Consider the following 57,671-nt stretch of genomic DNA (forward strand, 5'->3'; position numbering starts at 1 on the left):
AGTGGCAAGAAGAAAGCACATACTTTCAAAGTTCAGGCCATTATCCATTATAGAACTCAGCAAGTTCTGAGTTTATGTACGAATCGTGGTGCTGTACATGATTTCGAACTCTTCAAACGCAACTTGAATCAGATTCCTGCAGGTGCCTTTATCCTTGCAGATAAAGGTTATCAAGGGATCTATACAGTATATCCAAATAGCTTATTGCCATTAAAAGCAAAAAAGCGCTGCAAACTAGATCTGGAGCTAAAATTTTACAATCAAGAAATTAATAAAAGAAGAATTGGGATTGAGCATGTATTTGGCCGTTTGAAAAGCTTCAAAATCCTTGCCGAGCGTTATCGAAACCGAGGAAAAAGACTCGGATTAAGATTTAATTTGATTGCGGGCATCTACAATTTGGAGCTGAGTAAAAAATAACTTATGAAAGAAGTCTAGTAATAAATACTAAATGTAGGTGTAAATTAAAGGCTGATTGTCTGTGGAGGGAAGGTGCAGTAAAGGTCGCTCTGCGAAGCAGAAAGCAAGCGAAATCTGTGAGGAAGTCACCTAAGAGATTTTGCCTTTAGAATACCTGAGAAACGAGTTCTACAAGGAACTAGTCGAAAGTGTTGGGAGCATTTCAACGCTAACAAATCAACAAAAGTCGATATTCACCGGCGTTTTCAAGCGGTGCACGGTGTACACAGGGTAAAACCTGCTGAGTGGGATGATCTACAGCAAGCCGCCATAGTTGCCCAACCCCTAAGTTAATAGGCTGTGCGTCAGGTTGAGCTTGATAATGCAGATCAAAGAAATACTCTGCTAAAAAGGCCTCAAAACCACTTTCCGGCCCATCATACAATGCTTTTAATTTTTCACGAATCTCAGGAATTAAGATTTTTTGCTCAACTTGATCATTAGCAATTAAATCACTGGCTACACCAAAATAGGTACATAAAAAGGTATCCGTTGCCACAGGCGAACGATCGACATGATAGGAATACACATCGGTGGCAATAAAATCAAAGTCGTCATCACGCGCATAACATTTAAGCAAATTTAAACTGGGCAAAGCACCCTGTGCACTCAGTAATTGCATATCCTGAATAATGATGTCTCGTGCGATTTGACCTTGCGCGCTCAGCTCAAGTGCCTGTAAGTCTTCAATAGATACTTCGGTAATATCATCCTCTAACTCGAGTTGATCGACAATTTCTTTAAAATCACCTGCTAAATCTCGCTTCCAACACAAGGCGTTATTGAGTCCTTGGAATGGGGTATTAACCAAATCTTCAAAGCTATCGACCAGTCGAATTTGAGGGTGAGATAAAAGATCGCTAGACATCATCGTATACATTTAAAAACTACAAGCCGTGAATCATACGCGCTATGACAACAACAAGGTAGCCAAACCGTGCAACATTCAAGCGCATGGCAGATCACTTATAACTGTTGAATCACATGCATACTTTTGCAAAGTATTAAACTCAAGATTTTACAGCATGTGGAAATATCAAACGAAAAACCACCCCATCATGCAAATTTTCGACCTGTACTTTGCCTTGATGAATCTGCATGATCGATTTAACAATCGCCAAGCCTAATCCACCTGTACGCCCCGAAGCATGACGGCTATTTTCTACTTGATAAAAACGCTCAAATAAATGTGCAAGGTGTCTCGCTTCAATCTGCACATGCGGCGTAAAGACCGACACACGCGTGTTTAAAGTGTCTACGTCAACCTGAATTTTGACTTGGCTTTGAGGGACTCCATGATCAATAGCATTGCTGATTAAATTTGCTAATGCGCGTTCAACCAAAACAGCATGTCCGAGCACTACCACGTCTGGCGGCATCAATACTTGCATTTGAATCTGTTTATCTTCCGCTAAGAAACTAAAGTAATCTACTAAATCATTCAGCATGCTTGGTAATGCGATTGGCGTTAATTCTTTTTGATATTCGCCATGCTCCAAACGGGCGATCAGCAACATACTCTCAATCATCTGATGCAGACGTTCATATTCCTCTAAATGTGAATACAGCAAATTTTCTAGATCGTCTTGTGTTCTGCTATGGGACAACACAATTTGGGTTTGTCCGATCAGATTATTCAGCGGTGTGCGTAATTCATGGGCAATATCTTCTGAGAAGCGCGCCAACTGCTGATAGCTCATGTCTAAACGATCTAACATACGATTCATAGAGTGAGTCAGTTTATTCACTTCTTGGCTGATTGACTGCGTGGAGAAGCGTGAGTCATGATGATTTAAATGAATTTCCGCGGATGCCTGTATCAATTGACGCATCGACTTTAAGATATAGCGTCCTGCAAGCCATGCCATCAAGGTGGAGAGCAGAATATCCACTACACTATACATCAGTAATTTTTGCCGATAGCTGGCTAGAATCTGTTGTCCTTCAGCCAACTGTTTACCGGCAATTAAAGTATAATGATGTGCGTTGATCTTCAGTCGTTTAAAAGCCAGTCGCGTGCTTGGTGTGTCTGTCTGATCATTCTGAAATTGTAGATGATTGGTCACATGCAGTGACGGCAGATCAATCTTCAAGGGGTTAATGGTAATTATGGGCTGTTGATTCTTATATAAGATCAATAAATTATCTTGCTGCCCCAACATATTTTCATACAGCTTGGGATGCTGAATCAATAAATTCAAGCTGTTCTGATCTTGTAAAAAGATCTCAATACGTTCAAGACGTGATGTTAAAGCTTGATCTTGTTGGGTTTGAATGATGCGCTGCATATTTTGATCAGACACCCAAGCAATGCTGCTAAACACCACACAGCAAATCAAACCAAATGAAAGTGCCAATAAGGCACTCATAGGCAATTGAACAGAACGCTTCATGGTTGCTCAGCAAGTTTATAGCCCAAACCACGCACGGTATGGATCAGTTTAGGGGCAAAATGATCGTCTACCTTGCTCCTTAAACGACGAATCGCGACATCCACCACATTAGTATCGGTACTAAAATTAATATTCCACACTTGAGAGGCAATTTGCGAACGGGTCAGGACTTGGCCTTGATGTTCCATCAAAAATTGCAACAAGAAAAATTCTTTTTGGGTTAAATCAATCAGCTCCTGCTCACGCCATACTTGGTGTTGCAGCCGATCCAGTTTCAGATTCGCCACTTGATAATATTCTTGTGCAACACGCGGATGACGCTGCAATAAACGTTTTATCCGCGCCAGTAATTCAATATACGAAAAGGGCTTAATCAGATAGTCATCTGCACCAAGCTCTAAGCCTTTGACGCGATCAAGCACATGATCACGTGCTGTGAGCATCAGTACGGGGACTTGGCTCATGGTTCTGAGTGTTTTTAAAATTTGCCAGCCATCAAATTCAGGTAACATGACGTCTAACAATACAAGATCATAATTGGTCTGCTCAAGTCGTGTCAGCGCAGTTCGCCCATCATGACATACCGTGGTCTGATAACCAGATTCTTGTAAGCCTTTGGCCAAGTATTCAGAAATTTTGACTTCGTCTTCAATAATTAAAATATGCATTTGCCTAGTTTACTGCCTTTTAAAACGCGATAGATGACAAATCCGTAATCTAATTGTCATGCATCAGGGAATTTTTTCATTTTAGTATGACTGCAAGTTTTCAGCATATTGAAAAGATCATGAACTTGAAAAGAATATCAACGGGTTGCATCCTCCTGTCATCGTTAATGGGAAGTGTGTCGCATGCCAAAATGCCGCAGCAGTATGTCATGTCACTTGAAGTTGCCCAGCAGCTCAATCAAAAAGTGATGCAACAGTGTGCCCAAGATGCAAAACCCGCTGCAGTTGTGGTGATGGATCAAGGTGGTCATGTGTTAAGCAGCCAACGGTATGAAGCTGTGGGTATTCATAATTTAATTGCAGCAGAACGTAAAGCATTTACTGCTTATTCAAGCAAAACCCCGACTTTAGATTTTATGCGCAATGCACAAAAGAACCCTGACGCACAGAATTTAAATAGTTTGCCGGAGTTATTACTGCTCGGTGGTGGTGTTCCTGTGTTTTATCAAGGTCAATTGATTGGAGCCGTCGGAGTGGCAGGTGCGGGTGGTTCCGTACAAGATCATCAATGTGCACAAAAAGGCATTGAATCATTGTTAAAGCAACTTTAATTGTAATCATTATCGTTCAATAGGAAATTCAACATGAAAAAAATTATTTTGGCAGCAAGCGGTGCATTATTTTCAAGTGTGCTATGGGCGCAAAATCCATTAAGTGTGCATGTACTTAACCTTGAAAATGGCTTGCCATCACCTGATGTAAAGGTCACATTAGAGCAGCAACAAAATGGCAAATGGGTGCAAATTTCACAAGCGACAACCAATGCACAAGGCCGCATTACTGCGCTGTTTCCCGAAAATAAATCATTTGATACTGCGGTCTATAAAGTGACCTTTAAAACAGGGGAGTGGTTTAAAGCAAATAACCAAAAGACCTTCTTCCCTGAAGTTCCTGTCATTTTTCAAGTGGATGGTTCAGTAAAACACTATCATATTCCACTATTACTCAGCCCTTACGGTTATTCAACCTATCGTGGCAACTAACATTGAGTTTTAACAATGGCCGTATGCAAGATACGGTCATTGTTTTAATACAGCATTTTCTTTCTGCGACCAAACCTGCATCGCATGTTGTAAGTGCCCACTTTTGACATAAATGTTTGCACCAGTCTCGGTGGCCTTGAGTTGTAAATCACTGTCTTGCGGCAAACGCAACCAAGAGCCTGCGGGATAAACCTGTTTACCAGAACTCAGCGCACCTGTAAGCACCAAAATTTCTAAACCCTGTTGCAGACTTAACTTACACGATTGATGCGCCTCTAATTTTTCTAAATAGGTGTGTTCAAATGGAGATTGAAATAAAGGGCACAGCTCACGACCATCTTCGAGTCTCCAATTTTTAGGATCATGGGTATTGATCCGTGTTGGCTGTAGTTCGTCTTCAGTCATTTGCATCAACTTCACGAAAATTTGACAACCTACTTCACTTGAGACGCGATGTTTTGACTGATGTGGGTTACGCATATACCAGCCTGCAGGATAATGTTGATCAGAATTTTCACTAAATACACCTGCTAATACCAAAACTTCTTCCCCCAACGGATGTGAATGCTCTGGAAATTCAGAATGTTGCGGAAATTCAACAATACTGGTGGCACGCGCCTTTTCATCACCCACACGATCCAACATCATCCGTCTCACCTCACCATTTGGTGATTGCACCCAGCGATAGTTTTGTGGCGTGATGATTACGGATTTTAAGAAGTCAGCATGAATAAGCATATGATTTAGAGTAAGTCCTACGTATTGATCCCATATTATCGTGCTTCGCCGTGCTATAGCGCTAAAATATTTGTGAAGGTGTGTTTGGTGTGATGCTGTTGCTTAATATTTGTCTTATCAAAAAAATACGAAAACAGTCAGAGTAAAAAGAATAAGCAGGGCATGATTAGAATGCCCTGTATTGCTATAAGAATTTGTGAATGCGCTTAAAGTTCAACAAAACAAATTTTATTTGTTAAAAATCAATTACTTAATTTAATGCTCTGATAAGGGATTTAATTAGTAAGTTTAATTTACCTCATCAAGATTTTTAGACTCAGACAAATTCTCACAATAGACTCAATCTCTCTATACGCATGATGGCAGGCTGTTACTAATTAACTGATGTCTATAAAATGACTAACTATTGAATACATCTGATTTAGGCTTTGATATCAATGCTTAAGTTAAGTTACGACTGGAGTTTTAATCACTCAGATTTCTGCGTGGCTTTTTGGCGTAATACATACAAATATAAGCTCTCTACTTTTTCACGTGCCCATGGCGTGGTACGTAAAAATCGTAATGATGATTTAACACTCGGATCTATACAAAAACATCTAATTTCAATTTTACGGCTTAAACCTTCAAAGCCACCATAATAATCCAATAGTTCATCCAAAATATCAGCAAGCTTTTTGCCGTGTAAAGGGTCATTGGAGGCGTTCATAACTGATCAACTGTATTTACGGAGACCATGATTATAACCTGAGCGAGTTAAAAATAAGAGGGGGTAGAATTTAAAGGTCTAAACTCATGCAAGAACATAGCATCTTTTCAGACACCCATTATTTAACATAATCTATATTATACGAAATTTGATTGTAAGCCCACAATAGATATATTCAGTTACTGGTAATATTAATAGGTCTATATAACATACTGCACACCAAGCTATATAGCTTGCTCGATGCAAGCTTAGAACTGTTATTGCAATAAAATTCCTTGATCCTCTAGTTAATATAAATAATAATCAATTTTATTTGAAATTAAATACTATTAACAATGATATCTAAGCTAGAATTTTTTTTGATTTGCCTATTAACTACGCTGATCACTCAAATCGGTTGTTATATCAGCCTTGGAATATAAATGTGTCAGGTCTGTGCCAAACTAAAAATATTTAAAAAACTATGATGATCATTGTGTTAAAGATTGATCAGCTATTTAAATCGATCTGATGAATGAACTGCAGAGATACGAAAAAACCCCAAGCATAAAGCTTGGGGTCTTAAGCAAGATAACTTTAAGCCGCGATCTTTTCAAGCCATGCCGCAAGCGTTGGTTCTTCAGCCAATTCTTCAAAACTCACTGTTTTACCTTGATTTTGCCATTGTCCGACTAAAGTCATGAGGCGCACAGAATCTAGCCCTAGCATAAACAAGTCATCATCGAGTTGAATGTCCTCTACTGAAAGTTCTAACGCTGCACCTACTGTTTGTATAATGTGCTTGGCATCTAAGCGGCTTGTCGCTTGCCATGCCATTGTAATACGCTGTGTTGCTTCCACTTGTGCGCAGCGCGTACTGGCATATTTAAGAGCCATATGATGTTCATCTAAACTAAAATCGGCTAAAGCGTCTCCCACCAAAAACGGTTGGATATTAAGCATAAAGGCTTCAGCCGCACTCATTAAACAGCCAATATGTGCATATACCCCACAAATCACCAGTTGATCACGCCCCCAGTCCTGCATTCGCTGTTCAAGATCGGAAAACTTAAATGCGCTATAACGCCATTTTGTAAGGACAATATCATCCGCTACAGGCATGACAGCATCGTGAATTTTGGTGATATTGGGATCTGCTTTTAAACCCGTCCCCCAAAAATCGGTCAGTAATTGACGATGTTCTGGGGTCTGATCACCGGGCTGTGCTGTATAAACTACAGGAATACCCTGTGCGCGTGCAGCTGCAATTAAAGCTTGCGTGTTTTGAATTAACTCAGGAATCGGTTGAGCTGTTAAATCATAAAACTCTAAAAAATATTGTTGCATATCGTGCACCAACAATACAGAACGCTGGGTATCGACCTGCCATTTGGTCTTATTTACATAAAAATCTGTCGCTTGTGGCATTGCATAGCCAGCAATTTTTGGAATACTCATGACCTTATCTCTCAGTTTAAGCAGGTGTTATATCTAATTGTTTACGCAGTGATTTTTTATCAATTTTGCCAAACGCCGTGTATGGGAAATGATCTATAAATTCAATACGATCAGGAATTTTGTAGGCAGCCAGACCATAATCTTTTAAATATTGGCGTAGTTGCATGGCTCGACGTGTCACATTGGCATCATGTTCATCGCACTGCCAAGCCACAAAGGCACAGCTTTTCTCACCTAACATGTCATCAGGCATAGCCACCAAAGCGACAAGACGTACTTGAGGATGAGTCACTAAAATTTGTTCTACTTCTTCCGTAGCAATTTTTTCCCCACCACGATTAATTTGCTCTTTGGCACGCCCTTCGACCACAATGCAACCATCTTCACGAAGACGCACCAAATCACCAGTGCGGTAAAAACCATCTGGGGTAAAGGCAGTTTGGTTATGTTCTGGAGCTTGGTAATAACCACGAATCGTATAAGGTCCACGGGTGAGTAAATGTCCGACTTCTCCCTCGGCTACAGGCTGATCTTGTTCATCGAGCACTAAAATCTCATCATGCTCAGAAATTTTAGTGCCTTGCGTTGAGATGATTTGTTCTGCTGTCATATCAAAACGGGTGTAATTAACTAAGCCTTCTGCCATCCCAAAAACTTGTTGTAATTTGACATCAAACTCATGGATGAGTCGTGCTGCAACTGCATTGGGCAAACGCGCACCACCGACTTGTAAACAACGTAGTTGGCTTAAAATAGGCTCTTGTTGTTGAGCAGCGTAATCCATCCAAGGGCGGACCAAAGCGGGAACGAGACACGCATCCGTGACCTGATGTTGTTTGATTAAAGCAAATGCAGCCTCAGGACTTGGGTCTTGCCCTAAAACCACTGCCCCGCCTGCATAAAAGATTCCCAATGCCCCTGCTGAACTCATTGAGAAATTATGTGCTGCTGGTAATACCATTAATAAACGTGAGCGAGAATCGAGTCTACAAATATGGGCACTCTCACGTACGCTATATAGATAATCATCATGGGTGCGCGGTATCAGTTTTGGCGTACCTGTACTGCCCCCCGAAAGCTGTAAAAACACCACTTCACTTGCTGGGCTTGCGGCAAAACATTGTGCATTTACCGTTGTATTTTGCATTAAAGCAGCAAGGTCATGATGTGCTTGTGCTTCACCTAAAATAAACACTTGCTCTAAACAGGAATGTCTATGTTTGACCTGCTCTGCCAGTTGGCGATAATCAAACCTTTGTGCACCAAAGTCCGTTGCAAAGTAAGCGTTTGCCTGCGTTTGAGCAACAAAACTTTGAATTTCGTTATAACGATGCGCACTCAAAGCCATAATAGGTACAACCCCTAAGCGAATAAGGGCAAAAAAAAGTACATAAAATTCAGCTCGATTGGGCAGTTGTAATACGGCTTTATCACCTGCTTGCAGATAAGGTGCTAAAGCACTTGCAGTACGATTCACCCATGTTTCAAAGTCTTGGTAATTCAGCGTATATTGCTGATCAATCACTGCTAAATTAGTCGGATATTGCTGTGCCGAAGCAGTTAAAAACTCACTTAAATTCTGACCTTTCCAATACCCCAGTGCACGATATTTTTCCGCAAATTCTTCTGGATATGCAACACAACCTAACATTTTACTGCTCCTGCATGTGCTGAATATCAGCAGATTCTAAAGAAAAACCATCTAAAACCGTACGGAATTTTGCTGCGGTTTCGGCATGTTCTGCGTGTGGCTCAGATGCCGCTACAATGCCAGCACCTGCAAATAAACGGGCAATGTTTTGATAAATTCGGGCGCAGCGCACAGTCACAGACCATTCCCCATTGCCCTCACGATCCGCCCAACCCATCGTGCCAGCAAACAATTCACGATTGAATGGCTCTAAGCGCAAAATTAAATCTTTAGCGACCTGCGTAGGTTGTCCACAAATCGCAGGTGTTGGGTGTAAACGTTCGACTAAATCTAAAACATGCGTATCCTCAGATTTCAGCTCACCTTGAATATGGGTGGCCAAATGCCATAGTCGTTGGGTACGAATTAATGATGGCTGTTTAGGCACATTTAGACGTGAACAAAATGGCGCCAATTGATCTGCAATCATTTCAATCACAACCGCATGTTCATGTTGATCTTTGGCTGAATTTAATAACTGCTGTGCATTTTTTTGATCTTGAACCGGATCAATATCACGCGCTAAGGTGCCTGCAACCGGTTTACTCCATACTTGACGTCTTTGCTTAGCCACTAACAGCTCAGGACTTGCTCCCACAAACCAACCCGATTGTGCAGGATTATTCGCGACCGCATAGCTATAACCTTCTGGATTTGCTCGACTTAAATTTTGAAATAAAGTTGAAATATCAATATTTTGCTGAAATTCAAGTTCTAAAATACGTGCCAATACTGCTTTATTTAAATGACCAGCTTGCATCTGTTCGACCAAGAATTGGACTTGGGTCTGGTAATCAAGGCCTTCTGGAATAAAACTGACGTTTTGTAAAGTCAAATCCTGTATTTTTTGCTGTGTGGGATAAAGCAATTTTTCATAGATCTGCACATCACTGAGCAACATTAGATTTACATCTTCACTTGATGCAAATGGAATACCGCCCATTAACACAGCATGCTGATGACCTGCCTGCACAGCTTGGTTGAGCGCAGCTTTGGCCTCACTTAGCCACTCGTTGAGTTTTGATTGAGCTGGCACTTGAATGTCAGATAATTTATGTTGACCTTTAACAATATAATCTGGGGTCGCAAATAAAAAACCAGGGCTTTGATCACAATTTAACACCTCATGTGCCCACGCAGTCTGTTGGCAGCTATTGCTTAAATCCGCAGCAATGCCCGTTAAAATACTCATTTCATCATTCCTTGTTGAATGGATTAAACGCCTAAAGTGGCACCGCCATCGATCACCAATTCTTGCATGGTAATTTGCGCGGCTTGTTCGGATAAAAAGAAGCACACTGCATGTGCAATATCATCGGCTTGTGCCATTTTTCCTAGAGGAATACCTGTTCTAAATTGCGATAAATCACCCGTTAAGATTGAGCTGGGTGCTTCACTCGTGCTCCATAATTGTTTTTGCATAGCGGTTACGGTCGAACCCGGTGAAATCACATTGACACGCACACCAAATGGCGCAACTTCAAGGGCCAAATTACGACAAAAATGGCTTAAAGCAGCTTTGGTTGTCGCGTATAAACCTAAATCTAAACGTGGCATACGCGCACTATTGGAGCTAATCGTGACAATATTGCCTTGCTTTTTCTCACAGAAAAAAGTAGCACATTGTTGGCTTAAATGAATCGGTGCTAAAACATTGACTGCAAAAGAGTCTTGCCAATCTTCGGTGCTTGCTTCTAATAAACGCGTCATCCTCAGAATACCCGCGGCATTGACCAAAGCATCAACATCGTATTGCAGTAACAATTCTGCGACCAATTGTTGAGTGGTAGCATAATCACGGATGTCTTGCGTAATCCCCAGCCAGCGGCTACGCAATACAGGCGTTAACTGTTGTTCAATTTCCCAATTTTCAGGTTGATCTTGGCAATCTAAGCCAATCACCATATGTCCTTGTTGCAAGAGTTGTAATGCAATGGCTGCCCCCATTCCCTGAGCGGCGCCTGTAATCAATATCGTTTTCATGAATGATGTCTCCATACGCAGTCGCGTCGCGAGCAATAATGCAAACAATAATCATTATTATCAAGTCGATATTTTTCTACCTTTCCCTGTAGACCACTTAATTTGCGCAAATTGCAAGCAGATTTTTAATTTAAGTTGTTGATTTTAAAACATACGTGAAAATTCATGCTTTTTTAATTGATTATAATGATAATCGTTTTCATTTACTATTGATACTCATTATTATAACTTAAGACATGTTTGTGTTGATTCTCACAGCGAATACTTATGCAAAATCTTGCTTTAGAGCACGTTCAAATTTCCCCAGTTAAAAAACCTGACCGCACAAGCAACCCGTGCTGGTCAGATATACAAGGTCAAAACGCGACTCATTTTCAACAACAGATAAGCACTGACAAGCTCCAACCAAAGTTAGCACACGACTCTCTAGATATTTATTCACTCACGTTCGATCTCGATGGGCAATACAAGGTTTTAAATCTCTCCCTCATCATCTATCAATATTTTTATGGCACTTACGCTGTGTTTAATTGGTGTATAGCTTTAGTTAAATCATTGATTCAGCAACTGAATATCACTGTTATTCTTCATTACAAGGCACTTTATCTATGAATAGTTTAAAACAGCATATTGATCAGAAATCCACGTTGTGTATCACGCTTAACCACAAGATATCGAGCAATCTTGTACCTTTCATCCAAGCACCGCGCAATATCGTCTTTAGTCTGTTTGTCTATCAAATCTATTTCGATTAAGGAGCAGATCATGAATCAAAAATTATTAGCAGATATTGCCCATTTTGCCCCAACAGCAGGGTCAATGTTTTGCACTCAACTGCATACTGCCACAGCTCAACATGCACATACGCGATCCATGTGTTTAGCACTGCCTCAACGTTTAAATATAGGCAAATTTAAACAAGCCATTGAGCTTGCTTTACATCAAGAAAATTTGAGCGTTTCCCACGAATCAGCACAGCCATCTGATGTACGCTTGAGACAAAATAATATCACGGTTGAAGTTTTTGATTTTTGTCATTTAAACCCTAACCATGCGCTTGAGCGTGTCAAAAATTGGATGGAGGCCGACCTCGAAATGGCAGTTTCGCTTCAACCACATCGCTGTCTATATCGGCAAGTTTTGTTTGTTTGCCATCATCAGATTTTTTGGTATCAGCGCTATCATCATGTCAGCGTGAATCAAGATCATTTTTTTGGCTTAACCCAAACTATTTTAAATCTTTACCAACAGTTTAAGCACCCAGTTCCTTTGCCACATTATTCTTTGATTGTACTTTCTGAATGTCCCGCAAAACTTACGCCTCCTATATCCCCCCCCATGACCGATCGCCTCACACTTAAACCTGTACTCGATAAAGTCTGTTATGTCTTTAAATTCTCACCACACATATTGCATGATCTTAAGCGCTTAGTCGGGCATGATAAGCTAAGTTTAGCGTGTTTAGTTATTACATTGTCATTACATTGCATATACATATGCATGCAACCTACTCACTCAATCGTATATTTAGGCACAAGACCTAAGCATGTCAGTGAGTCCACGGTTCATGCTATAGCTCTACCAACAGATATATGTTGCTTAGTATGCGCACAGAAACTCAAAAATCAAATACAACATATTCTGTTACCAATACCAGCCTTTAATCTATCCGTTCATCACCACATACTAAATCATGACAGCAAAGATATTGAGTTTGTACTTTCTCAGCAAGCAGATCATCTTTGCCTTGAGCTACGTGCTCATCCCCTACATCATCGTGAAATTGATTTAAAAAACTATGCCGAATATTTCAATACATTATTAAAGCAAAGTATAGAAAAACCTGAGCAAGTATGTCTGCATTGTGTTGCTGCTCAACTCAACCCTATCGATGGGCAAAGCACTGAAACACAGACATGAAAAATTGATTCACTGATTTTAGTTTATTAAAAACCAATCAACATTTTCGTCGTGTGTCTTTCATACGCACCTTATCGCTTGTAAGTATTGCTCTGTTGATCGTTGCCACTCCTTAACAGGTCTATACCATCACAGTGGGTTCATTGGCGGTGGCAATCGCAGTTGCCTGTGAAGGGATTGCCATGTTTGTCGGATTATTATGTGGTGAAGTTTTAGCACACCGTTATCAACATTAGCGTTTAATTTTATGGGCGCGTAGTCTTTGTGGTTTGGGTTTCCTTGCTTGAGCGTTAAACAGTCATTTAGATCAGCCCTTATTACAGGTGATTTATGTCCTTGCTGCGTGGCATGATGTGTTAACTGCTGTTGATATTAGCGCCATGATTACGGTAATCCCGAGTCTTGTTGGACGTGAGAATATAATCTAAGCACGCGCGATCGCTAGGCTTTTTGCAATACAATATTGTAAAAGGTCATACGCCTGAGGAATATTTAGTCGAATCAATGCCATTTGGTTTGCACAAGATGCCTCTGGTGATTCAATTGCTGCAATAGGTAGGGCTATCAACTTTGAGATCCGCATCTATAAGCACATAAAAAAGACCTGAAAAGATCTTTTTTATGTGCTTATCTCATGTTGATAAGTTTGGTATTTAACTGAAATATAATTTATTTTTAGGCATTTAAAAGCGCATATCATTCTTATGATATACGCTACTTTAAAGTTTAAGCTTTTTTAAATGACCAAAGTGAACCTACTTCAGCATTTCTGCCACGTTTGATTGCATTTTGGTAGAATTTAAAAAAGACCAATGACAGAATAAAAGCCACCACATCAACCGCTAAACTATGAGGGTCATACCATAGCCCACTTTTTGGAAAGATATAAGCACACAGTGACGACATAGGAATTAATAATAAACTGATCCCAATAGCACACAGTAAATGACCTAAAGCATGTTTATAACCAGTAGCAAAGCTGTACAGCACTGCTGCCACAAAAAAGGCGTAATAGCTATACATATACAGATGATTCATGCTGGTGACATCAAGAGCAAGATGGGCAAAGCGTCCTAGTACCATACTGCTCGACAAGGCCAAAATACAACCTAAACAACTGCCAATCGTTAAATTAGCCATAAAGACCACATCTTTACGCTGTGTAGGAAGGGGATCTTGTAAACGTTTTTGTTTACGTGCGCGGGTTTCTACCCATAACAAATTGCCCGAATAAAATAAGAATGCACCACCCAATCCTAAAATAAGATAGATCCAACGGACACTATAGCCGCCATAACTACCAAAATGTAGACTAAATAGCGTATGTACAAAGGTATTGGCATTTGGGGTTTGCGTATGAATACCCTGATGATTATAAATATCTACGTTATAAGGATTCATGCTCATAAAGTCATAGTTCGCGCCCCGCAGCAACTGCTCACCACTATACAGGGCGATACGCGCATTGGCTTTTTGTGGATCATCCAGCCCATTAAATTGAATATATTGCACTTCATATTCAGGTGCCACTTGTTGTACTTTGGCCAATATTTTTTGTACATCAATATGATCTTGCTGAATCTCGATGATTTGTGCTGCTGGTCGAGTAAAAGGTGGATCACCTTTCATAGCAAGATGACGAATAGAGTCATAGAAATAGTCATGAAACGCAAAGACCACCACCGTTATACTGATCATGAGATGAAATGGCAAACTGCTAATGCCAATAACATTATGAGTATCTAACCAAAACCGCTTTTTATTTTTACCCGGACGAATCGTAAAATAATCTTTAATTAATGTTGGTAATAAAATAATCAAACCCGACATTAAGGCTAAAAAGTAAAGTGCTGCCACCACGCCCATGACATAGACCCCCAAAGTATGATGCCCTGCCATACCTGGAATGCCTGCGGTTTCATGAAGTTGCTCAATGAGCCAACCTAATTTAGAGACATTCTCCTGTGTAACCTGTACATGACCTTGTTCATCTAAGCTCGCCAAATAAGCCATTTGCGTGGTATTAAAACCCTCATCTCGAGATTGGCGCTCTGTCCAAGTGATGGGTGCATGATGAAACTCTTTTGAGGAAATATTGAGTGTAAAAGCTTTTTGCGTCGCTGGGTGTTGGCTTTGCACTTGCTGAATGAGCTGATTATATTGACTAGATTCTATCTTAGTTAAGACTTGCTGCTGTGGTGTACCCCAACGGCTTAAGTCATGTTGAAACATGCTTAAACCACCCGCAAAAAAGCAAATAAACAGTAAAATCCCTGATGTAATTCCTACCCAAGTATGCATGGTTTTGGACAGTTTCATGATGTCACTGCGAACTTTCATGTTTAACCTCGCAACCACAACATAAAACTATATACCACTATTGCTGTGCTACTCATGATCACTAACATATGCCAGCCTTTGACAAAATAAAAGCACATGAAAAATAAAGGTAGCCAGAAAATAGCGATGCTCCACATGCCAATTTGCACCAAAATATCTTGTGCAATGACTGATTTAAACAACACAATGATCAGGTTTCCTAAACCCACCGCTAAGATTAAGCTTAAAATGGCACCCAAAATACTTTTCATCCACCAATCGGGTTGAATCGGTACTTTTACTTTACTGCTCATGCTGTGCTCGCTTTTTTATTAAGCCTAAAAAAGGTATAAAACTCCATACCAAGATCACAAAAATCAGCCATGTCAATATGGCAACCATTTTCGGTAAACTCAGCCATAATAAACCTGCACCTAAGATCAGGGTGCTTCCGCTTAACCAACGCCAAGATCTACTCAAGGATTGATGAAGTAACATTTGATTTCTATGGGTTAAATACAGCACCACTGCACTCATTAAAGTGACCACACAGGCAAATGTATGCATCCTAGGCTCTCTTTTGCTCCTGATTATTGAATCATTACTTAAATGATTATTATTATCAAATAAAAAGGATAACTAATTTATATTTGTTTCACTCATATATAAAAAGTCCATAAAAAAGCCTCCATATGAGGAGGCTTGTGCTTTGTAGGGGTTTAGGGCTGTTTCAGCGCATTTTTTAATGGAATATAACGTTCTTGGCGACGCCGTGTCACAATAATGCCCAAAATCACCACAATTGAAGTAATACCGAGCGATAACATGGTTTCATAGCTATATTCAGGTGAAAAGAACATATAACCGAGCACACTTAAAATCACTGCTATCACAAACCAAGTCAACCACGGAAATAACCACATTTTAAAGGGAACTTCAATATGATTTTGGATGTAATAACGACGTAAACGTAGCTGTGAAATCGCAATGACGAGATAAACCAATAAGGCAATCGCGCCTGTCGTTGACAACAAAAAGCCAAACACTTGCCCAGGGAACATATAGTTAGCTAAACAGGCAATCAGACCAATCAAAGTTGAGGCCAATACTGCAATGCGTGGCACACCATCTTGGGTTAACTTAGTCATCATTTTAGGTGCATCACCGCGTGTTCCTAAAGAAAACAGCATACGCGATGAGGTAAATAATGCCGCATTCATACAGCTTGCTACCGCAATAAACACGACAGTATCAATAATGAGTTTAGTCCCTGGCACATTAAGCGTCATTAATACATATTGGAATGTACCGTATTGTTGTAATAAAGGTGAACGCCAATCAACTAAAGACACTGCCAAGAAAATAGAGACCACAAAGAATAAAATAATGCGATACAGGACTAAATTGGTGGCTTTTTGGATTTTCTCCTGTGGATTTTTCGCTTCAGCGGCGGCAATGGATAAAATCTCTACCCCAAAGAATGAAAACGCCGTAATGAGCACCGCACCTAATACGCTGCCGATACCATTTGGCATAAAGCCTGAATTTTGGACTAAATTAGCCACCCCACTCACCTCTGGTGCTAAGGGCCAAAACCCGAATACAGCCATGAGTGCGACTGCAATAAAACCAATAATGGCCACCACTTTAATCAAGGCAAACCAAAATTCAAATTCACCAAAATTTTTGACACTAAAGAAGTTGGCTAAACTAAGCAATACAACAAAGCCAAAAGCAAACAGCCATGCGGGTACCATTGGAAACCATGAACTTAAAATTGCTGCCCCAGCAATCGCTTCAATAGGAATCACCAACACCCAAAACCACCAATAGAGCCATCCAATGCTAAATCCTGCCCAAGGGCCAATGGCTTTACGTGCATAAGTCGAAAATGAACCCGTGTCTGGCTGCATCACAGCCATTTCACCGAGCATACGCATGACTAAAAAAACCAGTATGCTGGTTAAAATATAAGAGATCACCACCGCTGGACCAGCTTTGGCAATCGCAGCTGAGGATCCAATAAACAAGCCAGCGCCTATGACGCCGCCAATACTAATCATCATAATATGACGATTACTCAGTCCTTCAGGAAGTTTAGTTTGAGGTTGCATATACGGTCTTCCTTGTAATGTTTTTTTATTCTGACATGAGAAATTCTCTGAGCTAAAAAATAAGGGAAATGTACTTTACATTTCCCGTGAATACACCGCTTTTTAGTTCAGTGTTGGCATTGAAAATTGTTTGGCTTCACGCACATGCGCAGATGGCCAACGCTGAGTAATGGTTTTACGTCGTGTATAGAAACGTACACCATCTGGTCCATAGGCATACAAGTCACCAAACAGTGAACGTTTCCATCCCCCAAAGCTGTGATAAGCCACAGGTACGGGTAATGGGACGTTGATTCCGACCATCCCCACTTGAATATGATTACTAAAATAACGTGCTGCTTCACCATCTCGGGTATAAATACAGGTGCCGTTGCCGTATTCATGTTCATTAATCAATTGCATCGCTTCTTGCATCGTAGCAACACGTACAATTTGCAAAACTGGCCCAAAAATTTCTTCTTGGTAACTTTGCATGTCAGGTGTGACTTGATCAATTAATGTTGGCCCAACGAAGAAGCCATGTTCAAAACCTTGTGGTGCAGCACCACGACCATCCACCACAATTTTAGCACCTTGTGCTTCGGCACTACTGATATAGCCTTCTACCTTCGCTTTATGCGCAGCACTAATCACAGGGCCAAAATCATTGGTCGTATCGGCATAATGGCCATATTTGAGTTTTTGAATTTCAGCCTGTAATTTTTCAATTACCACATCGGCAATTTCATCCCCTACAGCAACGGCAACAGACAAAGCCATACAACGTTCGCCAGATGAACCAAATGCAGCACCAAGGAGTGAGCTGACGACATTGTCGACATCGGCATCAGGTAAAATAATCGCATGATTTTTCGCGCCGCCTAAAGCTTGGCAACGCTTGCCTGTCGAGGTTGCGGTCGCATAGATATATTCTGCAATCGGGGTTGAACCGACAAAACTCACCGCTTGAATGCGACGATCATGTAATAAGGTATCTACGGCTTCTTTATCGCCATTGACCACATTGAATACACCATCTGGCAAGCCTGCTTGTTTCAGTAATTCGGCTAAAAATAAGCTTGCCGATGGATCTTTTTCAGAAGGTTTTAAAATAAAGGTGTTACCGCAGACAATCGCCATTGGGAACATCCATAGCGGCACCATTGCAGGAAAGTTAAATGGGGTGATACCTGCCACGACACCAAGCGGCTGAAATTCACTCCATGAGTCGATATCAGGCCCTACATTTTTACTAAATTCACCTTTTAAGAATTCTGGCGCACCACACGCATATTCGACATTTTCAATCCCACGTTGCAACTCACCTGCAGCATCATGCAAGATTTTGCCATGCTCTTGCCCAATTAAGGCGCAAATCTCTGCACTATGTTGTTCCAAAAGCTCTTTGAACTTAAACATCACCCGCGCACGTTTAATCACTGGGGTATCACGCCATTCAGGAAAAGCGGCCTGTGCCACAGCAATCGCGTGTTCAACGGTTTTACTATCTGCCAATGCCACTTGTTTGGTCACTGCACCTGTGGCTGGGTCATAGATATTTTGCGTGCGCTCCGCCTGTTGTAATACTTGGCCACCAATAAAATGCCCCACAACACCTGTGTCTTGTTGATTAAATTTTTCATTAAAATTCATGTGATATTCCTTAAGCTGTACACGCTGTTTTTGTTGTTTCAAGTTGATATAAAGTGTCACCTACCGCATTGACCAAGCGATCTAAATCTTGGGCTTTGGCATTAAACATGGGTCCAAATTGCAAGGTTTCTGTGCCAAAACGCACATAGAAGCCTGCTTGCCATAATTTTAAACCTGCTTCAAACGGACGAATCGCGCCATCACCATGACGTGGTGCCAACTGTAAAGTGCCAATTAAGCCACAGTTACGAATATCAACAACATGCGGAGCACCTTTTAAGCTATGGATTAAGCGTTCAAATTCAGGCGCGAGTGCTGCTGCACTTTCAATCGCTTGCTGCTCTTCTAAGACTTGTAGCGTCGCTAAGCCTGCAGCACAAGCCACAGGATGTGCCGAATAGGTATAACCGTGACCAAATTCCACCATATGTTCTGCTAAATCTTGTTGCATAAAGGTTTGATAAATCTCAGGGCTTACCACCACACCGCCCAATGGAATCGCGCCATTGGTAATTTGCTTGGCAAAATTTAAGATGTCTGGGGTAACGCCAAAGTATTCTGCGCCTGTCCACGCGCCTAAACGGCCAAAACCTGTAATCACTTCATCAAAAATAAGTAAGATATTATGTTGATCACAAATTTCACGTAAACGTTTTAAATAGCCTATAGGTGGTGCAATACAGCCTGCTGAGCCTGCTACAGGTTCTACAATTAACGCGGCAATATTGGATGCATCATGCAGCTCAATTAGTTTGAGCATTTCATTGGCCAATTCAATCCCGCCTGTTTCAGCACAGCCTTTATGAAATTGCAGATGCGGCTGTAAAGTATGCGGAATATGGTCGGCATCTAACATTTGCCCAAAGGCTTTACGGTTGCCGCCAATCCCCCCTACACTGGTGCCACCCACATTGACGCCGTGGTAACCACGCGCACGGCCAATCAGCTTGGTTTTACTTGGTAAACCTTTGGCACGCCAGTAAGCTCGCGCCATTTTGAGAGATGTATCTGCCGATTCTGAGCCTGAATTAGTAAAAAATACGTGTTCTAGACCCGCAGGCATTTTTTCTATGATTTTTTCTGCTAACTTAAAGGACCAAGGATGAGCAAATTGGAATGCCGGCGCATAGTCAAGCTTCGACAGTTGTTGCGCCACGGCTTGTTGGATTTCAGGTACACAGTGACCTAAACCACAGGTCCATAAGCCAGATAAGGAATCATAGACTTGGCGGCCGTCTTGGTCATGTAAATAATGACCTTGTGCACTCACAATTAAGCGTGGATCACGCTGAAATTGACGATTAGAAGAAAATGGCATCCAATGTGCTTGGTAATTGAGATTGTTTAAATTATTAATATCGTTCATATCCATCTACTTATTGTTGAATTTATCACTTGAGTGTAGAGGGCTTGAAGCAATAGATAAATTTAGATTCACTCACGTTTAGATATAAAAAAGTTTACCTAATATGAAAAATAGTAAATTACAGCAAATCACGGATTTTGATTTAAAACTGCTGAAGATTTTTAAGACCGTTGCTGAATGTCGCAGCTTTACCGCAGCAGAAAGTGTATTGGGGATTAGTCGTTCGGCGATTAGTTTACATATGACCGATTTAGAAAATCGACTCGGCTTACGTTTATGTCAGCGAGGTCGTGCAGGTTTTGCTTTAACAGAACAAGGTCAAGAGGTCTTAGGCTATTTTGAGGAACTGTCGACATCAATTGAACGCTTTAGAAGTAAAATCAATCAAATCCATAATCAGTTAAAAGGTGAGCTACATTTGGGTTTGATTAACAATTTGGTCACGATGCATCATGATTTAATTACCGAAAGTCTCGCGCAACTCACCGAAGAAAACCCTGACGTGTGTCTAAATTTAAGTATGAGTACCTTGTCTGATATTGAATGTAAGGTACTAGATCAACGTCTACATTTAGGCGCTGTCCCTTTGGTCACACCACTTGCGGGTTTGGACTATACCCCACTCTATGCTGAGGATTCTTCTTTATACTGTGCCAAACAGCATCCTCTCGCCATAGAACAAGATATTAATTTAAACGATTTAGGTCGTTGGCCTGCTGTACGCCCCAATTATGCGATGCCAGATAGCGCCATTCGTTTACATCAACATTTAAACTGTACCGCCACCGCAACCGATCGCGAAGGCATTGCCTTTTTAATTTTAAGTGGAAAATTCCTAGGATTTTTACCCGATCATTATGCCAAAAAATGGCTAGATGATGGATTAATCAAGCAAGTATTGCCACAAAAAATGCACTATACCACCGAAATTTGTATGATCAGTCGTAAAGCCAACCCTGAAAATTTAATCGTGGCGCAGTTTTTTAAATATTTACAACAGGCGCAGCAACGTTATCAAGCCGCATAAAAAAGGCAACCTGAGTTGCCTTTTGCCTATATCTATTCAGGTTTACGATGACGCGTGACATAGACACCACAGATCACCACCAACAAGGTCACACCAAAAGACATCAGTGTTTCGTGACGATACAGTGGTGAAAACAACATATAACCCAATACCATGACAATAATGCCAATCACCAACCAAGTGAGCCAAGGAAAAAACCACATTTTAAAATCAGGTGTTTGTCCTTTGGCATCTAAACTGTGACGCAAGCGCAGCTGGGAAATGGCAATCACTAAATATACCAATAAAGCGATGGCGCCCGTGGTAGAAAGCAGGAAGCTAAAAATCTGATCAGGGAACAGATAATTGGCCAAGCAGCACAACATGCCCACAATGGTTGAGGCAATGACCGCCACACGCGGTACACCTTGCGCATTCACGCTTGTAACAATTCTTGGTGCATCGTGGCGTGCGCCTAAAGAAAATAGCATGCGTGATGATGTATATAAGGCTGCGTTCATACAACTAGCCACAGCAACAAACACCACGGTATCAATAATGAGTTTTGTCGCTGGAACATTCAGGCTCATCAGTACATATTGGAAAGTACCAAACTGTTGTAAGCCTGCTGCCCGCCAATCGACTAAGCAAACCGCTAAAAAAATCGACACCACAAAAAATAAAATGGTGCGATACAGCACTAAATTAGTAGCTTTACGAATTTTTTCTTGTGGTTTTTCCGACTCCGCTGCCGCAATCGATAAAATTTCCACCCCAAAAAATGAAAATGCAGTAATCAACACGGCGCCTAGTACACTGCCAAAACCGTTTGGCATAAAGCCGCCATGACTAAATAAATGACTGATGCCACTGACCTCAGGCGCTAAGGGCCACAGTCCAAAGACTGCTAAACTTCCAATCACAATAAAACTAACAATGGCAATGACTTTAATCAGCGAAAACCAAAATTCAAATTCACCAAAGTTTTTAATACTAAATAAATTGGCAAAACTTAAACCGACCACAAACAACAGTGCATACAGCCAACTGGGCAATAGCGGAAACCACGCATGCAAAATATGCGCACCGGCAATCGCTTCAATCGGAATCACCAACACCCAAAACCACCAGTATAACCAACCAATGGTAAAACCTGCCCAATGGCCAATTGCTTTACGGGCATAAGTCGCAAATGAGCCAGTATCTGGCTGTATCACCGCCATTTCACCGAGCATTCGCATCACCAGAAATACCATCACGCTGGTGATTAAATAGGAAATCACCACTGCAGGGCCAGCTTTGGCAATCGCAGCTGAAGACCCCACAAACAGTCCTGCACCAATGACGCCGCCTAAACTAATCATCATAATATGACGATTACTGAGTCCTTCTTTAAGTTTCGGTGTGATGTCTTGTTGCTGCATCCCCTATTCCTTTTGCGCTTAACTATTGATTCAACAAAAAGGGAAATGTATGACATTTCCCTGATTGGCCGTATTTAGAGCAGACTCTAAATCAGCTTGATTCTATCATTATGCGATTTTTCTATCTCATATTAAATTCCAATGAGATGGTTTAAAGCCTTTAAATATGTGTGCTTTATAGGCGTTTCTATCATAAAGGCATGATTTCTGATATTGAATAGAAATCTGCTCAATTAAATTATACTCATGCTTAGGCTATTTTTTAGACAGAATTTTAGGTTAGATTGACTCGTGTTGTAGAAATTGCAGTCGGTACAGCATCACCCAAAGAACTGCGCATTTCACGTTCGATTAAGCGCACAATCGAGTCAAGTGCTAAGTCGTTGTCTTGCAGACCAAAGGGTTCTTCTAATTCATTACTTAAGGCATCTAAACCCAGCACTAAATACGCGATTACCCCCACTAAAAAAGGTGTCCAAAGCCCCAAGCTATTACTTAAACTAAACGGCAAAATCAAACAAAAAACATAGACTGCGCGATGCAACAAAACAGAATAAGCAAATGGTAAAGGGGTACTGGCAATACGATCACAACCTGCATGGATATTACTGAGCTCAATGATATGTTGTGTCAGACCTTGATAGACAATATCGCTGATGTTACCTGCTTGAAGTTGTTTGACTAAATCTTGCTGAATTTTTTCTAAGATATATTGTGGGGCATTGATATGCCCGCTTAAAGCATCAAACTCTGCATGATTTAGAGCTACATGCGCACGATAAGCGGTAAAATCCTGTGCATTAGGACGCAAGCGATCACGTAATAAGTGGCTAAATAACATCACTCGATACATTAAGACACGGCGGTGTTGCGGCTCAAGTACATGACTGTCACGACTTAAGTGTCTAGAATTGGCAATTAGGGCCCCCCATAACTTACGCCCTTCCCACCAACGCTCATAACAGGCATTATTTCGAAAGCTCAGGAAAATCGATAAAATCACCCCAAAAATGGTAAAACCTATGGCAGGGACTTCTGGCAAACTCACTATACTGTGTGTGGTTAAATAAACCAGTAGGGCTGAGATCAATAATACGCAAACCAAAGCACCCAATACTTTAGGCAAAATGGTGCCATACCAAGCAAACAATAAGGTGAAGCTACTATTTTTATCGCGAACAATCATAAAGTGGGAGAGATAATCAACATCCCCCCACCTTATGGATTTTCAGAAAAATATTCAAGCATTGATCATAACCAATACGCTATTTGGCTGCTACATTAACTTGAATGACATGATCATAAATTTCTTGACTAAATTCGCCTGTCGCTTGACCTTTTGCATTACTTACAGGTAAGGAATAACGTGGCTCAAATATCACGCGATATTGTCCTGCTGTGCTTGGCTCCACTTTGACATGTAAAAAGCCATAGTGTTTACCCCCTGCTACGAGACGGGAACCCTGCCAAACTTCGTTGGCATCACCATGCGCACTCCAATGCGTGGCTTGGGCTTGTTCAGGCAATAAGTCAAAAGGTACATAATCAGTGGTTGGGACATAGCCCGGCCCACGGAGACCATCACCTGCAATCCCCACATCCCAATAATGCACACCATCTAAAGTGACGGTTTCGAGCAACTCATTATGTCCAGAGAAAACTGCAGTCACGCCATACTGACGCATCAGCTCATGATAAACTCGCATCGCTAAACCAGATTGACTGTCTTGGTTATTGGCAATCCCCGCTGTACCTGAAATTAGACTATGCACACCTGTGCCGTAGGCCATATGGTGCCATTGCACAAAAATGATTTGCCCTTTGCTACGAGCATCAGCCAATTGGCGTTCTGCCCAGCGCCATTGTTCTGAGCCCACATTAAAATCAGGAACTTGTGCTTCATGTCCATTAAGACTTAAATTGGTATCTTTAGCTGGATCGCTATCATCACCATTGGATGAATCCAGATGAATAAAGCTCACAGGACCATAGTCCACCCGATAATAACGCTCTTGATGACGCGGATCACTCGCACCATTGTCTGGCAACTCAAAATAGCTTTGCCATTTATCATAGGCACGGCGTGCTGCAGCCGCACTATAGCCACCCTCAGAAGGATGCCAATAGTTTTCATGATTTCCTAATACAGGCAAAATTGGCGTTGATGAGGCCAATTGTCCCCACCCTCCTGCGGCATGGCGCCAGAATTCATCCCAATCCAACTGACGACCGCCTTTTTCAACCAAGTCACCTGCAATTAACCATAAACGTGGCGCTAAACTTGCGGCGTATTTTAAGGTTTGTTGATAACCTTGCGTCTGATCGACTAAATATTGACGTTGATAGGTGCTTGGGTCACTGGCAAGTTTCCAGCCACCGAGTGCAGTCGCATTGGCAGCCCATGCTACGGTTTTTTGAGTGGATTCTGGTTCAGTTTCCATATCTGCCATTACCACAAAGTTGATAGCACTTCTGCTCTGTGGCAGAGGTGCCGTCTTAAACTGTGCTACAAAAGGCTCGGCTTGATCACTACCTACCCGATACGTATATTGGGTATCTGCCTGTAAACCTGTAACCCGTATGCGATGTTGATAAGGTAACGTCGGTGCTTGATCCTGTTCTAAATCAGCAAAGATTTTCCCAAAGTTTTTTTCGCCATGGATATACGCCACTTCTGCAGGACTATAATTTAAATCTTTCGCCATCATAGGCTGGCTTTTAAACTCGCCAACGCCATCCACAGATACTGTGACCGCTTGATCATCTTCACTCAACCACATAATCGTGATGGCATCCTCAGTTGGATTTTGTAAGTAAGGATAAACACGGTAGTGGGTTGTAGGTGCAAGTTGTTGTGGTGGCTCAACCACTGCTACAGTATTGTCATCGTCATTACACCCAACCAAAGTCGTCATCATGGCGCACATGACGCTGGTATACATCATTTTTTGGGGGAACCGCATGTAAACTTCATCCTTATACTCAATGCGCGCCACAGTAAAGCGCCCTGATGTATAACAGATGACAAGGTCATGACAATTTGGTGAAGCCGCTATAAAAACATGGTTTTACAATGCATATTGCAATCATTACACAATCTTTAATTATATATTTATACTTATTAAACCTGTGCAGCACTTAGATATATCCCCGAAGATATATCTAAGATAAGGTTTAAAAATAGATATATTGTTTAATTTTACTTAACAATAAACTATCAAAAGATCAGTTCCTAAAATTGCAGGGTCGTGGCAATTTTAAACGTGCGTGGTTGGCCTAAAAATAGATAATCATCACCCATATAGTCACCCACATCACGCCAATATTGTTTATTCAACACGTTGTCTAGCTGCATATTCACAGTCACAGGATAATCTTGCCAAGCGAAGTCATAGGCTGCACTCAGGTCAAAGACAGTATAGGATGCTGCTTTAATCGTAGCTGCCTTATTGGCAAATTTACTGGCACTATAACGTAGTTCACCAGCCACGCTTAAGCCATCAATCTGTGCAACTTGGTAATGAGCTTGTAATACGGCACGTAAGCGAGGTACGTTTTGCATCTGCTTACCAAAGCCTTGTGCACCTTCGACCTTACTGTCTAACCATGTGCTGTTGGCATTTATGCTAAACGCAGGACTCACTTTGCCCTGCACCCCTAATTCTAGCCCGCGGCTGTTTTGTTGTCCTTCACTGACAAAACGAAAACCATCTTGTAGCGGTTTAGCATATTGATAGTCTTGGCTTAAATCAAAAATTGCAACATTCCATTCCCAATCATCAAGCAGCTGTTTAAAACCGAGTTCATATTGTTTAGATTGGCGTGGCGCCAGACTCATTAAAGCATTTTCGGCATACCACGGCGCCACAGCCCCATCACTTAAACCTTCCCGATAAGACAGATAAGCCTGTGTATTTGGCGTAGGCTGATACATCAGCGCCAATTGCGGTAAAAAGCGCTGAAGTTGAGTATCACGTTGTGCTTGGCCATCGGCACTATAAGCCTGTTCATCGACAGATAACCATTGCCCACCTAACACTGCTGACCATGCGGGATGCCAACGCAACTGATCTTGAATGGATAAACTATGCTGCTGACTTTTTAGTGCAGTATAATATGCGCCAAGCTCTGCATCAGCTTGCGCTAATGGCACATTCTGTTGCATGGCATTTCCTACCCCCACCCAAGCATTAATAGGTTCATGTTGCTGTTGACGTTTTTGGGTACTCTTCCAAGCAAGATGTAAACGCTGCTCAAGCCGATCACTGTTCAACTCACCCGTCAGTGCTGCACCCAGTTGTAGAGTACGTCGTGTATCATTGGGGCTCTGAAAATCATATACATCATAGTGACCAGTTTGATCAAAGTGATTGCCTAAACCTTCAATTTGACAGATCTCACTATAACATCCCCATGGGAAGCTACTATAGTCATCAATCACCACTTGACTATAACTTGCTGTGATAGTGCTGTCCCAATTACCATGTTGCTGCTGATATTGCAGTTGGGTACTCAAGCTGTCATTTTTTACTGGCTTAGACCATGCTTGCTGGCCTAAGGCGCGTTCCCATTCGATCCCTTGTGGTAAATTCCCATTAAAGAGTTGATAGCCCGCCACTGAATATTGGCTTTGGCGTTGCCATTCTGCATCAATTTCAAGCTTTTGCTGTGGATTAAACTGATAATCTAGCGCCAAGGCAGCAAAATAACGTTCACCATCAGCAGCTTTTATATAAGGTTTTAATTTTTCTGTGGCAAGGTTAAAGCGATAACCTAAATCTTGGCTGGTACTAAAACCGCCTACATCCACGTGCGCCCCAATTTGCCCATATTTATTGACATGCATAGACACGCTGCGTACATCTTCAGGCCGTTTAGTGACATAGTTCACCACACCACCTGGAGTCGCCATTGGACTATATAAGCTTGCTACGCCTTTAAGCACTTCCACGCGCTGCTTATTTTCAAGCGCAATATTCTGTTCCCCGCGTACAGTTTGTCCATTAAGTAAATACCCATTGGCACTATCTAAGGCAAAACCGCGTGATACGATATTGCCATAATAGCCAATTGGCATATAACCCTCACCTAAACTGGCATCTTGGCTTGCTAAATCACTGAGGTTTTGTAAGCCCTGCGCAGCAATCTGCTTGGCATCAATGCTGTTTACGCTGTGGGCAATCTCAAGTACGCTTTGCCCAAAGGGATCAAGTTGTATTTGGGCAAAGGGCTGCGCTTGCATCACTAAAGTATCTAATTGTTGCACTTCGGCCCAAGCATTGCTACTACAGATCAAAACAATAGCACTAGCTAAAGGGGTCGCTATGAGATGTGGAGAGAACGTCATCAAAATATTATACGGTCAATTGCGTTGAGCGCATCATAGTCGCAAGTTTAAGCAAAGTTAATGATTTTTTAACAATTTTATTTTAGGCATAAAAAAGCCCAGCAAATGCTAGGCTCTTTTTTAGCGCAGCTTAACCTTGTTGGTCACGGTTAGGCTGTTTTTGTTGCATATTGTGCTGATCTTTTTGACCATTTTGTTGTTGCGGCTGTTGCTGTTGCTGATCATGTTGATTTTGCTGCTGTTTCCACTGATCTTGCTGTTGTGGTTGCTGCTGTTGTTGATCGTTTTGATCTTGTTGCGGTAAGCGCGGATTCTGTTGCTGTTGCTGATCACGCTGCTGTTGTTGTTGCTGTTGGTCATTTTGATGCTGTTGACCGTTTTGTTGCTGCTGTTGCGCACGTTGGTTCTGGTTGCGTTGATTCTGGTCGTTTTGATTCTGATTCATGATTGATTCCATCCTTATTAAATTAAATAACATTAAAGATGACAACATGCTGTTGCGTCTAAAACGATCGGCATTCATTGATCATGTCGATAGGCATCACTGTTACATGCTTTTGCGCCTAAGCCAATTGAGAAGCTGTATCATTTTAATGCAACGTGAGTAAATCAGCCTTAACTGTCTGATATGGGCAGATTTGACTTACGCTTTTTACTTGATGGTCTATTTTTTTCACACAAGCCTACATAAGCTGCACAAAGCAACTAAGGTCATATAGCTAGAAAACCGTTTTACTTAAAGTCCTTATAGCAATGATAAACAATAGGAATAATACATGTCAGAGATCCAAACCGTTAACCATTTTGATTTAACTCGCTATTTAGGTACGTGGTATGAAATTGCTCGCCTACCGATGAAACATCAACCAGAAGACAGTACCGATATTTCTGCCGTTTATTCACTGAATGATGATGGCAAAGTTCGTGTGCAAAATCGCTGTCTAGATGGCCAAGGTGAACTGGATGAATCCATTGGTGAAGCGACTGTGGTTGATGCTGAACACGGCAAACTAGAAGTGAGTTTTTTACCTGAAGGTTTACGCTGGATTCCATTTACCAAGGGCGACTATTGGGTACTCAAAATTGATGAGGACTACAGCACCGCTTTAGTGGGCGAACCTAATCAAAAATACTTATGGTTATTACATCGCGATGTAGATTTAGATCCAAGTATCAAACAACAATATTTGGCTTATGCGGAAAGTTTAGGCTATGACCTGACTGATTTGATCCACACTGTACATACTGGGCGCAAAACCCCACAGCTTTAAACCGCTGAAGCCCTCTGATGTAGAGGGCTTTTTTTATAGGAGTATTATCATATGAGTCAGCACTATCCAACTTCTCCACCTGCACAACATCAAGCTCATCAACCTGGGCAACAAGATTCTATGCAACCGCAACCTGAAATAATTAAGCCAAATTATCAAGGCAGTCAAAAACTACAGGGCAAAGTCGCCTTAATTAGCGGTGGTGATAGTGGTATTGGGCGCTCTATTGCCCTGTTATTTGCTCGTGAAGGCGCAGATATTGCCATTGTTTATTTAGACGAAGATCAAGATGCGAAAGCAACACAACAACTCGTTGCAGCTGAAGGTCAAAAATGTATGACTTTGGCAGCAGATCTTACTGACCCTAAACAGGCACAACATGCCATTGCCCAAACCATACAAGCCTTTGGCAAACTGAATATTTTAATTAACAATGCAGCCGTGCAATATCCGCAAGACAAGTTAGAAGATATTAGCCCTGAACAACTACAACATACTTTTCAAACCAATATATTTTCGATGTACTATTTAACTCAAGCTGCCCTACCGCATCTACATGCAGGTGACAGTATTATTAATACAAGCAGTATTACCAGCTATCGGGGACATGATCAATTGATCGATTATGCAAGTACTAAAGGTGCCATTACCAGTTTTACCCGTAGTTTAGCAACTCATTTACTCAAACAAGGTCGTGGTATTCGCGTAAATGCTGTTGCACCAGGCCCAATCTGGACACCGCTCATCCCGAGTAGCTTTGATGCCAAAACAGTGGCAGACTTTGGCAAAGACAGTCCCATGGGCAGGATGGGGCAACCCAGTGAAGTTGCCCCAGCGTATTTATTTCTTGCTTCAGATGCAGCCAGTTATATTGCTGGACAAGTCATTCATGTCAATGGCGGTGAGATTTTAAACACCTAAACAGATTTTAGACCAGCTCGTAGTGTTATTGAATACTATAACCACCATCAATGACGTATTGTGATCCTGTGACGAAACTCGCTTCTTTGGACAGTAAGAAATAGACCAAATTTGCGACTTCCTCACTACTGCCTAAGCGCTGAATGGGATGTTTCGCCGCCAGTGCTTGACGATCTAAGTGCGCAATTAACGGTGTTTCAATGTAGCCTGGATGAATCGAGTTAACGCGAATATTGTATTCGGCACCATCTAAAGCCGCGGCTTTGGTTAAGCCTGTCACGGCGTGTTTGGTCGCCACATAGGCTGCGCGATGTGCTGTAGCAATTAAGCCCAACATGGATGAAGTATTAACGATCGAACCGCCTCGCCCTTGCTGTTTCATCAATTGGATCTGATATTTTAGGCAGTAAAAGATACTATTTAAATTGACATCAAGCACCTGCTGCCAAACGTCGAGTTCTAACTCATCAATACTGGCGGCGGGTGAGGTCATGCCTGCATTATTAAAAGCACAGTCCAGACCTTGCCCAGATGAGCCAATTTGTGCCACGACATCAGCAACAAATGTGGCATCACTGACATCACCGACATAAATCTTTACTTTGCTTTGGGTGGCTAATTCTGCTTCTAGCTGTGCTAAAGCTGTCGCGTTTAAATCCAGCAAATGCAAAATATAACCCTGTCCTGCCAACTTTTCTGCCACTGCTTTACCAATCCCAGAGGCAGCACCTGTAATCATAGCGACTTGTGTATGTTGAATCATGTGTATGCTCTATTTTAGTGACGATATAGACCGCCATTGACATGAATATTTTCACCCGTCATAAACGAGGCACTTTGGCTACATAAAAATAAAATCACATCGGCAATTTCACGTGGCTGACCCAAACGCTGCAATGGCGTGGCTTGAGTCATGGCAAGGCGTTTTTCCGCCGTCATGCCTTGCATCATTCGAGTATCAATTAAACCGGGAGATACGGTATTCACGCGCGTTTTAGGCGCGAGCTCTATGGCTAAACTTTTACTTAAAGCCACCACACCACCCTTGGCTGTCGCATAGGCCGTATGCGCAATACTACCTTGATGACCTGCGATAGAAGCAAGATTGACGATTGCGCTGTCTTGTGTCAAAGCATCTTTAAAACGATGAATTAAATAATAGTTGGCATTTAGATTAAGATTTATTTGCTGATTCCATGTCTGCATATCTAAATCATCCAGCTCAATATGCTGGTAGACGCCTGCAGCATGTATCAAAAAATCAATCTGTGGAAATTGTTTTAAAATCTGCTCATAAACCTGTTCCACTTGTTGTGGTTGGGCAATATCCGCTTGAAAATAGACGCTACGGCTTTTTAAGCTGTCTAGAAATTGCTGATCTGGCGCCACCACATCAATTAAAATCATTTGCACGGCGTAATCATCAAAGGCTTGAATGGTGGCACGTCCAATACCACCTAAAGCCCCAGTCATTAACACAGTTTTATGGTGTAGTCCTTTCATAGTGACCTGTTATTGTTATATGTTTAAAAAACTGCCCAGCGCTGATCGCATGGGCAGCAGTCATCGATTAAGCATGTTTTTGCTGATCCTCCTGATCCACTTCACGCAATGAACGTCCACCGGTTTCTTTGAGTAAGATAATCGAGATCACTGAAATGCCAATCACAAATAAAATATAGAAAGTGATGGGTAAGGTACTGTCAAATTTTTTCCATAATAAGGTTGCAATCATCGGTGCAATTGAACCTGCTAAAATTGAAGAAATTTGATAGCAAAAGGATGAGCCTGAATAGCGCATACGCGTCGGGAAAATCTCTGCCAATACTGCACCTTGTCCAGCATAACACATGCCTTGAAACAATAAACCGGTACACATGGCTAACAATACCCAGCCAAATTCACCAGTATTTAAACCCGCAAAATAAAATGGAATCCACAGCACTAAGCCTGCATAGCCAATATACATCGTCATTTTTCGACCAATTTTATCCGACAGCGCTCCACACGAAATCATTGAAAAGAACTGAAAAGCATTGGCACAAAGTAATAAACTTAAAATGGTCGGGTAACTAAATTGCATTTGAATCGATAAATAAGCAATCGAAAACACCACAATAATATAATAAGCAGAGTTTTCACCGACACGCATTAGCATGCCGCAAATGGCTTGTTTTGGATAGTGTTTGAGGACTTCCTTTAAACCTGCAGAGGCTTTTTGTTGCTGTTCTTGACGTTCAATGGATTCTTTAAAGACATCTGATTCTTCTACATTTTTACGAATATAGTAGCCAATAAATACAATCACCGCAGACAGCCAAAAGGCAATTCTCCAGCCCCATGCTAAAAAGTCTTCAGGCACTAACAGGGCAGATAAACTCAGTAACACCAAACTGGCCAACACATTACCTGCACACGCCGCGGCTTGGGGAAAACTAGTCCAAAAACCACGTTGATGCTCTGGGCTATGTTCACCCACCAATAGCATCGCTCCGCCCCATTCACCGCCCACCGCAAAACCTTGAATAAAGCGCAACAAGACTAAGATGGCTGGCGCTGCATAACCAATGCTGGCAAAAGTGGGAATACAGCCCATTAAAAAGGTCGCCACCCCCACCAGAATTAAGCTAATTTGTAGTAGTTTTTTACGTCCGTATTTATCACCGTAGTGACCAAAGACTAAACCGCCTAAAGGGCGGGCCATAAATCCTACCGCATAGGTGGCAAAGGCGGCAATAATGCCCATCAGTACTCCGCCACTGCCCATCGTAGGGAAAAAGATTTTTGAAAAGACCAAGGTACTGGCAATACCGTAAATAAAAAATTCATACCACTCTGCAATGGTGCCTGCCATTGCTGCGCCAACTACTTTTTTAATCGAGGAGCGTTCCGCGGTCACCTCAAGCTCTACAGCTTTTGTTTGTGCTATTTCCATGTTCATTATCCTTTGAGCATTGCTTTGTCGTTGTTGTTTTATTTGCTATTTACAGTTGAATATTGCCTAAACAGACATATTTTATTTCGAGGTATTCATCCATGCCGTATTTAGACCCTTCACGGCCGATCCCTGATGCTTTTACGCCACCAAAAGGTGCGGCAGCATTCGAAATTAGACCGGTATTCACCCCCACCATGCCATATTCTAAAGCGCGTGACACACGTATAAATTGACTCATGTCTTGGGTAAACACATAGGCAGCTAAGCCAAATTCGGTATCATTGGCCAGTTGGATCGCCTCAGCTTCATGGTCAAATTTAAAAATGGGCGCCATTGGGCCAAAGGTTTCTTCACGCGCACATAGCATGTTTTGGGTCACATCTTGCAGCACGGTCGGTGTACACCAATGGCCTTGCTGTGCTTCAACTTCACCTGTCACCAATTGCGCGCCTTTGCTTAACGCGTCTTGGATATGTTGTTTAACTTTCTCTACGGCTTTGGCATTAATCAGCGGCCCAATATCGGTCTGTTCATCTAGGCCATTGCCCACTTTAAGCGCCTCGACTTTGCTTTTGAGCTTGGCAATAAACTCTGCATAGATGCCACTTTGCACATAAATACGATTGGCACAGACACAGGTTTGTCCAGCATTACGAAACTTACTGTCCATCACCCCTTGTACCGCTTGGTCAATCTGTGCGGAATTGAATACTAAAACAGGTGCGTTACCGCCGAGTTCAAGCGATAGTTTTTTAATGGTTGGCGCACTTTGCGCCATTAGCTTGGCACCCACTTCTGTCGAACCGGTAAAGCTTAACTTTTTAACCAGTGGATGACGTGTAAGGACCTCACCAATCTCACTAGATGATCCAGTCACGACATTAAATATACCTTTGGGAAAGCCGGCTTGTTCGGCAAGTTTGGCCAAAGCCAAAGCGGTTAATGGCGTTTCTGAAGCCGGTTTAACAATAATGCTACAGCCCGCGGCTAACGCAGGTGCCACTTTACGGGTAATCATCGCCGCCGGAAAATTCCACGGGGTAATGGCAGCACAGACGCCGACCGCTTGCTTAAACACAAAAATTTCACTATTGCTCGCTGTGGGAATAATATCGCCATAACCGCGTTTGGCTTCTTCACTAAACCACTCGATATAGCTGGCTGCATAAGCAATCTCCCCTTTGGCTTCTTTAAGTGGCTTGCCTTGCTCTAGGGTCATAATGGTGGCAAGCTCGTCTTGATGCGTTTGCATCAAATCAAACCATTGTCTTAATACACGACTGCGTTCATTGGGGGCCACTTCACGCCATTGTTTTTGGGCAACGTCGGCATCTACAATCAGCTGTTCAATGCAAGCTGCATCCAGTTGCGGCACCTCGCTAATCAAGCTTTGATCATAGGGGTTATACACCGCTATTTTGTCTTGTGTAGTGATCCATTCACCATTGACCCAGCATCGATTTTCAAAAGATGCATATGTCTGAATATCCATATATTTATATCCTTATTCTTGTTGTTTAAAACGCGCAATCTTTTTCACTAACGTAGATTGCTCGACCTGTAGGGCTTGCGCTGTCGCACGGGTAGAACCATGCACGGCCAAAGCCTCAATAATTAATTGCCGTTCATAAGCTAAAACTTGTGCTTTGAGTGATAATGGCGTGCTTGCAACGTCACACTGTACAGACAAATGTTCCGGTAGATCCTGCAGCTCAATATCATCTTGACGAGTCACGACACATAAACGCTCCACCAAATTCACCAATTCACGAATATTGCCCGGCCAAGCATAGTGGCTTAGAGCTTCTAATACTTCAGGACTCAACGACTTATGCTGCTGATGTTTTTGATTCCATAGGCTTAAATAATGCTCAAGCAGAGGAATAATTTCCGCACGGCGCTCACGTAAGGGTGGTAAATTTAGCTCAACCACATTAAGCCGATAAAATAAGTCCTCACGGAATTGCCCGTGATCAAGCATCTCCTTTAAATTGCGATGTGTGGCACTGATAATCCGTACATCAATTTGTTTAAACTCGGTGCCACCCACGGCTAAAAAACGCTGCTCTTCAATGACTTTTAATAATTTGACCTGTAAATGTAAGGGCAAATCACCAATCTCATCTAAAAACAAAGTGCCTTGATGGGCAATTTCCAATAGACCTTTTTTGCCTTTACTAGAGGCGCCGGTAAAGGCACCTGCCACATAGCCAAACAGTTCAATTTCTAACAAATTATCGGGTAGGCCTGAACAATTCAGCTCTAAAAAAGCCTGTTCAGCGCGTGGACTCATGTGATGTATATAACGTGCCAGCTGACTTTTGCCTGTCCCCGTTTCCCCGCCAATTAGTACCTTACTGTCAAACTTAGCCACATGAGTCGCCAAATCTAATATGTCTTGCGTATGCTGCGAGACAATAAAATCACTCGCATGACTGCTGATTTTATATTGCGCTTGACTACGGAATAAATTTTCCAGCTGTTCTTGTGCATGTTTGGCGCGCAGAAGTTCAGTAATATCCCGTACACAAGTCACCACACACAGTAATTGCTGCTTGGCATCAAAAATAGGACTACCTGTGACTAAAATCTTTTGATTGCCATGAATACTCTGTACTAAGGTCACTACATCCTGACGCTTAATGACTTCCAAGGAAACCGAATTGGATAAATAGCCCAGTTTCACCAAATCACCCATATAGCGACCCAGTAACAAACTACGGTTTAAACCCGTAATCCGTTCATAGGCACTATTGACCGCCAACGTCACTGCTTCGGCATCCGTGATATAAATGCCATCTTGAATCGCTTCCATAAAGGAGCGAATGGGTTCGACATTGAAAATTGAGCGGCCATCTTGGGTCTTTAAAGCAAAGCCTTGCATGTGCTGTAACAAGCTCAAGTGCTGCTGGTGCGCCTTAGCGACTGACATAGGCTTCTCGATAAATCGATTCAATTTCCTGCACAGTAAATTGGCGCGGATTATTTTTCAGCAAGCGCTCGACTTTAATCGCTTCTGCCGCAAGACCGGCTAAGTCTTCTTCCACAATGCCAAAATGTTGTAAACCGGCTGGAATATTCAGTTGACGACAGAATTGATGCAAAAATTCCACTAATTTTTCGGCATTGAGCATATGATGATTGCCTTGAGCCAGATGTAAGCGTTTTGCAATTTCACTTAAACGTTCTGCACAGCCCAACACATTCCATTTTAAGACATAAGGCAGCATAAGCGCATTACTGACCCCATGCGCCATTTTGTACTTACCCCCTAATGGATAGGCCAAGGCATGCACGGCGCCCACACCCGCATTACCAAATGCCAAGCCTGCCATTAAGCTTGCCGTGGCCATTTTTTCGCGCGCCAGCAAATGATTGGGTAAAGCATAGGCTTGCGGTAAATACTCAACAATCATTTCAATCGCTTGAATCGCTAAGGCATCCGTCACATCAGAACGATTCACTGAAATATAAGCTTCAATGGCATGCACTAAAGCATCAACACCACTGGCTGCGGTAACAGCGGGTGGGCAACTGACTGACATCACCGGTGAAACAATTGCCACATCTGGCAATAAGCAATCACTGACAATCCCTTGTTTCATTTGCTTGACGGTGTCAGATAAAATCGCAATATTGGTCACTTCTGACCCTGTACCCGCCGTGGTTGGAATCACAATCAGGGCAATATCGCGCTGTTGAATTTGATCCACCCCAATAAAATCCTCAACAGCGCCAGTTTGTCCTGCTAAAGCTGCCACACATTTGGCAATATCTAAGGCACTGCCGCCCCCTACCGCAATCACCCCATCGCAAGCTTGTTGATGATAGCCATCTATCACCTCTTGCACTTGGGCTAACTCAGGTTCTGGTTTGACTTGATCATAAATTGCATAATCAATATTTAAGCGACTGAGTACTTGTTGAATGGTGCCTGACTGTACCACGCCTTGGTCGGTGACAATTAATGCCTTATTCATCTTTAATTTTTCGATCGCTGTAGCTACATAATCCAGTGCATTTGGCCCAGTAATCAATTTATTGGCGGTTTTAAATGTTGCAAAGCTCATGTTATTGTTATCCTATTTAATATTATGTTTAATAAATTCACTGATCTTGTCTAAGTATTGCTCTGCAATTGGTAATTTCCCTGCCATGGTAAACATGCCATGCATCAGACCTTGCACATGGTGATAGTCCACATTTAAGCCAGCTTGAATGGCCGTCCTGACATAATCTAAAACCTCATCACGCAATGGATCATGCTCAACGGTCAGAATATAGAGTTTGCCATTTTCTCGTATAAAAGGTTGATTCAAAATACAAATTGCATTGTGGTCATCTAAGTCTTGCATTAACTGCTCAAAAAACCAGTGCATGGTGCTTTGCACTAAGGGAAAGCCGCTTAAATACGCTTGATAACTCGGACTTTCAGGAAAATACCCAATCACCGGATAAAGTAAGACTTGTGCTTTTAATTCGATGTTAAATTGCTGATAAAAATTTTGTCCTAAATAGGCTGCTAAATTCGCGCCGGCACTATCCCCACAAAACACTAAACGTGTGACATCAACGCCTAACTCGGTATGTTGTTGCATGATATACGCCAGTGCCTGCTGGCAATCTTGATAAGGTACAGGAAATTTAAATTCAGGCGCCAGACGATAGTCAATCGCAATCACGCGTACATCGGCACTATGCGCCAACTTACGGCAAATCGAGTCATGTGAGTCTAAATTTCCAATTACCCAACCACCGCCGTGGATATAGATCACACATGCCCGCTGCGTTGCCTGTAAATCAATATCATAAAGACGTAGATGAATCGGCTGATCTTGCCATGTTTGCTCAATATCCCTCGTTTGCACATGGTCTAAACCTTGCATCGCAGCCAAAGCACAATTGTTGATATAGGTCTGGCGTAGTTCAGCAATACTGCCCATTTTTTCAAACGATTGCCCGCCTTTGGCTAAGAAGGCCTCAATTACGGGACGGGCATCCGGATGCAGTGCGTAAGTCATACCACTTGATCCTCCATCCCGACATGCGCGCTATAGTAGTCTGATGCTTGAAACTGTGCCGCCTGACGATAGGCTTCCACATCTAAGGGCCAATTGTTAATCACTTTACCAGCTGCATTTTTATACCAACTTGAGCAGTCGGAGGAAAAGGCTGAGTGAGCCATCTGCTGTTGGATTTTGTGGTTATAATCCTCAAATAATTCCGGCTTAACCGCCAAAGCCACATCATGGGCTAAAATATGCTGTACCGCCTCTAAAATGTATTGATGCTGAATTTCTAGCATCGTCACAATCGAATTATGGTTTAAGTTGGTATTAGGGCCGTAGACTAAAAATAAATTATTAAATTGAGGTACGCTTAAACCTAAATAGGCTTCTGCACCATCTGCCCACACTTGTGATAAAGACTCACCATTTTGCGCCACAATATTGAGCTTGCCATTAAAGTTTTGACTGGCAAATCCAGTTCCATAAATAATGACATCGGCTTCGATGTATTCTCCGGCACTGGTTACAATGCCATGCTCACTCATTTCTGCAATTGCATCGGTCACTAAAGACACATTGTCACGATTGAGCGTTGGGTAATAATCATCGGTTCTTAAAATACGTTTACAACCAAACTCATAATCTGGGGTCAGCTTAGCACGTAAAATAGGATCTGGAATACTGTCATATAAATGTTGAAGGGCTAAACGCTCACCCTCTTTTTGCATATCACTGCCATGTTGGGTGCGATGAAAACCATCTTCACGCATTTGATGAATATGCTGACGACTGGCAAAAAATGCGGCAGGATGATGCTCAAATTCATCCAACTCAGCTTGGCTAAACACATACTGATCACGCGGCATAATCCAATTGGCACTGCGCTGAAAAATCGTCAGCTGTTTTGCCTGTTTCGCGACCTCAGGAATATATTGTACAGCGCTGGCGGCACTACCAATACTCACGACGTTCTTATCTGTTAAATTGACTTCATATTGCCATGCAGCAGAGTGGAAACTTTGTCCTTGAAAACGCTCTGCACCCTTAAAGCTTGGGATAACCGGTGTATTGAGTTGTCCCCAAGCTGGAATAAACACTTTGGCTTGCACTCGCCCTAGGTTTTGAATCTCTAAATCCCAAAGCTGCTGTTCTTTATTCCAGATCGCTTGGGTAATTTCAGCGTTATAGCTCAGATGTGGGTGTAAATTAAAGTGACTGGCTAAATCATTTAAATAGCCCAACAACTCTTCTTGACCGGCATACATGCGACTCACGCGCAGATGCGGAAAATAGCTAAAACAGTAAATATGCGACTGGGTATCACAGGCCGCACCGGGGTAAATATTGTCACGCCAAACACCGCCTAACGCATCGGCTTTTTCAAAAATTTTGAAATTTTCTATGCCATTTTGTTTGAGCACTGCCGCCATACCTAGGCCACCATAGCCAGATCCTAAAATGGCGACATCCAAAATTTGCTGACTCATATCCTTATCCTTGTTATTTTTCCTTACTGATGAAAAAAATCATCTTTATTCTATTTTCCAAAAATCATGCCAACTTCTTTCCACCCCATAGATCATTGTTTTATTTACAATTTAAAAATCTATCGACGATCGAGGTGATGAATTTTTTCTTAAATTAGCTTTATTTTGATGATTTTTTTCTTTTATAACACAAAAGATAAAAGTGATGTCAACTGAAATTTACTAAAAATACGCCAAAGTACACGTACTAGCGGATATAAAAATTGGCTGAAATTAACATAAGCCATACCCCACGCTCTATTTCCCCTTGCTAGGATAAAGCCATCTAATTTAAGTCGATGTACTTAAAATCACAATAACGAGGATTATTTATGTCAAGGCATCTTGCTGTTGAGTTATCTGCTCAACAATCTGCCTTAGTGGAATTATTACGCTATTTAAAACAACACCATTATCACTTTACCACTATTACCCCGTTGTCCCATCAACGTATTCTGACACGGCGTAAAGCACAAACTGCCAGCAGTCTGACCGACATTTTTGGTTGGAATTTACCTTTTGATGCAGATTTTCTACCCTTAGAGCTATTTGCATTACTACAAACAAGTCAATATCTAGAGCGCTACAATGACCAGCAATGGTATAGCTGTATTCGTGTTTCAAGTCTAGATCAACATTTAGTGGTTCATTCTGGTTATCCAACCCAAGATATTGATGCGGTTTTTTTTGGCCCCGATACCTATCGCTTTTATTTTCATGTGCAGCAATATCTCAAGCAACAGCAATTACAGCCCCAATCCGCTTTAGAAATTGGCTGTGGAACAGCAGCGGTGGCCATTGCACTTGCCAAACAGTTTAAAATTGAGCACATGACTGGCATTGATATCAATCCACAAGCTTTAAGCTTTAGCGCAGTCAACGCCAAGGCAGCGAAGATGGATTTAATCTTAGCGCAAAGTGATGTGTTGCAAGATATTGATCAAAAGTTTGATTTTATTTTTGCCAATCCACCATATTTGGTCGATGATGAGCAACGTCAATATCGGCACGGCGGCCAACTTGATGGCGCTGAAATGGCCTTTGTTATTTTACAACAAGCGATTCGGCAGTTAAGTCCACAAGGGCATTTATTTTTATATACTGGTGCGGCAATCTCGCAAGATAATAATTTACTCTATACCGCAATTAAAATTTTTATGCAGGATTATCCTGACTATTCATGGCACTATCAGGAGATTGATCCTGACGTGTTTGGCGAAGAACTCGAGCACAGCCAATATCAGCACATTGATCGGATTAGCTTGGCATTAATCACGGTACAAGCACCTTAACAGCAAGCCCACATCCGTGGGCTTGCTATTTTGAATAGGGCGCTTAAATATCTGACTCACCTTCACGCCATACATCTTCATATTCATCATGATCGATTAAAAAGCGATAGCCTGTATCAAGTGCTAAAAACGGCAAGGCTTCAGGAAAAACCTCTTCTAATTCTTTGACGGTAATGGTATGGAAGAAATCATCTGCATCATCTAATTCCCCACCATAGATAAACCATGCAATGCCGTCGCTATCGGGTAAATTACGAATCCCGACAATACTCTCTTCAGTTAAAGATTGAACAGCAATGGCAATGACATCTTGGTCATTGACTGCACGATAGGCAGAACCATATTGTTCACACACCAATTTCTGTTCTTCAATGATATCTTTATGCATGGGTAGATTTTCTAAATCATGTCAACAAAGTCTAGTATAACGAAAAAAGCCCACGCTCGTGGGCTTTTTCTTTGGCAACAATTTAAGCTGGAATCACTTCAGCAGCCGGTTCACGTGCCCAAATCCGATGCTTGCGAATACTCTCTTTAAAATCATCAGCAATCTTTTTAAAGTCATCTGCTTTAAATAGACCTGCATCGTCTTCTAAGCCCAGTAAGTCAATGAGCTCAGCTTTATCACCTAAAAATACAATCGGTTTTAAATGCTTGTAGGTTTCAAGCAGATAATGTTTAGCAACACCATCTTTTTTCACGGCATCTAGATTATCGCCATCGACAATCACCACTGCATCATACGCAATTGAAGGTTCACCTTTTTGCATGCCATCTGAAGCAATGTCTTTGCCTTTGGAATCTTTGACTGGAGCAGGTGTAGGGGTCAGCACTTCGGCCACAGCCTGTTCAGATTTAGCCCAGTCTTGAATGGCTTTCACCTGCGCTGCGTTAGCGCCATCATGGACCAAGACTGCAATTTTGCGCGCTTTGATATCTTCGGGCACAAATGCTTGCATAGAGAGTTTGGCTGAGGTTTTATCAATCGCTTGACTTTGTGCCTTGGCATCGGCTTTTAAGGCAATGCCCAATTGCTCTGCCACTTGGCGTGCTAAGTCAATATCAATATTCGCTAACACCTCTTGTACTTCACGCTCACGAATATGTAGACGCTCGACTTTACCCAATTCAAACACATAGGCATCTACCACATGTTTTTGTTCGTGTGCTGCTAAGCTTTGATAATATAAACGGGCTTGGCTAAAGTGGTCGGAAAATGATGGACTACGTTCACGAATCTTGCGCCCATCAATACGTTCTTGGTAACTTTCAAAACCACCTTGGCTGGCAGCAGGTGGGGTTTCAACGGGCCAATTACCATCAATTGAATTCGGCTGATATGCGGCTTGACCTTTATGCACATGATGCTGATGTAAGGCATCACGCTGATTATTATGGAATGGACAGACAGCTTTATTGATCGGAATTTGGTGGAAGTTCGGCCCACCAAGGCGACTTAACTGAGTATCGGTATAAGAGAATAAACGCGCTTGTAATAAAGGGTCGTTGGTAAAATCAATCCCTGGGACAATATGCCCTGGACAGAAAGCCACTTGCTCAGTTTCAGCAAAGAAATTATCTACGTTACGATTCAGAACAAATTTGCCAATTGGCGTCACAGGAACGAGTTCCTCAGGAATAATTTTGGTCGGATCGAGCAGATCAAAGTCATATTTCATTTCATCTTGTTCTGGCACAATCTGCACCCCTAATTCCCATTCTGGATAGAAACCATTTTCAATCGCTTCGTACAAGTCACGACGATGAAAATCAGGGTCTTTCCCCGCTAATTTTTGTGCTTCATCCCAAACCAACTGAGCTAGACCTTGTTTTGGCGTCCAATGGAATTTCACAAATACTGCTTCGCCTTTGGCATTAATTAAGCGGAAGGTATGCACCCCAAAGCCTTGGATAGAACGTAAATTACGTGGAATGGCACGATCTGACATCGCCCACATCACCGCATGCGCTGATTCAGGCACTAAAGAAACAAAATCCCAAAAGGTATCATGTGCCGATGCACCGGTTGGAATCTCGGTATCTGGCTCTGGTTTGACTGCATGCACAAAATCTGGGAATTTAATGCCATCTTGAATAAAGAATACTGGCGCATTATTACCGACTAAATCAAAATTACCTTCTTCAGTATAAAATTTAATGGCAAAGCCACGGATATCACGCACCGTATCAGCAGAACCACGCGGCCCTTGTACAGTGGAAAAGCGTACGAAAATTGGAGTTTGAATGCTGCTATCGGTTAGGAATCCCGCTTTGGTCCACTTTTCATTGCCAGGATAGGCTTCAAAAAAACCATGCGCTGCCACACCACGCGCGTGCACAATTCGCTCAGGAATACGCTCATGATCAAAATGGGTGATTTTTTCACGCAAGATAAAATCTTCCAATAAGGTAGAACCTCGTGTACCCGCTTTTAAGCTATTCTGATTGTCTGCAATTTTAACGCCTTGATTAGTCGTTAAAGCTTGTTCTGTTGCATCGCGACGATGTGCATCCAGTTGTTCGAGCTTCTTATTGGTATTTTGACGATCTAGATGATCTTGTCCGCCCATTTGGCTCACGGTTTTCTTATTCATGATCCTTCCTCATTTCATTTTTATAACGAGAGATAAATATGATATTGGTCATATCATCCTGCTTTACCTTAGCGGTAAACAAGCTGAGTCAATGTATCACTTAGATTAAATTTTCAGCACTTTATGTAATTGATCTTTAATTTCTTTTAAGTTGATTTGCAAAAAACGATGAATCAGGAGCTAGGACGATCATATATAAACGTTTTTTCGTATAGAGTTATATAGCAATTTAATGCAAAATCACTTGCATTTAATACAGATTTCTTTGCTATTGTTTTGTACAATCATTTTATAATACCTCATACTTATTTTTTGATTATGCCAACAAAAATGATTAAAAAGCGCACGGGTGGTCGTAGTGCGCGCGTCCGTCAAGATGTACTCAAACATGCATTATTTGAATTGATCGAACAAGGTTATATGGGCTTCAATATTAGTCAAATTGCAGCTCGCGCGAATGTACATGAAACCACAATTTATCGACGTTGGCCCACGCGCGAAGCATTAATCATGGATACCATTAGCGAATTTGCTCACAATCAATTGGTACCTGTAAATACTGGGAATTTAGGGCAAGATTTACGCCATATGTTGGCTTCAATTGCTAATTTTTTACAAGGTCAAATTGGTAAAACATTAATTATGCTGGCTTTTAATCCACAATTAGCCCCTGAACTACAACACATGACCTGGCAACTTTGGCAGGAACGTATGCAAATTGGTCAGAAGATATTTGGTTATGCCATTGCGCGTGGTGAGTGGCCTCAGGATTACGACCAAAATTTAGTGTTTAATGAAATTATTGGTCCCCTACTTAGCCACTATTTCTTGCTAAAGCAACCCATTAGTGATGAGCTAATCAATCAACGTGTGGATTTTATTTTAGATAATCGTCACGCCTTTCAACTGAGATGCATAAATTCTGTACCAAAACCTGAGCAGATTAGTCAGTTTTAATCAATTTTACTCAAATCTGTTATAGTTTTTTTACTTTTTTCTGTATCTAATATTTGAACAAGTGCTTTTGCATAATACAGTTCTTCCTTTGATTTAACTGTGAGAATCAAGAATGCAAGAGCGCCCTTCAAAGCCAGCACCTAAATATGCCGATAGCTCCATTTCCGATAAAGCCTTTAAGCGTATGCTACTTTGGTTTTTTATTTACTGTAGCTTATTTTGCATTGGTGTAGTGGTTGCAATTAATGCCGATATGGGTTTTTAAATCAAAAATGATCAACCTGATAAGATTGGATGAAGCATGTATAAAGCTGAACAACTCGCACATAATATTCGGGTTTTAATTAAAAATCAGTCTTTTACTGCTCATCAAAAGCTACCTTCTTTACGTGACCAAGCTGCAGACAGTGGCTTAAGCTTAATGACCGTAATGAATGCCTATCAAAGTCTTGAAGCGCAAGGCTTGATTTATGCCAAAGAAAAGTCCGGTTATTTTGTAAGTCCACAAAAACATCATTTGAGGCTGCCACACACCACTGTGGCACTGCATCAAGATATATCGATTAACTCTTTAGTCTTTAAGTATTTAAAATCAATACAAGCACCTACTGTTGTGCCTCTAGGGTCGGCTTTTCCTGATGATCGTTTAGTGAGTAGCAAAAAACTGATTCAAATTATGGCCCAACTGGCGCGAGAGCCCAGCAGCTACCATCAACATGAAAGTTTACCCCCGGGTAAACTGGCACTGCGCCAACTGATTGCTCAGCGGTATAACATGCACGGCGTTGCTACGCATGCGGATGATATCGTCATCACCTCTGGCTGTTTAGATGCTTTAAATCTTGCCTTACAGGCGGTGGCGCAGTCTGGTGATTATATTATTTTACAACAACATATTTTTTATGGCGCTTGGCAAGCAGCGGAACGCTTAGGTTTAAAAGTGATTACCTTACCTGAGCATCCCATTTATGGCTTTGACTTAACCGCCTTTGAGCAAATTTTGCAGCAGTATCCCATAAAAGTCTGTTGGTTAATGCTCAATAGCCATAATCCCATTGGCTTTAATGTCAATCATGAAATTAAGGCCAAAATTGCTGCCTTGATTCATGAGTATCAAGTCTATTTAATCAAGTCTATTTAATTGAAGATGATGTCTATGAAGAGCTCTATTTTTCACAGAGCCGTCCACTGCCAATGAAATATTTTGATCAAGGCAATTGGGTCTTACATTGCTCCTCTTTTTCTAAAACATTAGGGGCAAGTTTTCGCTTAGGCTGGGTACATGCAGGCGCTTTTTCGGCAAAAATCCAGCACTTACAACTCATGAGTACGATTTCTGCCAATAGTTTATTACAAAATGCCTTAGTTGAATTTATTAGCAAACATCATTATGAAAAACATTTACGCCAATTACGTAAGAATTTAGAAAAACAAAAAAAGGTGTTTTTTAAATATTTAGAGCAAAATTTACCCAAAGGCTGTGAGATTTATTATTACCATAGCGGCTATTTTTTGTGGATTAAATTGCCACCCAATATTGCCAGTATGAGTATTTATGAAACTCTAATTGAGCGCAAGATTGCCATTGCGCCCAGCCCTTTGTTTTGTGTTTTCTCTGAATCACGTCAAGGTTTACGTTTAAATTGTTCTTTTGCTTGGAATACTGAGCTTCAACAGGCGCTTGAACTGATGATCCAAGTGATTGAAGAACATATCGTCGCTGCGCATTAACCGCAAGTCGCTCGAATCACCTGATTATTGCTGTCTGTAACCACTGTCACGCGGTCACTACGATAATCCATGGTGGCAGGCTGATTCGGTTTAAGCATACGCACCGAACCTGATTGCGTCATAATTTTAATATCATCTTCGCTTAAGTTTTTCTGACCCACCAATTTGGCAGCATAGTGCGCTTGGCATTGGTCTTTTTGACTGCGTAATAAGGTCCACTCTTCAACCACACGTCCATCAGCTAAATGACAATCGCTGACTTGCCCTTGCGCAGTTTCACGAATCACGCTTTTACCGCCTTGCTGCTGACAATGAACACTCGCTGGATTGGCCATGCCCAACGCTTGCTTAGGTGTAGATGGGCTATGACTGCTACATGCACCTAGCAGTAAACTGATTCCGCATAACAGTAAAATTTTCTGCATGTTATTCTCTTGGCTTTATTGTAAAACTTGATCTTAACCTAAGCTCAATGATTTCGCTGCGAAATTTTTAATTTTTTTGACGGGCTTATTGAAGCGTATAACGATAACCCTCTTGCTCGGGAATTTTTTGCATCTCTAAGGCAATTTCGCCTGATTTTTTATCACCAATGATTGATAAATCATAGTGATACAGCTCATTTTGACTATGATCAAGTGAAACCACCACATTTTGGATATGATATTTTTCGATTTCGCCGTATTCATCATAAATATTTTGATCATTTAAGATCACGGATTCAACCCGCTGCTGATTGGCATTGGCACGCGTACATTGATAGGCCATCAAGCCCATACTCAAGATAGCAGCGAAGGCAAGTATACTGTTGCGTTTATTCAATGAGATATGCATAACAGATTTTAAATAAACAGATGATCATATGCGCACTAGCTTAACCTAATCTTAGGATAAAAGAGTAACACTCAGGCTATTAATTAAGCAAATAATCTGTTCATTCTCATCTGTATGCAGCCGCTTGATCTCATCACAATAGGGCTTGATAGTTAGCCAATGCCCTGTGTTATTTAAATTTCCACGTATAATCAATGTTCACACGTTGTTCTTTGGCTGTTTTAAACGTCGCTTTGGGGCCAAAGTCGTTTTTATAGTCTTCATGACGTAAACGGATATTCAAACCTTTGAGCGCAGTGTGTTGTAACTGATAAGACAATTCAATCCCAAACTTGCGTTCTTCCAATTCACGATCATCGCCCACCAAATTTACCAATTCAATGTCATCACCCTTGGTATAACGTGTCATTAAGCGTAAGCCTGGGATTTGCTCTTTAAAGTCATAGTCATAACGTACGGACCACGCTTTTTCATTGGGATTTAAAAAGTCGGTCGACCATGCATCTAGATAAGTATTGGCTTCACCGCCACTTAAATATGGAAAACCAGTATCGCCTGAGTTATGGATATAACCGACACTCAATTTATGGTTATTTTTGTTTAAAGCAAATACGATATTGCCATGATGGTTATCAATATGACCGGCTAAACTATCGCCTGAATCGACGGTTCTAAAATAGCGAAAGTCGTTGTATAAACTCCACTCTTCATTAATGCTATAGGTGTTGCGCGCCCAAAAAGTATATTGATCATACACTTCGTGCAAATTGGCATGATACAGTGCAAATGTGGTTTCTGGACGTAAATAATAATAACCGCCGATATAATGCAGACCTGAGGTTTCCACCCCTGCATATTTCATATTGGCAGCAGACAAACGAATTTTTTCATAGTTAGTTGAATCACGATGATTCACGCGATCGACATAACCGGCTTCAATTTTAACTTTGTCTAGTTCTTTCGATTCTAGCGCGATGCCACGATAAGTCTGTGGCAATAAACGGGCGGGTGAACCCACCAAAACCGGATTCAATGGAAACAGCGTACCGGCTTTTAATTCAGTTTCACTGATTTTAGCTTTGGCAGTCACGCCAATTTCGCCATAACTGTCTGTTGGTTCTAGGCTCGGTCTATTTACAGGCAATAAACCTGTACCAAAAGAATGTTCTTTATCACCCCAAAGTTTAATCCCTGTACCGGCATAGACATCGACACCTAAACCGATCGGGCCTTCAGTAAAGCCTGATTTAGCACTTAGAATAAAGCCTTGTGCCCATTCTTTGGCAGCAGGTTGCGTCACATCTGGCGCAGTATAGTTACGGTCTAAATAGAAGTTACGCGCAGTCAGCGTCACTTGGCTGTCTTCAATAAAATCAGCCAAGGCTGAGCTACTGATTAACCCTAAAAATATGCATCCATATATTTTTGTATTCATTGTCTGTTTCCTTAAGACAAAATGGTCCTATTGATCGTGCGATTGGCAAGATCAAATCAATTGAATAATTAGGAAAGGATGTGGCTTGTGCCACCACATCCTGCTGTGGCTTAGATCACCGTAAACACACCTGAGACTTTGGCAACTTCTTTACCGTCTTGCGTGGCAATCGCTTCAAGATTGGAAATCTTGCGACCTCGGCGCACAAAGTAGACCTCTACATCTACTTGCTTAAGTTGGGTTGGACGTAAGAAGTTAACCGTCATATTGACTGTTGCTGCTGGCTGACCTTCATGCCCAATGAGAGCAAATAAACCCATCGCATCATCAAGCATGGCGCTGAGTAAACCACCTTGTAAGTGTCCCATAGGATTGGCAAATTCAGCCCGCGATTGGTAGCTGAGTTTTAAGCGTAGTTCATCAGCATCAAACTGTTCAAAACGCCCACCTAAGAAGCGATGTACTGGCGGTGGTATCAGCTGTGCAATAAATGCATTGGCATCAAAGCTCATGCGCTGCTCCTTAATCTACAAAGTAGTCATTGCTAAAGTCTGTTACCGCACTGCCCGCATGTTTCACGCTATGTGCTAAACCATAAATTTCAGCTAACACCATGGTGTGGTAGAAACGTGCGGTTTGGACTTTACCTTTTAAGAAGTTGGCATTGCCTTGGGCCTGTGCCAATAATTCAGCCGCTTTGACTGCACTTTTGGCATGTTGCCAAGCCCCTACGACAATACCAGTGAGCATTAAATACGGCACCGACACTGATAATGCATCCTTAGTTGATTGCATAAATTGCTGTGCAATCAGTTGGCTATGGCTCTCTAAGAGCTCAATTGCGTTGCCAAACTCAGTGGCAATATCAGCAAGCTCTGCGTTGGCTTGTACTTCAGCTAATGTCTCTTTCATTAGACCAAGCAACACGCCTAAGTTTTTGCCTTGATCTTTAACAATCTTACGACCGACTAAGTCAGCGGCTTGAATAGCTGTCGTACCTTCGTAAATCACACTAATCACAGCATCACGTAAATATTGTGCCACACCCGTTTCTTCAATAAAGCCTAAACCGCCGTGTACTTGAATGCCTGTGGTGGTGGTTTTAAGTGCCGTTTCAGTGGCCCATGCTTTAAATACAGGAATCAGTAAATCAACTAAACCTTGGTTATAGGCACGGACTTGTGCATCTGGATGGCGGAAACTAATATCTTGGGCTTGGGCAATAAATAGTGAAATGGCACGCATCGCTTCTACGTTAGATTTCATGCTGAGTAGCTGACGACGCACATCGGCATGTTCAATAATCGCCACTTGTTGACCTGTAGCGACGTCTGCACCTTGTACACGTTCACGTGCATAATCAAGCGCTGCTTGGTACGAACGTTCAGTTAAGGCCACACCTTCCATACCCACGGTTAAACGTGCCATGTTCATCATCACGAACATCGCCGCTAAACCTTTGTTTTTCTCACCAACTAAGTAGCCTAAAGCACCTTCGTCATCGCCATAGGCCATGACACAGGTTGGGCTGGCATGAATCCCGAGTTTATGTTCAATGGATACGCAGCGTACATCGTTGCGCTCACCCAATGAACCATCGTCATTAACCAAGAATTTAGGCACTAAGAACAGTGAAATACCGCGGACACCTGCTGGTACATCTGGAAGACGTGCCAATACCAAGTGAATGATGTTATCGGTTAAGTCATGCTCACCAAAGGTGATAAAGATTTTTTGACCATGAATACGGTAGCTGCCATCGGCTTGTTCAATGGCTTTGGTTTTTAACGCACCAACGTCTGAACCTGCGCCCGGCTCAGTCAAGTTCATGGTGCCGCCCCATTCACCAGACACCAATTTTGGTAAATATTTCTGTTTCAGTTCAGCGCTTGCTGCATGGCTGATCGCTTCAATCGCACCAATGGTTAAACCCGAACACATCACAAAGGATTTATTGGCACCCATCATGATTTCATTGACTGCCGTAGATAGAATATACGGTAGACCTTGACCGCCAAATTCTGGCTCAAGTGAAATATTGTTCCAGCCCGCTTGGGTGTATTGTTGATAGGCTTCTTTAAAGCCTTTTGGTGTGGTGACCACACCATCAGCAATTTTTAAGCCTTCGCGGTCACCGCTGGCATTAATTGGATCTAGGACATTAGTGGCAAATTTACCAGCTTCATCCAATACAGATTCATACAGCTCTACACCTAAATCTTCAAGACCTGGCAACTCGGCCAATTGTTTTTGATCTAACAGATGATTAAAGATAAAGCTGAGATCATTTAAAGGGGCTTTGTAGCTGTTCATGCGCTGAGTTCCTTGTCTTGTAGTAAACGCCAGTTAATTTTTCCGCTTGCAGTTTTTGGGAGTTCATCCACAAATTCTACAAATTTGGGTACTTTGTAAGCCGACATATTGGCGCGGCACCAATCTGTCAATTCTTGTTCCGTGATCACAGCATGTGGTTTTAACACCACCACAGCTTTCACGCTTTCACCACGCTCGGTTTTGTTACATGGGATAATGCAATTTTCAAATACGTTTTGGTTTTTGTATAAAATGCTTTCGACTTCAGACGGCCATACTTTGTAGCCAGACACATTAATCATGCGTTTTAAGCGATCTGCCATAAAGAAGTAACCTTCTTCATCGAAATAACCAACATCACCGGTTTTAAAGAAGGTATGTCCATCATGTTGAATCAGCGCATCTTTAGTAGCTTGTGGGTTTTTCCAATAGCCACTAAACATACATGGACTGCGTGAGATAATTTCACCGGTTTGACGGACACCCAGCTCTAAACCGGTGTCTGGATCAATGACACGGCTATCCACTTCAAATAACGGCACGCCTAAACATTGACGTTTGCCACGACCATAGGGGTTCAGATGTACCCCTGCGGTCATTTCAGTCATGCCCCAGCCTTCAATAAACTCAATTCCGGTTAAGGTTTCAAAATCTTGAGCAATGGCGTGTGGCATGCCTGTACCACCACCGTAGACACAAATGAATGAACGGAAGTTATATTGATTCACATTCGGCAAGGCCAATAAGTCCACCACCATGGTTGGAATACAGCACCAATGGGTTAAACCATATAAATCCACCACTTGAGCCGCACATACGCGATCCCAACGCGTCATTAAATAGGTGGTCGCACCTAAGTAAATCGGCAGACACATGGCATTGATCATGCCCGTCACATGGAAAAATGGCGTCACCGATAACACTTTGGCGGTGTTATTCCATGGGCTCCAATTAATTTGTGTGCTAATTTGCGCGACCAAAGCACGGTGGCTGAGCATGCAACCTTTCGGATGTGCTGTGGTACCTGAAGTGTATAAAATCACCGCAAGGTCTTCGCCACGGCGCTGTGCAACATAACCAATTGCAGTATGTTGTAATGCCGTTTGGAAGTTCACAACGCATTGGCTTTCGGTAATCGCAGGTGCATTTTTTACCGTTTCTGGAATCGCAAATTTGGTATCAGCAAAAATGTCGTCGCCATAACGTGCTGCAATCATATGTTCGAGTACAGTTTCACCGAGCAGCGGACTAAACTCTGCCACCATTTCTGAACCTACAATCGCCACACGGCTTTCGGTGTCCGTGATGTACCATTCGAGTTCCAAGGTTTTGTTCATTGGATTCACAGGGACTACAACAGCATCACAACGTAAGATGGCATAGTAAGCCACCATAAACGCCACGCTATTTTGCATGCACAGCACCACACGATCACCGGGTTGCACGGCCAATTTTTCAGTTAAATAACCCGCAAAGCGTTCTACACGGGTATTTAAGGTGTGGTAATCGACTTGGCTGCCATAATAATTGACGGCAATTTTATTTGGATAACGCTGTGCACTGGTGCTTAAGTGTTCATATACACCGGTTTGTGGATAAGACAAACCATGGGATAAATGACGTGGCCAATGTTGTAAATGTAGTGTACTCATGATTTTACCCTCGAGCGTCGCCCGTAACCGTTCCTGTCACAGGCGTAAAGCTTGAATTTTTATAAAAGTGCTGCAGTTAAGCGCTCAGCTTTTGGCTTAAAATATTTGGAAGTTGCCAAAAACTTGCATCACCCACTGTATCTTGTGCAAATGTGTGCACTTGCTGTTGAAATTGATTCAGGTTTTGTCCAACAAAGAACATTGGGCCACCGCGCCAACGTGGGAAGCCATAACCGGCCAAATACACCACATCAATATCTGATTCGCGTAAGGCAATGCCTTCTTCAAGCAAACGGTAACCTTCTAAAGCCAATGCATTAATACAACGCGCGACAATTTCAGCATCGCTAAATTGCTGTGGCACAATACGTTGTTGTTGACGATACGCATCAATTAAAGCCAATACGTCCTGATCGATCTCCCCACGGCGATTGCCTGTGCTGTAGTCGTACCAACCTTTTTGGGTCTTTTGACCAAAACGTTGTTGCTCACACAGTAAATCCGCAATCCCTGAGAATTTTTTATTTGGATTGGCTTTTAACTGTTGTTTACGAATCAGGTAACCAATATCGTTACCTGCCATATCACACATGCGGAATGGCCCCATCGCCATGCCAAAGTTTTCTAAAGCTTGGTCAATTTGATACGGTGATGCACCGGCATCAATCAATAGACCTGCAATACGTAAATATTCATTCAGCATACGGTTACCAATGAAACCGTCACAGACGCCTGCAACCACAGCCACTTTGCCTAAAAGCTTACCTAAATTCAATGCTGTCAATAAAGTTTGATCATCAGTATGTGCTGTACGTACCACTTCAAGTAATGGCATCACTTGCGCAGGACTAAAGAAATGCAGACCCACCACCGCTTCAGGACGTTTGGTCACTTGCGCCAATTGATTTAAATCAAGCGTGGATGTATTGCTGGCTAAAATAGCACCTTGTGGCAGGTATTGATCCATCTTTTGTAAGACTGAAGTTTTGACATCCCAATCTTCAAATACGGCTTCAAGTGCCAATTCAACATGGGCAAGATCAGCATAATCTAATGAAGTCTTTAATTGTGTTTGAATGGCAGCGGCTTTTTCTGCGCTTAAACGCCCTTTTTCAACTTGTTGGCTAAAATATTTCCCAATTAAGCCTAAACCACGATCCAAACCAGCTTGCTGGGTTTCAATTAAAGTAACGTTAAAGCCTGCTTTTAAGAAACAAATTGCAATCCCGCTGCCCATGGTGCCTGCGCCAATGACAGCAACATTTTGAATATGTTGAGCACTTATTGTGTTGTCTAAACCAGGTACATTTTTCACCATACGTTCTGCAAAGAAGGCATGACGTAAGCTTTTTGAGATATCCGTTTCAGTTAAGGCTTGGAATAAAGCCTGTTCTTTGGTAAAGCCTTGGGCAAAGTCATGTTCTGTTGCCGCTTGAATCGCATCTAAAATTGCAGTTTGTACAATCGCAGGACCTTGGCTATCTAATTTCGCGCGTGCTGCTACCAATACATCCGCTTCTGCATCTGCCACTTGAGTGTGCTTAATATGTACTACAGGCTGAGGATTGGCCTCTGCCCAAGCCAGTGCATCTTGTTTGACTTGAGCTTGACTTAAACTAACAAACAATTGAGTCTGCGTGAGGTCAGCCAATTTCAATGGCTTACCTGTGCTAATCGCATTGAGCGCTGCACTCACGCCAATGTAACGTGGTAACAGTTGTGTACCTGCTGCGCCCGGCAACAAACCTAAATGCACTTCAGGCAACGCCAATTTGGCTTTAGCATCAATCACACGTACATGACACGCCAAAGCCAACTCTAAACCACCACCTAAGGCTTGACCCGCGACAGCTGCCACAATCGTCTTTGGCGCATCTGAAATTAAATTGACCAAATCATGTAAAGAAGGGAATGTTAAATGTGTACCTTGGGTAAACTCACTAATGTCTGCACCTGCACTAAAGGCCTTTTCACCACCATACAACACGATACTCGTGACGCTCTCATCACTCAGTGCTTGGGTCAGCGCGCTATACAATGCTTCACGTAAGGCATGTGATAACACGTTTAATTTATCCGTTGCAAACTCAATGCAAGCCACTGAACCAAACTGTTGTTGCTGTACGTTCATGTTTATTCCCTTCTTTGCTTGACTGATGATTTATGCTGCGCGTTTTTGCAACATATTGAGTAAAATTAAAATAAGCAGTGCCGCGATGATGATGCCCGGAATGGATGCCATAATGACACCGGTTGCACCACTGCCCATGACCAACACTTGACCTGCCACAGCAGGACCTGCCATCGCACCGAAACGTCCTACAGTCATCGCAGTCCCGACACCCGTACCGCGCATTTGTGTTGGATACACTTGGCTGCCTAAGGCATACAGCACCATTTGTCCACCAATGGTGAAACAACCCACTAGCGCGCCAGCAAAGTACATCGCATACACACTTTCAAAGGTATTCAGTGCAATTAAACCGAGCACAATGCCGCTATACATCAGCACAATCACGTTCTTCATTTTCCAGCGATCGACTAAAATACCCAGACCAATCGTGCCAATGAATGCACCTACGGAGAAGAACATCTGTACTAAGGTGGCTTGCTGCTTTTGGAAGCCTAAGTCCATCAGTAACGATGGCAACCAATTCAGTAGCATGTACACCACCATCATGGTGAAGAAGTAACCCACCCACAGCAGTAAGGTTGGCGCACGGAAATGCTGACTCCACAGCTCGCTAAATGCTGCTTGCTGGCTATTATTTTGCTTGGCTGCCAAAAATGCTTTTGATTCAGGGAGGAACCACCACATCATTGGAAGCACCAATAACGGGAGTGCCCCACCCACATAGAAAATCACTTTCCAATCTGTGGCAATCGCAGTACTGGCCAGCAGAGATACGGCAATACCACCAATCGGCATACCACAGTACATCAATGAAATGGCGCGGCCACGGGCTTTTTCATCCACTGCTTCAGAAGCCAGTGCCACAAGGTTAGGCAATGCTGCACCTAAACCGACACCCGTCATAAAACGCGCAAAAAGTAAGCCATTAAAGCTGGTAACCCATGCGGTTAATATTGAAAACAAGCCAAATAAAGCCACGGCAATCATTAAAATCTTTTTACGACCCATACGGTCGCCTAAACGTCCACCAATCAGCCCGCCCGGTAATAAACCTAGAATAGCAGCACTAAAAAATAAACCTAAACTTTGTGTATCTAAAGCAAAGTGTTCACGCACACCGGCTGCAGCAACCCCTGCAGATTGCAAATCAATTCCCTCGATAAACGCAATCAGGAAACAGATCACGATGGTCATAAACGCATTACGCCCCGATTCATGTTGTGTTGTTGTCATATTGTTATCCTTAATGCAAACGGTTGCTTTCCTCGCCAACCATGAAATTATTGTCAAGCAACCTTGACAATCATCCTATTAGCAAAAAGTCGTAATCACCCGTAGAGAAACATAACCAAGTGTTATAAAATAAAGCGTACTTTTAAGACCTAAAAACGATCATGCAATCACTACGAACTTTACTGCGTAGCCGCCTTGAATGGATTGAAGAAACCTTAATGCAACATGCCGAAAAAAATGGTTATGGTTATATTTCACCAGCAACAGCACGTTTATATAGTTATTTAGGCAATGATGCAGTGGCGATGTCGGTGTTAGCACGACAATTAAAAGTTTCACGCCAAGCTGTGCACCAATTGGTGACTGAAGGAGTAAATGCAGGATTTTTAGAGCTTTGTGATAACCCTCAAGACAAACGGGTCAAGTTAGTACAATTTACTGCCAAAGGTCGTAAGATGTCTGCGGTGGCGATGCAAGAGTTACAAAATATTGAACAACAACTGATGCAACATTTAGGTAAAGAACAAGTAGAGACCTTAAGAAATATTTTACAAATGCCTTGGCCAGGTGATCGCCATTAAGAGCTAATTCAAATAAAATGACTGGCATTTTCTACCAAATTTCGCTTAAAAAAGATTGTATAAAAATTTAAATTTTTATTGCTTGGCCGTAAAAAAACCCAAAGTTTTACACTTTGGGTTAAAGATATGGCGTTAATTAGCGATGTTTATTGAGGCTATCTTGCTGATCACGAGGATGAGCCGGTAAGCTGTTGGTACGCTGCGGCTGCTGTTGCTGCTGTTCTAATTCTAATTGCTGCAAGGCAAAGGCCTGCTGTACTTCTTGTTGCTGTTGCTGTCTTTGTTTAGTCCGACTTTGTTGACGTCTTAGCATAGTCTGATCTTCCTGTAGCACTGTTTAAAAAAAAGACCTCCTTAATGTAGCCAGTTTTTTTTGTAGTCACAGTGATGAGCTGTATCAGTTTACGTCTTTGTAAATCAGCTTGAGCTAAACCTTTGATACAAAACATTGGCTTTTACATCACTTACAAATTAATGTGAGATATTTACTTAGTTTTACACAGTGTTTCATCTGTTTGTCATTTGAGCACTTTAATCTGTCGGTTAAGCCTAGCGTCATTTGGGGCTGTAATAACAAAAAATATCGTTGTATTGACCTGTTTGCTCATCGCGCAGGTTTTTCTTTTTTAGACGCAAATGTCGCGCTGGTTGAGCGTAGTTTTGCTTAGGAGACTTATAAGCGGTGCTATTTGAGTCTAATTTCGTATAAAAATATTCTTTTGGCGCCATTTAACCTGATTTTTCACTGTATTGCTGTTGGTCAGTTGCTTATGGCTGTAGTGTTGCCTGATCACATTTTTGTTTAAAACTTGACGCTTTAGATCATCAACATGAATAACATTCCTTGCGATCATGTATGGTATGTGTGTTTTATCCTACAGTACAGTGATTCGTGATAATCCCTCACAGTTAATATATGCAGCTTTGACACACTCCCACCACTTTCGACTAGCTCCTTGCGAAACTCGTTTCTCAGGGATTCTAAAAGCAAAAGCTCTTAGG

At 42.0% G+C, this 57,671-nt stretch carries 50 protein-coding genes and 2 pseudogenes (1 of these 52 running past the window's edge); 12 read left to right on the plus strand and 40 right to left on the minus strand.

Features of this window, described 5'->3' with window-relative positions; translation table 11 throughout:
• The coding region (locus tag CYK47_RS10010; protein WP_164709180.1) for a transposase at nt 1-420 on the plus strand (420 nt) is incomplete at its 5' end.
• 208 nt (nt 421-628) lie between these two features.
• Here CYK47_RS10010 and CYK47_RS10020 read toward each other — a convergent pair.
• The 3 genes from CYK47_RS10020 to CYK47_RS10030 all read right to left on the minus strand — a co-directional run bounded on the left by CYK47_RS10020 (nt 629) and on the right by CYK47_RS10030 (nt 3,520).
• A complete protein-coding gene (locus CYK47_RS10020) occupies nt 629-1,327 on the minus strand; it encodes a DUF1826 domain-containing protein (protein ID WP_122901445.1) in 699 nt (232 codons plus the stop codon).
• 142 nt (nt 1,328-1,469) lie between these two features.
• Entirely contained in the window at nt 1,470-2,852 is a 1,383-nt protein-coding gene (locus CYK47_RS10025) for a heavy metal sensor histidine kinase (protein ID WP_122901355.1), read from the minus strand.
• Complete coding sequence (locus tag CYK47_RS10030; RefSeq protein ID WP_122901357.1) at nt 2,849-3,520, minus strand: heavy metal response regulator transcription factor; 672 nt, start codon at nt 3,518-3,520, stop codon at nt 2,849-2,851. Before CYK47_RS10030 ends, CYK47_RS10025 begins: the two co-directional genes overlap by 4 nt.
• A 125-nt stretch (nt 3,521-3,645) precedes the next feature.
• Between CYK47_RS10030 and CYK47_RS10035 the strand changes: the two genes are divergently transcribed.
• Nucleotides 3,646-4,131, plus strand: coding sequence for a GlcG/HbpS family heme-binding protein (locus CYK47_RS10035; protein WP_252150271.1), 486 nt, complete (start codon nt 3,646-3,648; stop codon nt 4,129-4,131).
• 33 nt (nt 4,132-4,164) lie between these two features.
• Nucleotides 4,165-4,563 carry a hydroxyisourate hydrolase gene (uraH, locus tag CYK47_RS10040; protein WP_122901361.1) on the plus strand — a complete coding sequence of 133 codons (399 nt, stop codon included), beginning with the start codon at nt 4,165-4,167 and terminating at the stop codon, nt 4,561-4,563.
• 36 nt (nt 4,564-4,599) lie between these two features.
• On the opposite strand, the gene CYK47_RS10045 is transcribed toward uraH, so the two are convergent.
• The 6 genes from CYK47_RS10045 to CYK47_RS10070 all read right to left on the minus strand — a co-directional run bounded on the left by CYK47_RS10045 (nt 4,600) and on the right by CYK47_RS10070 (nt 11,120).
• Nucleotides 4,600-5,301: a cupin domain-containing protein gene (locus CYK47_RS10045; RefSeq protein WP_122901363.1), complete on the minus strand. Its 702-nt coding sequence runs from the start codon at nt 5,299-5,301 to the stop codon at nt 4,600-4,602.
• Nucleotides 5,302-5,770: 469 nt separating this feature from the next.
• Nucleotides 5,771-6,010 (minus strand): VF530 family protein, encoded by a 240-nt coding sequence (locus CYK47_RS10050; protein WP_122901364.1) that lies wholly within the window; start codon nt 6,008-6,010, stop codon nt 5,771-5,773.
• A gap of 576 nt (nt 6,011-6,586) precedes the next feature.
• Nucleotides 6,587-7,447 (minus strand): isochorismatase, encoded by an 861-nt coding sequence (locus tag CYK47_RS10055; RefSeq protein ID WP_122901366.1) that lies wholly within the window; start codon nt 7,445-7,447, stop codon nt 6,587-6,589.
• 16 nt (nt 7,448-7,463) lie between these two features.
• Nucleotides 7,464-9,098, minus strand: coding sequence for a (2,3-dihydroxybenzoyl)adenylate synthase (locus CYK47_RS10060; protein ID WP_122901368.1), 1,635 nt, complete (start codon nt 9,096-9,098; stop codon nt 7,464-7,466).
• Nucleotide 9,099: 1 nt separating this feature from the next.
• Nucleotides 9,100-10,329 carry an isochorismate synthase gene (locus CYK47_RS10065; protein WP_122901370.1) on the minus strand — a complete coding sequence of 410 codons (1,230 nt, stop codon included), beginning with the start codon at nt 10,327-10,329 and terminating at the stop codon, nt 9,100-9,102.
• Between the two features lie 23 nt (nt 10,330-10,352).
• Nucleotides 10,353-11,120: an SDR family oxidoreductase gene (locus CYK47_RS10070; RefSeq protein WP_122901372.1), complete on the minus strand. Its 768-nt coding sequence runs from the start codon at nt 11,118-11,120 to the stop codon at nt 10,353-10,355.
• 765 nt (nt 11,121-11,885) lie between these two features.
• Here CYK47_RS10070 and CYK47_RS10080 point away from each other — a divergent pair.
• Nucleotides 11,886-13,040, plus strand: coding sequence for a hypothetical protein (locus CYK47_RS10080; RefSeq protein WP_122901376.1), 1,155 nt, complete (start codon nt 11,886-11,888; stop codon nt 13,038-13,040).
• A gap of 726 nt (nt 13,041-13,766) precedes the next feature.
• On the opposite strand, the gene CYK47_RS10085 is transcribed toward CYK47_RS10080, so the two are convergent.
• The 6 genes from CYK47_RS10085 to aptA all read right to left on the minus strand — a co-directional run bounded on the left by CYK47_RS10085 (nt 13,767) and on the right by aptA (nt 20,471).
• Nucleotides 13,767-15,380, minus strand: coding sequence for a PepSY-associated TM helix domain-containing protein (locus CYK47_RS10085; protein ID WP_122901378.1), 1,614 nt, complete (start codon nt 15,378-15,380; stop codon nt 13,767-13,769).
• Between the two features lie 2 nt (nt 15,381-15,382).
• Complete coding sequence (locus tag CYK47_RS10090; RefSeq protein WP_122901380.1) at nt 15,383-15,673, minus strand: hypothetical protein; 291 nt, start codon at nt 15,671-15,673, stop codon at nt 15,383-15,385.
• Nucleotides 15,663-15,926: a hypothetical protein gene (locus CYK47_RS10095; protein ID WP_122901382.1), complete on the minus strand. Its 264-nt coding sequence runs from the start codon at nt 15,924-15,926 to the stop codon at nt 15,663-15,665. Before CYK47_RS10095 ends, CYK47_RS10090 begins: the two co-directional genes overlap by 11 nt.
• 152 nt (nt 15,927-16,078) lie before the next feature.
• The gene (locus CYK47_RS10100) at nt 16,079-17,473 is read right to left on the minus strand and encodes an amino acid permease (RefSeq protein WP_122901383.1); all 1,395 of its coding nucleotides are present in this window, start codon (nt 17,471-17,473) and stop codon (nt 16,079-16,081) included.
• Nucleotides 17,474-17,575: 102 nt separating this feature from the next.
• On the minus strand, nt 17,576-19,105 hold the full coding sequence (locus CYK47_RS10105) for a CoA-acylating methylmalonate-semialdehyde dehydrogenase (RefSeq protein ID WP_122901385.1): 1,530 nt from the start codon (nt 19,103-19,105) through the stop codon (nt 17,576-17,578).
• A gap of 10 nt (nt 19,106-19,115) precedes the next feature.
• Entirely contained in the window at nt 19,116-20,471 is a 1,356-nt protein-coding gene (gene aptA / locus CYK47_RS10110) for an omega-aminotransferase AptA (RefSeq protein WP_502697059.1), read from the minus strand.
• 103 nt (nt 20,472-20,574) lie between these two features.
• Between aptA and CYK47_RS10115 the strand changes: the two genes are divergently transcribed.
• Nucleotides 20,575-21,498 (plus strand): LysR family transcriptional regulator, encoded by a 924-nt coding sequence (locus tag CYK47_RS10115; protein ID WP_122901389.1) that lies wholly within the window; start codon nt 20,575-20,577, stop codon nt 21,496-21,498.
• 32 nt (nt 21,499-21,530) lie between these two features.
• Here the strand turns inward: CYK47_RS10115 and CYK47_RS10120 are convergent, their stop codons facing one another.
• The 5 genes from CYK47_RS10120 to CYK47_RS10140 form a co-directional block, all read right to left on the minus strand.
• Entirely contained in the window at nt 21,531-22,901 is a 1,371-nt protein-coding gene (locus CYK47_RS10120) for an amino acid permease (RefSeq protein ID WP_122901391.1), read from the minus strand.
• Nucleotides 22,902-23,175: 274 nt separating this feature from the next.
• Nucleotides 23,176-24,087 carry a bestrophin family protein gene (locus CYK47_RS10125; protein ID WP_122901393.1) on the minus strand — a complete coding sequence of 304 codons (912 nt, stop codon included), beginning with the start codon at nt 24,085-24,087 and terminating at the stop codon, nt 23,176-23,178.
• 79 nt (nt 24,088-24,166) lie between these two features.
• Nucleotides 24,167-25,864 carry a purple acid phosphatase family protein gene (locus CYK47_RS10130; RefSeq protein ID WP_122901395.1) on the minus strand — a complete coding sequence of 566 codons (1,698 nt, stop codon included), beginning with the start codon at nt 25,862-25,864 and terminating at the stop codon, nt 24,167-24,169.
• Between the two features lie 269 nt (nt 25,865-26,133).
• Nucleotides 26,134-28,248 (minus strand): TonB-dependent siderophore receptor, encoded by a 2,115-nt coding sequence (locus CYK47_RS10135; protein WP_122901397.1) that lies wholly within the window; start codon nt 28,246-28,248, stop codon nt 26,134-26,136.
• Nucleotides 28,249-28,378: 130 nt separating this feature from the next.
• Nucleotides 28,379-28,693: a hypothetical protein gene (locus CYK47_RS10140; protein ID WP_122901399.1), complete on the minus strand. Its 315-nt coding sequence runs from the start codon at nt 28,691-28,693 to the stop codon at nt 28,379-28,381.
• A gap of 331 nt (nt 28,694-29,024) precedes the next feature.
• Between CYK47_RS10140 and CYK47_RS10145 the strand changes: the two genes are divergently transcribed.
• Nucleotides 29,025-29,519 (plus strand): lipocalin family protein, encoded by a 495-nt coding sequence (locus tag CYK47_RS10145; RefSeq protein WP_122901401.1) that lies wholly within the window; start codon nt 29,025-29,027, stop codon nt 29,517-29,519.
• 51 nt (nt 29,520-29,570) lie between these two features.
• The gene (locus CYK47_RS10150) at nt 29,571-30,440 is read left to right on the plus strand and encodes an SDR family oxidoreductase (RefSeq protein ID WP_122901403.1); all 870 of its coding nucleotides are present in this window, start codon (nt 29,571-29,573) and stop codon (nt 30,438-30,440) included.
• 25 nt (nt 30,441-30,465) lie between these two features.
• On the opposite strand, the gene CYK47_RS10155 is transcribed toward CYK47_RS10150, so the two are convergent.
• From CYK47_RS10155 to CYK47_RS10190, 8 genes are all read right to left on the minus strand, one after another.
• Nucleotides 30,466-31,203, minus strand: coding sequence for an SDR family NAD(P)-dependent oxidoreductase (locus CYK47_RS10155; RefSeq protein WP_122901405.1), 738 nt, complete (start codon nt 31,201-31,203; stop codon nt 30,466-30,468).
• A gap of 14 nt (nt 31,204-31,217) precedes the next feature.
• A complete protein-coding gene (locus CYK47_RS10160; RefSeq protein ID WP_122901407.1) occupies nt 31,218-31,943 on the minus strand; it encodes an SDR family NAD(P)-dependent oxidoreductase in 726 nt (241 codons plus the stop codon).
• Nucleotides 31,944-32,010: 67 nt separating this feature from the next.
• Nucleotides 32,011-33,375 carry an MFS transporter gene (locus tag CYK47_RS10165; protein WP_122901408.1) on the minus strand — a complete coding sequence of 455 codons (1,365 nt, stop codon included), beginning with the start codon at nt 33,373-33,375 and terminating at the stop codon, nt 32,011-32,013.
• Nucleotides 33,376-33,424: 49 nt separating this feature from the next.
• Nucleotides 33,425-34,870, minus strand: coding sequence for an NAD-dependent succinate-semialdehyde dehydrogenase (locus tag CYK47_RS10170; RefSeq protein ID WP_122901411.1), 1,446 nt, complete (start codon nt 34,868-34,870; stop codon nt 33,425-33,427).
• A gap of 12 nt (nt 34,871-34,882) precedes the next feature.
• Nucleotides 34,883-36,310: a sigma-54 interaction domain-containing protein gene (locus CYK47_RS10175; protein ID WP_228722499.1), complete on the minus strand. Its 1,428-nt coding sequence runs from the start codon at nt 36,308-36,310 to the stop codon at nt 34,883-34,885.
• Complete coding sequence (locus tag CYK47_RS10180; protein ID WP_122901413.1) at nt 36,297-37,448, minus strand: iron-containing alcohol dehydrogenase; 1,152 nt, start codon at nt 37,446-37,448, stop codon at nt 36,297-36,299. Before CYK47_RS10180 ends, CYK47_RS10175 begins: the two co-directional genes overlap by 14 nt.
• A gap of 12 nt (nt 37,449-37,460) precedes the next feature.
• On the minus strand, nt 37,461-38,399 hold the full coding sequence (locus CYK47_RS10185; protein WP_122901415.1) for an alpha/beta hydrolase: 939 nt from the start codon (nt 38,397-38,399) through the stop codon (nt 37,461-37,463).
• Nucleotides 38,396-39,874: a flavin-containing monooxygenase gene (locus tag CYK47_RS10190; RefSeq protein ID WP_122901417.1), complete on the minus strand. Its 1,479-nt coding sequence runs from the start codon at nt 39,872-39,874 to the stop codon at nt 38,396-38,398. The genes CYK47_RS10185 and CYK47_RS10190 overlap by 4 nt, the downstream gene beginning before the upstream one ends.
• A gap of 371 nt (nt 39,875-40,245) precedes the next feature.
• Here CYK47_RS10190 and CYK47_RS10195 point away from each other — a divergent pair, with 371 nt between their 5' ends.
• Nucleotides 40,246-41,205, plus strand: coding sequence for a methyltransferase (locus CYK47_RS10195; RefSeq protein WP_122901419.1), 960 nt, complete (start codon nt 40,246-40,248; stop codon nt 41,203-41,205).
• 43 nt (nt 41,206-41,248) lie between these two features.
• Here the strand turns inward: CYK47_RS10195 and CYK47_RS10200 are convergent, their stop codons facing one another.
• The gene (locus tag CYK47_RS10200; RefSeq protein ID WP_122901421.1) at nt 41,249-41,593 is read right to left on the minus strand and encodes an immunity protein Imm33 domain-containing protein; all 345 of its coding nucleotides are present in this window, start codon (nt 41,591-41,593) and stop codon (nt 41,249-41,251) included.
• 82 nt (nt 41,594-41,675) lie between these two features.
• Entirely contained in the window at nt 41,676-43,799 is a 2,124-nt protein-coding gene (gene katE, locus CYK47_RS10205; RefSeq protein WP_122901423.1) for a catalase HPII, read from the minus strand.
• A gap of 330 nt (nt 43,800-44,129) precedes the next feature.
• Here katE and CYK47_RS10210 point away from each other — a divergent pair, with 330 nt between their 5' ends.
• The 3 genes and pseudogenes from CYK47_RS10210 (at nt 44,130) to CYK47_RS10215 (ending at nt 46,487) form a co-directional block, all read left to right on the plus strand.
• On the plus strand, nt 44,130-44,756 hold the full coding sequence (locus tag CYK47_RS10210; RefSeq protein WP_164709181.1) for a TetR/AcrR family transcriptional regulator: 627 nt from the start codon (nt 44,130-44,132) through the stop codon (nt 44,754-44,756).
• 112 nt (nt 44,757-44,868) lie between these two features.
• The gene (locus CYK47_RS15490; RefSeq protein ID WP_164709182.1) at nt 44,869-45,021 is read left to right on the plus strand and encodes a hypothetical protein; all 153 of its coding nucleotides are present in this window, start codon (nt 44,869-44,871) and stop codon (nt 45,019-45,021) included.
• A 36-nt stretch (nt 45,022-45,057) separates the two neighbouring features.
• Nucleotides 45,058-46,487: pseudogene (locus tag CYK47_RS10215) on the plus strand (aminotransferase-like domain-containing protein).
• Here the strand turns inward: CYK47_RS10215 and CYK47_RS10220 are convergent.
• The 8 genes from CYK47_RS10220 to mhpT all read right to left on the minus strand — a co-directional run bounded on the left by CYK47_RS10220 (nt 46,484) and on the right by mhpT (nt 56,088).
• On the minus strand, nt 46,484-46,912 hold the full coding sequence (locus CYK47_RS10220) for an I78 family peptidase inhibitor (protein ID WP_122901427.1): 429 nt from the start codon (nt 46,910-46,912) through the stop codon (nt 46,484-46,486). The pseudogene CYK47_RS10215 and the gene CYK47_RS10220 sit on opposite strands and share 4 nt — an antisense overlap.
• 85 nt (nt 46,913-46,997) lie before the next feature.
• The gene (locus CYK47_RS10225) at nt 46,998-47,309 is read right to left on the minus strand and encodes a hypothetical protein (RefSeq protein WP_164709183.1); all 312 of its coding nucleotides are present in this window, start codon (nt 47,307-47,309) and stop codon (nt 46,998-47,000) included.
• Nucleotides 47,310-47,490: 181 nt separating this feature from the next.
• Nucleotides 47,491-48,756, minus strand: a complete 1,266-nt coding sequence (locus tag CYK47_RS10230; RefSeq protein ID WP_122901431.1) for an OprD family outer membrane porin — start codon at nt 48,754-48,756, stop codon at nt 47,491-47,493.
• A gap of 110 nt (nt 48,757-48,866) precedes the next feature.
• Nucleotides 48,867-49,268: a PaaI family thioesterase gene (locus tag CYK47_RS10235; RefSeq protein ID WP_122901433.1), complete on the minus strand. Its 402-nt coding sequence runs from the start codon at nt 49,266-49,268 to the stop codon at nt 48,867-48,869.
• Nucleotides 49,269-49,278: 10 nt separating this feature from the next.
• Nucleotides 49,279-51,069, minus strand: a complete 1,791-nt coding sequence (locus CYK47_RS10240; protein WP_122901435.1) for an acyl-CoA dehydrogenase — start codon at nt 51,067-51,069, stop codon at nt 49,279-49,281.
• On the minus strand, nt 51,066-52,721 hold the full coding sequence (locus tag CYK47_RS10245; RefSeq protein ID WP_122901437.1) for a long-chain-fatty-acid--CoA ligase: 1,656 nt from the start codon (nt 52,719-52,721) through the stop codon (nt 51,066-51,068). The genes CYK47_RS10240 and CYK47_RS10245 overlap by 4 nt, the downstream gene beginning before the upstream one ends.
• A 76-nt stretch (nt 52,722-52,797) precedes the next feature.
• The gene (locus CYK47_RS10250) at nt 52,798-54,852 is read right to left on the minus strand and encodes a 3-hydroxyacyl-CoA dehydrogenase NAD-binding domain-containing protein (protein ID WP_122901439.1); all 2,055 of its coding nucleotides are present in this window, start codon (nt 54,850-54,852) and stop codon (nt 52,798-52,800) included.
• A 30-nt stretch (nt 54,853-54,882) separates the two neighbouring features.
• Nucleotides 54,883-56,088 (minus strand): 3-(3-hydroxy-phenyl)propionate transporter MhpT, encoded by a 1,206-nt coding sequence (gene mhpT, locus CYK47_RS10255; protein ID WP_122901441.1) that lies wholly within the window; start codon nt 56,086-56,088, stop codon nt 54,883-54,885.
• 161 nt (nt 56,089-56,249) lie between these two features.
• Here mhpT and CYK47_RS10260 point away from each other — a divergent pair, with 161 nt between their 5' ends.
• Nucleotides 56,250-56,669 carry a MarR family winged helix-turn-helix transcriptional regulator gene (locus CYK47_RS10260; RefSeq protein WP_122901443.1) on the plus strand — a complete coding sequence of 140 codons (420 nt, stop codon included), beginning with the start codon at nt 56,250-56,252 and terminating at the stop codon, nt 56,667-56,669.
• Between the two features lie 136 nt (nt 56,670-56,805).
• Here the strand turns inward: CYK47_RS10260 and CYK47_RS15495 are convergent, their stop codons facing one another.
• Nucleotides 56,806-56,982: a hypothetical protein gene (locus CYK47_RS15495; RefSeq protein WP_164709184.1), complete on the minus strand. Its 177-nt coding sequence runs from the start codon at nt 56,980-56,982 to the stop codon at nt 56,806-56,808.
• Nucleotides 56,983-57,666: 684 nt separating this feature from the next.
• Nucleotides 57,667-57,671: pseudogene (locus CYK47_RS10265) on the minus strand (RNA-guided endonuclease InsQ/TnpB family protein); its annotated part runs 170 nt beyond the window's last position; the annotation flags it as partial.

The sequence above is a fragment of the Acinetobacter sp. B51(2017) genome (genome assembly GCF_003711395.1).
Taxonomy (GTDB): domain Bacteria; phylum Pseudomonadota; class Gammaproteobacteria; order Pseudomonadales; family Moraxellaceae; genus Acinetobacter.

Coding starts and splice junctions, on each gene's coding strand:
- CYK47_RS10250 (WP_122901439.1), bottom strand. CDS start 54,852: ATGAACGTACAGCAACAACAGTTTGGTTCAGTGGCTTGCATTGAGTTT.
- mhpT (WP_122901441.1), bottom strand. CDS start 56,088: ATGACAACAACACAACATGAATCGGGGCGTAATGCGTTTATGACCATC.
- CYK47_RS10180 (WP_122901413.1), bottom strand. CDS start 37,448: ATGAGCTTTGCAACATTTAAAACCGCCAATAAATTGATTACTGGGCCA.
- CYK47_RS10135 (WP_122901397.1), bottom strand. CDS start 28,248: ATGACGTTCTCTCCACATCTCATAGCGACCCCTTTAGCTAGTGCTATT.
- CYK47_RS10260 (WP_122901443.1), top strand. CDS start 56,250: ATGCAATCACTACGAACTTTACTGCGTAGCCGCCTTGAATGGATTGAA.
- CYK47_RS10160 (WP_122901407.1), bottom strand. CDS start 31,943: ATGAAAGGACTACACCATAAAACTGTGTTAATGACTGGGGCTTTAGGT.
- CYK47_RS10140 (WP_122901399.1), bottom strand. CDS start 28,693: ATGAATCAGAATCAAAACGACCAGAATCAACGCAACCAGAACCAACGT.
- CYK47_RS10190 (WP_122901417.1), bottom strand. CDS start 39,874: ATGAGTCAGCAAATTTTGGATGTCGCCATTTTAGGATCTGGCTATGGT.
- CYK47_RS10105 (WP_122901385.1), bottom strand. CDS start 19,105: ATGAATTTTAATGAAAAATTTAATCAACAAGACACAGGTGTTGTGGGG.
- CYK47_RS10020 (WP_122901445.1), bottom strand. CDS start 1,327: ATGTCTAGCGATCTTTTATCTCACCCTCAAATTCGACTGGTCGATAGC.
- CYK47_RS15490 (WP_164709182.1), top strand. CDS start 44,869: ATGCAAGAGCGCCCTTCAAAGCCAGCACCTAAATATGCCGATAGCTCC.
- CYK47_RS10060 (WP_122901368.1), bottom strand. CDS start 9,098: ATGTTAGGTTGTGTTGCATATCCAGAAGAATTTGCGGAAAAATATCGT.
- CYK47_RS10095 (WP_122901382.1), bottom strand. CDS start 15,926: ATGCATACATTTGCCTGTGTGGTCACTTTAATGAGTGCAGTGGTGCTG.
- CYK47_RS10070 (WP_122901372.1), bottom strand. CDS start 11,120: ATGAAAACGATATTGATTACAGGCGCCGCTCAGGGAATGGGGGCAGCC.
- CYK47_RS10065 (WP_122901370.1), bottom strand. CDS start 10,329: ATGAGTATTTTAACGGGCATTGCTGCGGATTTAAGCAATAGCTGCCAA.
- CYK47_RS10055 (WP_122901366.1), bottom strand. CDS start 7,447: ATGAGTATTCCAAAAATTGCTGGCTATGCAATGCCACAAGCGACAGAT.
- CYK47_RS10100 (WP_122901383.1), bottom strand. CDS start 17,473: ATGCAACCTCAAACTAAACTTCCTGAAGGACTGAGTAATCGTCATATT.
- aptA (WP_502697059.1), bottom strand. CDS start 20,471: ATGAACGATATTAATAATTTAAACAATCTCAATTACCAAGCACATTGG.
- CYK47_RS10150 (WP_122901403.1), top strand. CDS start 29,571: ATGAGTCAGCACTATCCAACTTCTCCACCTGCACAACATCAAGCTCAT.
- CYK47_RS10025 (WP_122901355.1), bottom strand. CDS start 2,852: ATGAAGCGTTCTGTTCAATTGCCTATGAGTGCCTTATTGGCACTTTCA.
- CYK47_RS10145 (WP_122901401.1), top strand. CDS start 29,025: ATGTCAGAGATCCAAACCGTTAACCATTTTGATTTAACTCGCTATTTA.
- CYK47_RS10080 (WP_122901376.1), top strand. CDS start 11,886: ATGAATCAAAAATTATTAGCAGATATTGCCCATTTTGCCCCAACAGCA.
- CYK47_RS10240 (WP_122901435.1), bottom strand. CDS start 51,069: ATGAACAGCTACAAAGCCCCTTTAAATGATCTCAGCTTTATCTTTAAT.
- CYK47_RS10185 (WP_122901415.1), bottom strand. CDS start 38,399: ATGACTTACGCACTGCATCCGGATGCCCGTCCCGTAATTGAGGCCTTC.
- CYK47_RS10045 (WP_122901363.1), bottom strand. CDS start 5,301: ATGCTTATTCATGCTGACTTCTTAAAATCCGTAATCATCACGCCACAA.
- CYK47_RS10050 (WP_122901364.1), bottom strand. CDS start 6,010: ATGAACGCCTCCAATGACCCTTTACACGGCAAAAAGCTTGCTGATATT.
- CYK47_RS10195 (WP_122901419.1), top strand. CDS start 40,246: ATGTCAAGGCATCTTGCTGTTGAGTTATCTGCTCAACAATCTGCCTTA.
- CYK47_RS10200 (WP_122901421.1), bottom strand. CDS start 41,593: ATGCATAAAGATATCATTGAAGAACAGAAATTGGTGTGTGAACAATAT.
- CYK47_RS15495 (WP_164709184.1), bottom strand. CDS start 56,982: ATGCTAAGACGTCAACAAAGTCGGACTAAACAAAGACAGCAACAGCAA.
- CYK47_RS10155 (WP_122901405.1), bottom strand. CDS start 31,203: ATGATTCAACATACACAAGTCGCTATGATTACAGGTGCTGCCTCTGGG.
- CYK47_RS10220 (WP_122901427.1), bottom strand. CDS start 46,912: ATGCAGAAAATTTTACTGTTATGCGGAATCAGTTTACTGCTAGGTGCA.
- CYK47_RS10125 (WP_122901393.1), bottom strand. CDS start 24,087: ATGATTGTTCGCGATAAAAATAGTAGCTTCACCTTATTGTTTGCTTGG.
- CYK47_RS10090 (WP_122901380.1), bottom strand. CDS start 15,673: ATGAGCAGTAAAGTAAAAGTACCGATTCAACCCGATTGGTGGATGAAA.
- CYK47_RS10230 (WP_122901431.1), bottom strand. CDS start 48,756: ATGAATACAAAAATATATGGATGCATATTTTTAGGGTTAATCAGTAGC.
- uraH (WP_122901361.1), top strand. CDS start 4,165: ATGAAAAAAATTATTTTGGCAGCAAGCGGTGCATTATTTTCAAGTGTG.
- CYK47_RS10175 (WP_228722499.1), bottom strand. CDS start 36,310: ATGTCAGTCGCTAAGGCGCACCAGCAGCACTTGAGCTTGTTACAGCAC.
- CYK47_RS10085 (WP_122901378.1), bottom strand. CDS start 15,380: ATGAAAGTTCGCAGTGACATCATGAAACTGTCCAAAACCATGCATACT.
- CYK47_RS10245 (WP_122901437.1), bottom strand. CDS start 52,721: ATGAGTACACTACATTTACAACATTGGCCACGTCATTTATCCCATGGT.
- katE (WP_122901423.1), bottom strand. CDS start 43,799: ATGAATAAGAAAACCGTGAGCCAAATGGGCGGACAAGATCATCTAGAT.
- CYK47_RS10235 (WP_122901433.1), bottom strand. CDS start 49,268: ATGAGCTTTGATGCCAATGCATTTATTGCACAGCTGATACCACCGCCA.
- CYK47_RS10210 (WP_164709181.1), top strand. CDS start 44,130: ATGATTAAAAAGCGCACGGGTGGTCGTAGTGCGCGCGTCCGTCAAGAT.
- CYK47_RS10170 (WP_122901411.1), bottom strand. CDS start 34,870: ATGGATATTCAGACATATGCATCTTTTGAAAATCGATGCTGGGTCAAT.
- CYK47_RS10165 (WP_122901408.1), bottom strand. CDS start 33,375: ATGGAAATAGCACAAACAAAAGCTGTAGAGCTTGAGGTGACCGCGGAA.
- CYK47_RS10115 (WP_122901389.1), top strand. CDS start 20,575: ATGAAAAATAGTAAATTACAGCAAATCACGGATTTTGATTTAAAACTG.
- CYK47_RS10130 (WP_122901395.1), bottom strand. CDS start 25,864: ATGCGGTTCCCCCAAAAAATGATGTATACCAGCGTCATGTGCGCCATG.
- CYK47_RS10120 (WP_122901391.1), bottom strand. CDS start 22,901: ATGCAGCAACAAGACATCACACCGAAACTTAAAGAAGGACTCAGTAAT.
- CYK47_RS10030 (WP_122901357.1), bottom strand. CDS start 3,520: ATGCATATTTTAATTATTGAAGACGAAGTCAAAATTTCTGAATACTTG.